This is a genomic window from Streptomyces sp. G-G2, from assembly GCF_030063135.1.
Lineage (GTDB): Bacteria > Actinomycetota > Actinomycetes > Streptomycetales > Streptomycetaceae > Streptomyces.
In genome coordinates, this window is record NZ_JASISO010000045.1 from 1 (window position 1) to 56,175 (window position 56,175).

50 protein-coding genes and 3 pseudogenes (1 of these 53 only partly in view) are annotated in these 56,175 nt (G+C 72.5%); 22 read left to right on the forward strand and 31 right to left on the reverse strand.

Annotated elements, in window-relative coordinates; translation table 11 throughout:
- The first annotated feature begins 685 nt into the window (after window positions 1-685).
- Window positions 686-1,012: a hypothetical protein gene (locus QMF80_RS29200; RefSeq protein ID WP_283458612.1), complete on the forward strand. Its 327-nt coding sequence runs from the start codon at window positions 686-688 to the stop codon at window positions 1,010-1,012.
- On the forward strand, window positions 1,012-1,677 hold the full coding sequence (locus QMF80_RS29205; protein ID WP_283458614.1) for a nucleotidyl transferase AbiEii/AbiGii toxin family protein: 666 nt from the start codon (window positions 1,012-1,014) through the stop codon (window positions 1,675-1,677). The genes QMF80_RS29200 and QMF80_RS29205 overlap by 1 nt, the downstream gene beginning before the upstream one ends.
- Before the next feature lie 265 nt (window positions 1,678-1,942).
- On the opposite strand, the gene merB is transcribed toward QMF80_RS29205, so the two are convergent.
- The 3 genes from merB to QMF80_RS29220 form a co-directional block, all read right to left on the reverse strand.
- The gene (merB, locus tag QMF80_RS29210; RefSeq protein ID WP_283458616.1) at window positions 1,943-2,380 is read right to left on the reverse strand and encodes an organomercurial lyase; all 438 of its coding nucleotides are present in this window, start codon (window positions 2,378-2,380) and stop codon (window positions 1,943-1,945) included.
- 268 nt (window positions 2,381-2,648) lie between these two features.
- Window positions 2,649-3,920 carry an amidohydrolase gene (locus QMF80_RS29215; RefSeq protein ID WP_283458617.1) on the reverse strand — a complete coding sequence of 424 codons (1,272 nt, stop codon included), beginning with the start codon at window positions 3,918-3,920 and terminating at the stop codon, window positions 2,649-2,651.
- A complete protein-coding gene (locus QMF80_RS29220) occupies window positions 3,917-5,227 on the reverse strand; it encodes an MFS transporter (protein ID WP_283458619.1) in 1,311 nt (436 codons plus the stop codon). Before QMF80_RS29220 ends, QMF80_RS29215 begins: the two co-directional genes overlap by 4 nt.
- Before the next feature lie 64 nt (window positions 5,228-5,291).
- On the opposite strand from QMF80_RS29220, the gene QMF80_RS29225 reads away from it, so the two are divergent.
- Window positions 5,292-6,392, forward strand: coding sequence for an Lrp/AsnC family transcriptional regulator (locus tag QMF80_RS29225; RefSeq protein ID WP_502962948.1), 1,101 nt, complete (start codon window positions 5,292-5,294; stop codon window positions 6,390-6,392).
- A gap of 60 nt (window positions 6,393-6,452) precedes the next feature.
- Here the strand turns inward: QMF80_RS29225 and QMF80_RS29230 are convergent.
- The 4 genes and pseudogenes from QMF80_RS29230 to QMF80_RS29245 all read right to left on the reverse strand — a co-directional run bounded on the left by QMF80_RS29230 (window position 6,453) and on the right by QMF80_RS29245 (window position 12,040).
- A pseudogene (locus tag QMF80_RS29230) lies at window positions 6,453-7,779 on the reverse strand (carboxyl transferase domain-containing protein).
- Complete coding sequence (locus QMF80_RS29235; RefSeq protein WP_283458621.1) at window positions 7,772-9,214, reverse strand: acyl-CoA synthetase; 1,443 nt, start codon at window positions 9,212-9,214, stop codon at window positions 7,772-7,774. The pseudogene QMF80_RS29230 and the gene QMF80_RS29235 overlap by 8 nt, the downstream one beginning before the upstream one ends.
- Window positions 9,215-9,260: 46 nt before the next feature.
- Window positions 9,261-10,721 carry an amidase gene (locus tag QMF80_RS29240; protein WP_283458623.1) on the reverse strand — a complete coding sequence of 487 codons (1,461 nt, stop codon included), beginning with the start codon at window positions 10,719-10,721 and terminating at the stop codon, window positions 9,261-9,263.
- On the reverse strand, window positions 10,718-12,040 hold the full coding sequence (locus tag QMF80_RS29245) for a D-arabinono-1,4-lactone oxidase (RefSeq protein WP_283458625.1): 1,323 nt from the start codon (window positions 12,038-12,040) through the stop codon (window positions 10,718-10,720). Before QMF80_RS29245 ends, QMF80_RS29240 begins: the two co-directional genes overlap by 4 nt.
- A 195-nt stretch (window positions 12,041-12,235) precedes the next feature.
- Here QMF80_RS29245 and QMF80_RS29250 point away from each other — a divergent pair, with 195 nt between their 5' ends.
- The 3 genes and pseudogenes from QMF80_RS29250 to QMF80_RS29260 all read left to right on the forward strand — a co-directional run.
- On the forward strand, window positions 12,236-13,486 hold the full coding sequence (locus tag QMF80_RS29250) for an amino acid deaminase/aldolase (protein WP_283458626.1): 1,251 nt from the start codon (window positions 12,236-12,238) through the stop codon (window positions 13,484-13,486).
- 69 nt (window positions 13,487-13,555) lie between these two features.
- The gene (locus QMF80_RS29255) at window positions 13,556-14,188 is read left to right on the forward strand and encodes a TetR/AcrR family transcriptional regulator (protein ID WP_283458628.1); all 633 of its coding nucleotides are present in this window, start codon (window positions 13,556-13,558) and stop codon (window positions 14,186-14,188) included.
- Between the two features lie 838 nt (window positions 14,189-15,026).
- A pseudogene (locus QMF80_RS29260) lies at window positions 15,027-15,212 on the forward strand (CorA family divalent cation transporter); the annotation flags it as partial.
- 1,140 nt (window positions 15,213-16,352) lie between these two features.
- On the opposite strand, the gene QMF80_RS29265 reads toward QMF80_RS29260, so the two are convergent.
- From QMF80_RS29265 to QMF80_RS29275, 3 genes are all read right to left on the reverse strand, one after another.
- Window positions 16,353-17,063, reverse strand: coding sequence for a phosphatase PAP2 family protein (locus tag QMF80_RS29265; protein ID WP_283458631.1), 711 nt, complete (start codon window positions 17,061-17,063; stop codon window positions 16,353-16,355).
- Between the two features lie 100 nt (window positions 17,064-17,163).
- Window positions 17,164-17,808: a phosphatase PAP2 family protein gene (locus QMF80_RS29270; protein WP_283458633.1), complete on the reverse strand. Its 645-nt coding sequence runs from the start codon at window positions 17,806-17,808 to the stop codon at window positions 17,164-17,166.
- A complete protein-coding gene (locus tag QMF80_RS29275) occupies window positions 17,805-18,473 on the reverse strand; it encodes a DedA family protein (RefSeq protein ID WP_283458635.1) in 669 nt (222 codons plus the stop codon). Before QMF80_RS29275 ends, QMF80_RS29270 begins: the two co-directional genes overlap by 4 nt.
- Before the next feature lie 127 nt (window positions 18,474-18,600).
- On the opposite strand from QMF80_RS29275, the gene QMF80_RS29280 reads away from it, so the two are divergent.
- Entirely contained in the window at window positions 18,601-18,972 is a 372-nt protein-coding gene (locus tag QMF80_RS29280) for a BlaI/MecI/CopY family transcriptional regulator (protein ID WP_283458637.1), read from the forward strand.
- Window positions 18,969-19,934, forward strand: a complete 966-nt coding sequence (locus QMF80_RS29285; RefSeq protein WP_283458639.1) for a M56 family metallopeptidase — start codon at window positions 18,969-18,971, stop codon at window positions 19,932-19,934. Before QMF80_RS29280 ends, QMF80_RS29285 begins: the two co-directional genes overlap by 4 nt.
- A gap of 153 nt (window positions 19,935-20,087) precedes the next feature.
- Here the strand turns inward: QMF80_RS29285 and QMF80_RS29290 are convergent, their stop codons facing one another.
- On the reverse strand, window positions 20,088-20,714 hold the full coding sequence (locus tag QMF80_RS29290; RefSeq protein WP_283458641.1) for a YigZ family protein: 627 nt from the start codon (window positions 20,712-20,714) through the stop codon (window positions 20,088-20,090).
- 94 nt (window positions 20,715-20,808) lie between these two features.
- Between QMF80_RS29290 and QMF80_RS29295 the strand changes: the two genes are divergently transcribed.
- Window positions 20,809-21,213 carry a CoA-binding protein gene (locus QMF80_RS29295; RefSeq protein WP_283458643.1) on the forward strand — a complete coding sequence of 135 codons (405 nt, stop codon included), beginning with the start codon at window positions 20,809-20,811 and terminating at the stop codon, window positions 21,211-21,213.
- Between the two features lie 170 nt (window positions 21,214-21,383).
- Here the strand turns inward: QMF80_RS29295 and QMF80_RS29300 are convergent, their stop codons facing one another.
- Both QMF80_RS29300 and QMF80_RS29305 read right to left on the reverse strand, forming a co-directional pair.
- A complete protein-coding gene (locus QMF80_RS29300; protein ID WP_283458645.1) occupies window positions 21,384-25,475 on the reverse strand; it encodes a Pls/PosA family non-ribosomal peptide synthetase in 4,092 nt (1,363 codons plus the stop codon).
- Window positions 25,476-25,794: 319 nt separating this feature from the next.
- A complete protein-coding gene (locus tag QMF80_RS29305) occupies window positions 25,795-26,571 on the reverse strand; it encodes an acyltransferase (protein ID WP_283458647.1) in 777 nt (258 codons plus the stop codon).
- A 131-nt stretch (window positions 26,572-26,702) separates the two neighbouring features.
- Between QMF80_RS29305 and QMF80_RS29310 the strand changes: the two genes are divergently transcribed.
- Window positions 26,703-27,248, forward strand: a complete 546-nt coding sequence (locus QMF80_RS29310) for a gamma carbonic anhydrase family protein (RefSeq protein WP_283458649.1) — start codon at window positions 26,703-26,705, stop codon at window positions 27,246-27,248.
- A gap of 24 nt (window positions 27,249-27,272) precedes the next feature.
- Here the strand turns inward: QMF80_RS29310 and QMF80_RS29315 are convergent, their stop codons facing one another.
- The 5 genes from QMF80_RS29315 to QMF80_RS29335 all read right to left on the reverse strand — a co-directional run bounded on the left by QMF80_RS29315 (window position 27,273) and on the right by QMF80_RS29335 (window position 31,770).
- Window positions 27,273-27,398, reverse strand: a complete 126-nt coding sequence (locus tag QMF80_RS29315) for a hypothetical protein (protein WP_283458651.1) — start codon at window positions 27,396-27,398, stop codon at window positions 27,273-27,275.
- Between the two features lie 213 nt (window positions 27,399-27,611).
- On the reverse strand, window positions 27,612-28,280 hold the full coding sequence (locus QMF80_RS29320; protein WP_283458653.1) for a DedA family protein: 669 nt from the start codon (window positions 28,278-28,280) through the stop codon (window positions 27,612-27,614).
- Window positions 28,281-28,343: 63 nt separating this feature from the next.
- A complete protein-coding gene (locus QMF80_RS29325) occupies window positions 28,344-30,863 on the reverse strand; it encodes a glycoside hydrolase family 3 protein (protein WP_283458655.1) in 2,520 nt (839 codons plus the stop codon).
- Between the two features lie 158 nt (window positions 30,864-31,021).
- Window positions 31,022-31,225 (reverse strand): DUF2191 domain-containing protein, encoded by a 204-nt coding sequence (locus QMF80_RS29330; protein ID WP_283458657.1) that lies wholly within the window; start codon window positions 31,223-31,225, stop codon window positions 31,022-31,024.
- Window positions 31,226-31,317: 92 nt separating this feature from the next.
- Entirely contained in the window at window positions 31,318-31,770 is a 453-nt protein-coding gene (locus tag QMF80_RS29335) for a DUF4442 domain-containing protein (protein WP_283458659.1), read from the reverse strand.
- A 96-nt stretch (window positions 31,771-31,866) separates the two neighbouring features.
- Here QMF80_RS29335 and QMF80_RS29340 point away from each other — a divergent pair, with 96 nt between their 5' ends.
- Window positions 31,867-32,901 carry a DUF8017 domain-containing protein gene (locus QMF80_RS29340; RefSeq protein WP_283458661.1) on the forward strand — a complete coding sequence of 345 codons (1,035 nt, stop codon included), beginning with the start codon at window positions 31,867-31,869 and terminating at the stop codon, window positions 32,899-32,901.
- An 80-nt stretch (window positions 32,902-32,981) separates the two neighbouring features.
- Complete coding sequence (locus tag QMF80_RS29345; RefSeq protein ID WP_283458662.1) at window positions 32,982-34,289, forward strand: MFS transporter; 1,308 nt, start codon at window positions 32,982-32,984, stop codon at window positions 34,287-34,289.
- A 99-nt stretch (window positions 34,290-34,388) separates the two neighbouring features.
- On the opposite strand, the gene QMF80_RS29350 is transcribed toward QMF80_RS29345, so the two are convergent.
- The 4 genes and pseudogenes from QMF80_RS29350 to QMF80_RS29365 form a co-directional block, all read right to left on the reverse strand.
- A complete protein-coding gene (locus tag QMF80_RS29350; RefSeq protein WP_283458729.1) occupies window positions 34,389-35,180 on the reverse strand; it encodes a spermidine synthase in 792 nt (263 codons plus the stop codon).
- A 98-nt stretch (window positions 35,181-35,278) separates the two neighbouring features.
- Complete coding sequence (locus QMF80_RS29355) at window positions 35,279-36,124, reverse strand: patatin-like phospholipase family protein (RefSeq protein ID WP_283458665.1); 846 nt, start codon at window positions 36,122-36,124, stop codon at window positions 35,279-35,281.
- A gap of 99 nt (window positions 36,125-36,223) precedes the next feature.
- A pseudogene (tuf, locus tag QMF80_RS29360) lies at window positions 36,224-37,404 on the reverse strand (elongation factor Tu).
- 306 nt (window positions 37,405-37,710) lie between these two features.
- Window positions 37,711-38,427: a DNA alkylation repair protein gene (locus tag QMF80_RS29365; RefSeq protein ID WP_283458666.1), complete on the reverse strand. Its 717-nt coding sequence runs from the start codon at window positions 38,425-38,427 to the stop codon at window positions 37,711-37,713.
- 49 nt (window positions 38,428-38,476) lie between these two features.
- Here QMF80_RS29365 and QMF80_RS29370 point away from each other — a divergent pair, with 49 nt between their 5' ends.
- The 5 genes from QMF80_RS29370 (at window position 38,477) to lnt (ending at window position 42,583) form a co-directional block, all read left to right on the forward strand.
- Window positions 38,477-39,196, forward strand: a complete 720-nt coding sequence (locus QMF80_RS29370) for a TVP38/TMEM64 family protein (protein ID WP_283458668.1) — start codon at window positions 38,477-38,479, stop codon at window positions 39,194-39,196.
- 48 nt (window positions 39,197-39,244) lie between these two features.
- Entirely contained in the window at window positions 39,245-40,117 is an 873-nt protein-coding gene (locus tag QMF80_RS29375; RefSeq protein WP_283458670.1) for an undecaprenyl-diphosphate phosphatase, read from the forward strand.
- A 135-nt stretch (window positions 40,118-40,252) separates the two neighbouring features.
- On the forward strand, window positions 40,253-40,429 hold the full coding sequence (locus QMF80_RS29380) for a DUF8839 family protein (RefSeq protein ID WP_283458673.1): 177 nt from the start codon (window positions 40,253-40,255) through the stop codon (window positions 40,427-40,429).
- A gap of 70 nt (window positions 40,430-40,499) precedes the next feature.
- Window positions 40,500-40,967: a nuclear transport factor 2 family protein gene (locus QMF80_RS29385; protein WP_283458674.1), complete on the forward strand. Its 468-nt coding sequence runs from the start codon at window positions 40,500-40,502 to the stop codon at window positions 40,965-40,967.
- 35 nt (window positions 40,968-41,002) lie between these two features.
- Complete coding sequence (gene lnt / locus QMF80_RS29390) at window positions 41,003-42,583, forward strand: apolipoprotein N-acyltransferase (RefSeq protein ID WP_283458676.1); 1,581 nt, start codon at window positions 41,003-41,005, stop codon at window positions 42,581-42,583.
- On the opposite strand, the gene QMF80_RS29395 is transcribed toward lnt, so the two are convergent.
- On the reverse strand, window positions 42,528-43,433 hold the full coding sequence (locus QMF80_RS29395; protein WP_283458677.1) for a Gfo/Idh/MocA family protein: 906 nt from the start codon (window positions 43,431-43,433) through the stop codon (window positions 42,528-42,530). The two genes, lnt and QMF80_RS29395, sit on opposite strands and share 56 nt — an antisense overlap.
- An 84-nt stretch (window positions 43,434-43,517) precedes the next feature.
- On the opposite strand from QMF80_RS29395, the gene QMF80_RS29400 reads away from it, so the two are divergent.
- On the forward strand, window positions 43,518-44,039 hold the full coding sequence (locus tag QMF80_RS29400) for a DinB family protein (protein WP_283458679.1): 522 nt from the start codon (window positions 43,518-43,520) through the stop codon (window positions 44,037-44,039).
- Window positions 44,040-44,172: 133 nt separating this feature from the next.
- Entirely contained in the window at window positions 44,173-44,721 is a 549-nt protein-coding gene (locus tag QMF80_RS29405) for a hypothetical protein (protein WP_283458681.1), read from the forward strand.
- A 114-nt stretch (window positions 44,722-44,835) separates the two neighbouring features.
- Here QMF80_RS29405 and QMF80_RS29410 read toward each other — a convergent pair whose 3' ends face one another.
- The 8 genes from QMF80_RS29410 to QMF80_RS29445 all read right to left on the reverse strand — a co-directional run bounded on the left by QMF80_RS29410 (window position 44,836) and on the right by QMF80_RS29445 (window position 53,070).
- Complete coding sequence (locus QMF80_RS29410) at window positions 44,836-45,318, reverse strand: hypothetical protein (protein ID WP_283458731.1); 483 nt, start codon at window positions 45,316-45,318, stop codon at window positions 44,836-44,838.
- Between the two features lie 134 nt (window positions 45,319-45,452).
- On the reverse strand, window positions 45,453-46,130 hold the full coding sequence (gene ung / locus QMF80_RS29415; RefSeq protein ID WP_283458683.1) for a uracil-DNA glycosylase: 678 nt from the start codon (window positions 46,128-46,130) through the stop codon (window positions 45,453-45,455).
- Between the two features lie 100 nt (window positions 46,131-46,230).
- A complete protein-coding gene (locus tag QMF80_RS29420; protein ID WP_502962949.1) occupies window positions 46,231-47,814 on the reverse strand; it encodes an ABC transporter substrate-binding protein in 1,584 nt (527 codons plus the stop codon).
- 152 nt (window positions 47,815-47,966) lie between these two features.
- Window positions 47,967-48,728 (reverse strand): SDR family oxidoreductase, encoded by a 762-nt coding sequence (locus QMF80_RS29425; protein WP_283458686.1) that lies wholly within the window; start codon window positions 48,726-48,728, stop codon window positions 47,967-47,969.
- 20 nt (window positions 48,729-48,748) lie between these two features.
- Window positions 48,749-49,510 carry a 3-oxoacyl-ACP reductase FabG gene (fabG, locus tag QMF80_RS29430; RefSeq protein WP_283458688.1) on the reverse strand — a complete coding sequence of 254 codons (762 nt, stop codon included), beginning with the start codon at window positions 49,508-49,510 and terminating at the stop codon, window positions 48,749-48,751.
- A 159-nt stretch (window positions 49,511-49,669) separates the two neighbouring features.
- Window positions 49,670-50,053 (reverse strand): DUF3037 domain-containing protein, encoded by a 384-nt coding sequence (locus QMF80_RS29435; RefSeq protein WP_283458690.1) that lies wholly within the window; start codon window positions 50,051-50,053, stop codon window positions 49,670-49,672.
- The gene (locus QMF80_RS29440; RefSeq protein ID WP_283458692.1) at window positions 50,050-50,889 is read right to left on the reverse strand and encodes a HipA family kinase; all 840 of its coding nucleotides are present in this window, start codon (window positions 50,887-50,889) and stop codon (window positions 50,050-50,052) included. The genes QMF80_RS29435 and QMF80_RS29440 overlap by 4 nt, the downstream gene beginning before the upstream one ends.
- A 180-nt stretch (window positions 50,890-51,069) precedes the next feature.
- Window positions 51,070-53,070 carry a carbohydrate-binding protein gene (locus QMF80_RS29445; RefSeq protein ID WP_283458694.1) on the reverse strand — a complete coding sequence of 667 codons (2,001 nt, stop codon included), beginning with the start codon at window positions 53,068-53,070 and terminating at the stop codon, window positions 51,070-51,072.
- 242 nt (window positions 53,071-53,312) lie between these two features.
- Between QMF80_RS29445 and QMF80_RS29450 the strand changes: the two genes are divergently transcribed.
- The 3 genes in view from QMF80_RS29450 to QMF80_RS29460 are tightly spaced (at most 14 nt apart) and all read left to right on the forward strand, a layout consistent with a single transcriptional unit that may run on beyond the window.
- Window positions 53,313-54,632 (forward strand): ABC transporter substrate-binding protein, encoded by a 1,320-nt coding sequence (locus tag QMF80_RS29450; protein ID WP_283458695.1) that lies wholly within the window; start codon window positions 53,313-53,315, stop codon window positions 54,630-54,632.
- 14 nt (window positions 54,633-54,646) lie between these two features.
- Window positions 54,647-55,576: a carbohydrate ABC transporter permease gene (locus tag QMF80_RS29455; RefSeq protein ID WP_283458697.1), complete on the forward strand. Its 930-nt coding sequence runs from the start codon at window positions 54,647-54,649 to the stop codon at window positions 55,574-55,576.
- A protein-coding gene (locus tag QMF80_RS29460; protein WP_283458699.1) for a carbohydrate ABC transporter permease crosses the window boundary here: on the forward strand, window positions 55,573-56,175 show its 5' portion. The gene runs 240 nt beyond the window's last position; 603 of the gene's 843 nt are visible here — the first part of the coding sequence; the start codon lies at window positions 55,573-55,575; its stop codon lies beyond the right edge, outside the window. The genes QMF80_RS29455 and QMF80_RS29460 overlap by 4 nt, the downstream gene beginning before the upstream one ends.

The window sequence follows — 56,175 nt, forward strand, 5'->3', positions numbered from 1 at the left end:
CCTCTTCCGCATCCTGGCGTTAACCGCCGCGATCTGGTTCAACGACAAGACGGGGCAACCCGTCAAGCGGTCACTGACCGCCTACGATCACTGACCGCGACGACACCCCTTGGACTCATTCATCTAGGAGTCGCAACCCGCTCGATGTGATGGTCATCGGAAGAAGATCTAGCTAAAGCATGCGAAAGGAAACCACAGGTCAGCGGCTTATGCGGCGTAAATCGGACAGCTTCCGGTGTGTATTACGCGCAGAGTGGGTGGTATGTGCAGCGTGCTGACGTTTCTCGCCGGTCTCTGGCCGGGCAAACTCGGTCCCGGCGGGAGCCGTCCCCTGACGCCCGCGCGTTGCGTCCCTTCAGCACCCATGCCGCCCGGCCCGGTCAGGCGCGGAGCGGACACCCTGGCCTTTACGAGGGGTCCGGAGAACCCTGCCGCCGGCTCCTACGCCCGCACTCCCCGAGGCGGCGCACCCCATCCCTCTGCGTGGAGTCACCCCCCGTCCAGCGGAGGCCGGGATCTTGTTCGCCAGTACTTCCAGGGAGGCGATACCCGGAGGCCCGGCCAGGGCAGATGGCTGGAGCGCGGACGCGAGCGGGCCACACACCCGGCCTCGGAGGGCTTCAAGGAGCGCCGCCATCGCAGGTATGCGTACCGCGGGGCCACTGTTTCGGGCATGCTGGTGAGCATGAGCAGCAGGTACGCACAGCTCCGGCCGTATACCTTGCCGGACTCGCTCGGGGAGCTGAGCGGGCCAGTGGACGGCTTTGTGGTCCTGCCCCGGCACCTGGACTGGGGCCCGCACTATGAGTACGAACTGGCCGACGACGCCGACGTACTGCTGATGTACGAGCGGGTGATCCGCGAGGCGCAAACTCCTGAGGACCTGCACGCCCACCTCGATGCGGATGTGCTGCGGAGCCACTGGCGGGCCCTGTTCCTGCCCGGCCCGGCGAGGGCTGCCTGGGAGTCCCGGTTCCACGAACTCGCCAGTACTTCGGCGGCGGCCGCGTAGTGGAAGGCCTGCACCATCGGCTCATCCGCATCGGTCTGGAAGCGCTCGCCGAGGACTTCGGCTACCGCCTGGCGGGCGGATACGCCGTCCAGGCCCATCGTCTCGTCAGTCGCGTCAGTGACGACGTCGACCTATTCACCCCGATCGGACGCGCCGAGGGAGAGCTGCCGCAGGCAATCGCACGTCTCGTCGAGGCGTACCGGACGGCCGGGTACCTGGTGGAGGTGACCCAGCAGGCACAGGTGTATGCCCGTCTGCACGTCACGGATCCTGACTCCGGCTCGCAGTCCAAGGTGGAACTGGTCGGTGACCTGTTGCACCACCCGCCGGTCGAATCGGACCTCGGCCCGGTTCTCCACCTCGACGACCTCGCCGCGGCCAAGACCGGGGCTCTTTTCGGCCGCGCCGAAGTCCGGGATGCCACCGACGTCAATGCGCTCCTGAAGGTCGGCTACACGCGCGCTCGGCTGCTCGAACTCGCCGCACGGAACGAGGCCGAACCCATCTCGACGACTACGCGTCCGCCCTCGCCCGCGTCCAGCACCACACCGACAGGCAGTTCGCCGCATACGGCCTCGACGCCCCGGCCGCAGCCGCGATCCGCCAGGAGTTCGCCGCCTGGCACCGCGAACTCACCGAGCGAGAGTGAGCCGAGGGCGAGGTAACGCGTTCGCCGCAGACCGAATCATCCGCGCCCCCACATGAGGAACAGACCCAGAGCCCACTGCCTGCGCCGCCACCTCACCCGCCCCCGGTGGGTTTACCAGCCGGTAGACACGGGTCCACCACCCTGCCGGTCAGCCGTCCTGGAGGAGCGGGCCGAAGGTCTGCTGCCCGATCTCCACGGCGCGAGCCTGGCTGACGACCTGCACTTTTAGCTCCGGATGCTCCTGCTGCCACCGCGCGGCCGAGGCGTGCCGGTGAAGAGGTTCAGCGCGTCGCAGCAGAGGGTGGCGGGACGGGCCCCGTGCCTTCGCGGCGGCCGACCAATACAACCGCGGCCACCGGTTCCCACACCGTCGTGCCCCTGGCGAAGGTCACGGTCACCGGCCGGCCATCGACCGGGTCGGAGGAGGAGATCACCACGTCCTGGCCGAGCATGGCGGAGAGGCCGAGGGCGTCTATGGCGCACATCGACCAGACATCCACTCCGCTTGCCAGGCGTACCCGGTGCCGGGTCTCAATCGCCGAGAACGGGTACGCCGCTCGGATCCGGCCGGCTTCGTCCAGGGCCAGGAAGTCCTCCCGGTCCAGTTCGGCAAGCACCTCGGCGGCGGTCCTCCCGGCCTGCGCGGCGACGACTTCGAGCACCGGCCTGTCCCGCGCGAGCCCTGTCTCGGCGAAATGCCGCAGCACCGCCTGCTGCACGGCCCGCAGGCCTCGCCCAACGGGGGCTCGACGGCCTCGCCCGGCCCGGCCGATCGGATCCAGGAGGTCCGCCTGGCAGCACTCCTGGCCGGCCTCGGCCGAGGAGAGGCTCACGCCGGACAGGGCCTGGCGCAGGGCGTGGACGCTCGGCGCCCCCTCGGTGCGACCGTCGGTGTCCCGGTAGATGGCCGAACTCCGCCAGACCCGCTCCGCACTGCACGAGCTCGCCCGACGGGCAGGACGTCCCCCCGAACCATGGTTTGGGCTGCTATCGGATCCAGGGTGTCGCGGCCGCGAGGAGCGCGGTGACCCCGGTGGCGATGGTGGGATCGGGTACGGGGGCGAAGTGTGACGAGTGGTTGGAGGGGATGGTGTCCGGGAGGCCGTTGTCCAGCAGGGACGCGGGATCGACGTTCTTGAAGAGGGCCGGGTCGAGTCCTCCGAAGTGCCAGTAGAGGGAGGGGACCCCGAGGGCGGTGCCGAAGACGCCGAAGTCCTCGCTGCCGGTGAAGGGCAGCGGGATGGGGAAGACGCGTTCCGGGCCGAAGGCTTCGTTGAATGCGGTGTGCACGGTGGCCGCCGTGGCGTCGTCGTTGACCGTGACGGGGAAGGTGTGGAGGGGGATGATTTCGGGTTCCCTGGGCGCGCCGGAGGCGGCGGCCTCGGCGCGGATGATGCGCTCGATCGAGGCGAGGACCTTGTCCCGTACCACCGGGGTCGTACTGCGGATGTTGATCAGCAGTTCGGCGGTGTCGGGGATGATGTTCTCCTTGGTGCCGCTGTGCAGCGCGCCGACGGTCACCACGGCCGGCTGGAACGCTCCCACCTCGCGGGCGACGACGGTCTGCAGCCGCATGACGACGGCGGCGGCCATGACGATCGGGTCGACGGTCGCCTCCGGTGCGGAGCCGTGCCCGCCCCGGCCGAAGAGCCTCACCCGCAGGCTGTCCGAGGCCGCCATCACCGGTCCCGGGCGGATACCGAGGAGACCGGCAGGACCCGATCCCACATGCTGGGCGAGGCAGACGTCGGCGCGCGGGAAGCGGTCGAGGAAGCCGTCCTCGATCATCGCGGGCGCGCCGCCGATCTCCTCGGCGGGCTGGAAGACGGCGACGACCGTGCCGTTCCAGTGTTCGCGGGTGGCGGCGAGCTGCGCGGTGGCGCCGAGCAGGCAGGTGACGTGCATGTCGTGGCCGCAGGCGTGCATGACGGGGACTTCGACGCCGTCGTCGTCGACGGCCGTCTCGACGGAGGCGTACGGGAGGTCCGTCTGTTCCTTGACGGGGAGGCCGTCCATGTCGGCACGCAGGAGGACGGTGGGGCCGTCGCCGTTGGTCAGGACGCCGACGACGCCGGTGCGGCCGACGCCTTCGGTGACGTGCCAGCCCTGCTCGCGCAGGAGGGTGGCGACGACGCTCGCGGTGCGGAACTCCCGGAAGGAGAGTTCGGGGTGGGCGTGCAGGTCCATGTAGAGGGCGCTCAGCTGGGGGAGGCGCTCGTCGAGCCCGGCGAGGAGGGGCGTGACGCGGGCGTTGTTCATGACTTCTCCGTGGTGACGGGGGTGGGGCTGTTCGGGTCGGTGGGGCTTTTCGGGCCGGTGGCGCCGAGGGCGGCGCGGAAGGAATCGACGTCCTGCGGGGTGAGGACGGCGAGGACCGCGGCGATGACCGCGCCGAGGACGAGGAAGGCGAAGGCGACCTGGAAGGAGAAGGCGTCGGCGAGGACGCCCATGAGGGGCGGGGTGACCATGCCGGCGAGCTGACCGCCGACGATGATCACGGCGCTGCCGACGCCGACGTACGCGGGCGGCAGCCCCTTCATCGGGACGGCGAATATCGGCATGTAGGCCAGGGACGCCGCGACGATGGCGAGCGTGCCGAAGACGGCGAACCCGACGAACGAGTCCGAGTACGCCATGAACGGCAGGGCGATGGCCGCGACCGCCATGCCGGGGACGATGACCTTGCGGTGGTGGCCGTCGAGCCGGTCCGACAGGCGGCCGCCGACGACGACCGCGACGGCCGCACCGAGGGCGGGGATGGCCAGGAGCGGGCCGGCCGAGCTGAGCGGGAGTCCGCGCTCCTCGCTGAGGTAGGAGGGCGCCCAGGTGGTCAGGCCCCAGCCGATGACGTTGTAGCCGAACATGATCCCGGCGAAGCGCCAGAGGACGCCCTTACGCAGTACGTCCCCGATTCTGTGGCGCTCTTCTGGGGCGTCCGGTGCGGTGCTCGGGAGCGGGGCGGGCAGCCACAGGCGCAGCGCCACGAGGACGAAGACGCCCAGCGCCGCCGTGGAGAAGAAGGCGGAGCGCCAGCCGTAGGCGGCGATCAGCGGTGCGGCAAGCAGGGGGGTGAGGACACCAGCGAGGGCGTTCGAGCTCATGATCAGGCCGTTGGCGCTCATCCGCCGCTCGGGTGTGGTCCGCTCGACGACGAGCTTCATCGACGCCGGGGGGAAGATCCCCTCGGCGGCGCCGAACGCGAACCGCACGAGGAGCAGGAGCGCGAACGACCAGGCGAAGCCGGTCAGGGCGGTGAACAGGGACCAGGAGAGCAGTGCCCAGGTGGTCACCCGGCGGGCGCCGAAGCGGTCGGCGAGGATCCCGCCGGGGATCTGGCAGAGGGCGTAGGAGAGGAAGAACGCGGAGACGACCAGGCCCTGCTGTCCTCGGTTGAGGTCGAACTCCTCGCCGAGGGAGGGCAGGACGAGGTTGATGACGAGCCGGTCGGCGTAGTCGACCAGCCAGGCGGCGAAGAGCAGGATGATCGTGATCCGGACAGTGCGGTCGGTTCGGTCGGCAGGGTCGGCCGAACCGTTGGGGGCCGCGTGCCGGGGCGGAGCAGACATGGGACTCCTCTCACCGGTGGCCGAAACCATGTGTCGGCCGCGAGTTCCCCCTAAGATCGGGCCTGTGCGCGAGAACGCCGGGAAAACGCAGGAAAGTAACCCTGAGAAGGCAGATCCGCCAGATTCCTCCACCGAGAGGCCGTCTGGTGCGGAAACAGCGCTCTCGGAGCAGGATCTGGCTCTGATCGACGCTCTGCAGTCGGCGCCGCGGGCTCCGTGGTCCCGCATCGGGCACGCGCTGGGTGTGGACGCGACGACGGCCGCCCGGCGCTGGGAGCGTCTGCGGGCGGCCGGTCTCGCCTGGGCCACTGCCTACGACTCGGCGCGGGCGGCCACGGTCGCCTTCGTCGAGGTGCGGTGCCAGCCGGGCCGGATGGAGGAAGTGAGCGCGACCGCGGCCGCGCTGCCATGGGTGTTCAGCGTCTACGAGACGGTAGGCGACTTCGATCTTCTGCTCTCCGTCGCCGCGGTAGATCCCCTGATGCTCAGCCGCTCGGTGCACCGTGTCATCGGGGGCCTGCCCGGGGTGCGCTCCCTCCGTATTCGGCTTGGCATCACGTTGTACGGCGAAGGCGGCGACTGGCGCATCCGGGCCATGGAACCCGCCGGCCGCGCCGGACTGTCCCATGGCGGCGTACCGAGCCGGACGGCCTACGGCGCCCATGGCGGGCGGCGGCTCTCCCCCGAGGACCAGGCCCTCCTTGACGCTCTCGGTGCCGACTGCCGCCTGGGCTACACCGCGCTCGGAGCCGCCGCGGGCATGGGCGACCACGCCGCTCGTCGCAGGGTCCAGCGGATGCTCAAGGATGGCGACATCACCCTGCGCTGCGACCTCGCGCTGCCGCTCGCCGGCCTGCCGACGATGGTCGTCTACCGCGCCTCGGTGCCGCACGCTCGGCTGGAGGCGACGGGAAGCGCGCTCGCCCGTCTGGAGCAGGTACGGCTGTGCGCGTCCGTCAGCGGGCCGGACAACCTGCACCTCCAGGTGCTGCTGCACGGACTGGGCGGCGTCGATCCTTTCGAGGCCGTGCTCGCCGACCGCGTTCCGGCCCTGGAGATCAAGGACCGCACGGTCACCGTGCACACGGTCAAGCGGGTGGGCTGGCTCCTGGACGACCGGGGCCGCGCCACCGGGCGTGTTCCGACCGCCGCGCCTGAGCTCTGACCTGCCACTGCCCCCACCGGCAGCGAGCGGAGGGGGCAGGGGGCAGCGCAGGGCAGGGCGTTACGGGTGGACGATGCCGCGGACCACTCCCAGGTCCACGAGGTCCTGGGGGCGCAGGCGCAGTTGATCGGCGGTCGTGGCGATGTCGGCGGTGCCTCGTTTGAGGATGGCCGCGGCGGCCTCCGGGGCGGTCACGGCGAAGTAGCTGTCGGGTGTGGCCCAGCTGTTGTCCGGTGCGGCGAGGGCGCCGCCGGAGCCGCCCTCGCCGATGAGGAGGCTGGTGAGCGGGACCCGGGCGGAGGCGACGGCGGCGAACAGGTCGGCGATCGCCGCTCCGGCGCCCGTGCGTTCCGCCTCGGCGTCGTTGGCCGCGCCCGGTGTGTCGATGAGGGTCAGAACCGGGATGGCGAGCCGGTCGGCGAGCCGGACCAGCCTGGCGGCGGTCCGGAACCCCGCGGGTGTCGTCGGCGTACCGCACTGAGCCGCGTAGGCGACGGTGCTCCCGTCGGAGCGGTGGCCGAAGCCGCACAGCATGCCCGGGTCCGTACCCCCGCAGCGGTCGCCGGAGATCGGTTCGCGCCAGACGAAGGAGGCGTCCAGGTAGCTGTGGGCCCGGGGCCGGTCGGGGTGGCGGGCGCGTTCCACCGCCTGCCATCCGGTGGCGGGAAGGCCGGTGGTCCGGCCGAGGGGGCGGGGCGGGGCGGCCGGGCCGCGCGGGGGTGGTGAGCAGCGTCAGCCAGCGCGCCGTCGTGGCCCGCAGCTCGCCGGGGGGCACGATGCCGTCGATGTGGCCGGTACGGAGCTGGCCCTCGGCGGTGTACGCGCAGGGGTCGGCGCCCCGGGGGCGTACGCGGGAACCGGCAAACCCGATCTGAGCGCCGGGCAGGGCGAGGACGACATCGGATCCCGTGCCCAGGGTCGCCCAGCCACCCCCGGTCGTCGGGTCGCGCAGGACGGCGATCTGAGGAAGTCCGGCGGCGCGGGTGAGTGTGGACTGCCGGGCGATCCGCTGCAGTTGGACGAGGGCGCGCATGCCCTCCTGCATCCGGCTGCCGCCGGTGGCGACGAGCGCGACGACGGGCAGCCGCAGGATCCGTGCCCGGGTGTGCGCGGCCTCGATGCGGGCGCCGGTGCGTTCGCCGAGCGAGCCCCCGAGGAAGCCGAACTCGAAGGACAGCACCATCACGTCGGCTCCGCCGACCGTGGCGGTGCCGCAGACCACAGACTCGCCCTCACCGGTGCGGGCTACTGCCCTCGCGTACCTGGTGCCGTAACCATTCCAGCCGATCGGCCCGTCTTCGGTCAAAGCCTCCTCGCTGTAGGGGAGTTCGGTGAAGTCGTCGGCGATCAGGCCGATCGCTTCACGCGCCGCCATATGGTCACTCACGCAGCGCCCGCTTCATGATCTTCCCCATGTCGTTGCGGGGCAGTGCGTCGAGCAGGCGCACAGCCCGGGGCCGCTTGTGGGGTGCGAGCCGCTGGGCGACGTGGTCGGCGAGTTCGCGCGCGGCCGGCGGATCGGCCGGGTCGGTGGGCACGATCCAGGCGACCACGCGCTCGCCGAGGTCGGGGTCGGGTTCTCCGGTGACGGCGGCGTCGGCGACGCCGGGGTGTTCGAGGAGGGCGTTCTCGATCTCGCCCGCGCCTATCTTGTAGCCGCCGCTCTTGATGAGGTCGGTCGACTTGCGTCCGACGATCCGTACCGAGCCGTCGGGGTCGATGGTGGCCATGTCGCCGGTGCGGAACCAGCCGTCGTCGAAGGCGTCGGCGGTCGCTTCGGGCCGCCCTAGGTAGCCGGTGAAGAGGTTCGGGCCGCGGACCTGGATCTCGCCGACGGTCTCCCCGTCGGGCGTACGGATCGGCTGTCCGTCCTCGTCGACCAGGCGGAGTTCCGTTCCGCTCAGGGCTGTGCCCACGGTGCCGGGTCGGTGCCCGGCTCCGGGGCGCATGCTGGTGTTCATCAGGGTCTCGGTCATGCCGTACCGCTCGATGACCTGCCGGCCGGTCGCCGCCGTGATCGCCTCGTGGTCGCGCAGGGGAAGGGCGGCGGATCCGGAGACCAGCAGCCGTGCTCCGGCCAGCGCCTTCGCCAGCCGTGGGTTCCCGTCGAGGGCTTCGGCCAGCCGGTGGTACATGGTGGGTACGCCGAACAGCATCGTCGCCCCGTCCGCGAGCTCCGTCGCGATCCCTTCGGCGGTGAACCGGCCCAGGTGGCGGACGCTGGCGCCCCGGCGCAGGGGCCCCAGGATGCCGAGGACGAGCCCGTGGACGTGGAACAGGGGCAGCGCGTGCACGAGGACGTCGCCCTCGGTCCAGTCCCAGGCTTCGGCGAGGGCGTCGAGGGTGGCGCGGATCGCCCTGCGGGGCAGCACCGCGCCCTTGGGCGGGCCGGTGGTGCCGGAGGTGTAGATGATCAGCGCGGGTTCCTCGTCGCCCGGTTCCTCCCGGGTCCAGGCGACCGGGGCGGCCACGTCGATGAGGACGTCGACGCGGGCGAGCGCGGCAAGCGCCTCCGGCAGCTGGACGTCCGGCGCGGACAGGACGAGGGCGGGCGCGCTGTCGCCGATGATGTGCGTGAGTTCGGCGTTGCCGCTCCGGGGGTTGACCGGGACCACGGGGACCCCGGCGAGCAGGGCGGCGAGCGCGCCGACGGCGCTCTCCAGGGTGGGCGTCGCCCACAGGGCCACCCTTGGGGCGTCCGCGATCCGGGCGGCCAGTGCTTCCGCCGCCGCCCTCAGCCCTACGTAGTCCAGAGCCCGGTCGCCGAACCGCAGAGCGGGCTTGTGCCCGGCGGCGTCGAGTGCGGGAAAGAGCCGACTCATCGATGGTTCTCCTTGGTCGTTCGCGCGCGGTGGGCCGGGGGATCGCTCACCAGGTGGGGCGACGGTCGCCGTGCCGGGTGGCCTGCTCGAAGGCGTGGCCCGCGCGGAGGACGGTGAGTTCGTCGCGGTGGGGGCCGACGAGCTGGACGCCGACGGGGAGTCCGTCCGGGGTGAATCCGGCGGGGACCGCCAGGGAGGGGCAGCCGGTGGCGGAGACGTAGTACGCGGACTTCATCCAGTCCAGATAGTCGCCCATGGCCTCGCCCGCGACCTCGGCCGGGTACTCGATGCCCACCGGGAACGGGGGAACCTGACTTACCGGCAGGAGGAGGACGTCGTAGCGGGTGAAGAACTCCCGCATGAGGTGGAAGAGTTCGCCGTGCAGGAGTTCCGCCCGGCCGAGGTCGGCGCCGGTGAGACCCATGCCGTACTCGACGTTGGCGGCGAGAGCGGGCTTGACCTTGTCCCGGTGCTCGCCGAGCGCGTGGCCGAGGGACGTCGCCATCTGCCAGCCCCGCAGGATACGGAAGACCTCGTCGGCGCCGGCGAAGTCCGGACAGTCGCGCTCGACCGTACAGCCGAGGTCGGTGAAGACCCGGGCCGAATCCTCGACGACCGCCGCCACCGACGGCTCGACGGGGACGGCGCCGCCGAGGTCTGGGGACCAGGCCACGCGCAGGGAGCGGGGGTCGGAGGCGAGCGGGCGGGCGAAGACGGCCGGGTCCTCGCTGATCGAGATCGGGCAGCGCGGGTCGGGTCCGGCCATCACCGACAGGAGCAGTGCGGCGTCGGAGACCGTGCGGGCCATCGGCCCCTGCACGACCTGGGTGGCCCACGGGGTGAAGTTCGGCCAGAGCGGCACCCGGCCGGGCGAGGGGCGCAGGCCCACCACGTTGCAGAAGGAGGCGGGGTTGCGGACCGAGCCGCCCATGTCGCTGCCGTCGGCGAGCGGGTGGAGCCCGGCGGCGAGGGCCGCCGCCGCGCCGCCGCTGCTGCCTCCGGCCGACTTCGTGAGGTCGTACGGATTGCGGGTGGCACCGAACAGCGGGTTGACAGTGTGCGAACCAGCCCCGAACTCGGGAACGTTGGTCTTGCCGAGGGTGATGGCCCCGGCGGCGCGCATCCGCTCGATGCTGATGTCGTCGTGCTCGGGCACGTGGTCGGCGAGGAGCGGTGAGCCGTGGGTGGTGCGGATGCCGGCCGTGTTGTGGGTGTCCTTGTGCGCGACCGGGAGACCGTGCAGCGGGCCGACGCTCTCGCCGTGCGCGAGACGCTCGTCGGCCGCGGCCGCGTCCTTGAGGGCCTGGTCGGCGGTGAGAGTGACGATCGCGTTGATCCGGGGGTTGAGCTGCTCGATCCGCTCCAGATGCGCCGTCACCACCTCCCGCGCGGACAGCTCACGGGCGCGCAGGCGCCGGGCCAGCTCAGAGGCGGTCGCGTCGCAGATCTCGGGGTGCAGGGGCTGCGCGGTCTGCTTGGGCTGCGCGGTCTGCTTGGGCTCGGTCACGGACGGACTCCGTCTGAGTAGGTTCCCAGAACACGGTCGAGATACGGGTTGGCGAAGACCCCGGCCGGGTCGACCGAGTCCCGCAGGGCGACGAAGTCGTCGAAGCGTTCGTAGCGCGGACGCAGTCGCTCGGCGTCGAGGGTGTGCATCTTGCCCCAGTGCGGGCGGCCGCCGTATGCGCCGAGGATCTCCTCGCAGGCGCGGAAGTACCGTTCATGGGGCATGCGGTGGTACTGGTGGAAGGCGATGTAGCAGCTCTCTCGACCGTTCGCGGTGGACAGCCAGATGTCGTCGGCGGCGGCGAAGCGGACCTCCAGCGGGAAGGAGACCCTCTCGTCATGCGTGTCGATCCAGCGCTTGATCTCCTTCAGTGCGTCGACGGCCCGGTCGCGGGGAACGGCGTACTCGCCCTCGTGGAAGCGGACGTCCCGGGCCGAGGCGAAGACGCGGTACGAAAGATCCGACCACTCCCGCGCGGACATCGCCCGGGCCGCGAGGCGGGTGATCGGGGGGACCAGGTTCGGGAACCTCGTGCCGAGCCGGTTGAGCCCCTCGAAGCCGAGCCCGCTGACGGTCTCGTCCAGGCGCCGGGAGACCGCACCGATCGGCTTCAGCGGGGCGTCGGCCGGCATTCGTCGAAAGCGACGGGTCAGCGTCGTCGTGCTGTGCGGGAACCAGAAGAACTCGAAGTGGTCGTCGGTGTCGGCGAGTTCGTCGATCCGGCCGAGCGTCTCGGTAACGGGCATGGCCGAGTCCCGGGCGTGCAGCGCGAACAACGGGACGCATTGCAGGGTCACCTGGGTGATGACGCCGAGCGCCCCGAGCCCGATGCGGGCGGCCGCGAACACCTCCGGCCGTACGGTGGCGGAGCACTCGACGACCGACCCGTCGGCGAGGACGAGTTCCAGCCCGCGGACCTGGGTGGCGATGCCGCCGAACCGGGTGCCGGAGCCGTGCGTGCCTGTCGAGATCGCTCCCGAGATGGTCTGGCGGTCGATGTCGCCGAGGATCTCCATGGCCAGGCCGAGCTCGGCGAGCAGTGGGTTCAGCTTCCACAGCGGCATTCCGGCGTCGACGGTGACGAGCCCGGCCGCGATGTCCACGGACCGCAGGCCCGACAACCGGTCCAGGCGCAGTTGCACGTCGGGCGCGACGGCGACCGGGCTGAACGAATGCCCGGCGCCGACCGCCTTGACCCGCAGTCCGTCCCGTACCGCGTCCTTCACGGCGGCGGCGACCTCCGCGGTGTCCGCCGGCCGCACGACGCGCACGGGGTGCGCCGTCTCGTTCCCCGCCCAGTTCCGCCACGCACTCGTCATGAACCGGAGTCCTCTCGATCGGATCGACTGGAAAGGCAGAAGTGCCGACGCCCGACCGGCGGCGGCTCCCCGGAAGGTTGAAGGCGCAAGTGCATCCAAGTCAAGAGTCCAGGACGCTTGACTTGGACAGATGACCAAGAGATGGTGGCCGCGCCCTCAGCAGGTCGAGAGAGTCGAGAGAAAGGCCGGCAGGCCATGGGAATCCCCACGTCTTCGACAGGCACGACGCCCACCGAACCTCGCCTCGCCCGCCCCGGGATCCCGGCCGGATTCGCAGACCTCGAACGAGCCACGGCGGGCCTTCAGCCGCCGTTCGCCGTCGTCGATCTCCAAGCCCTGCGCGCCAAAGCGACGCAGATGACCGGCCGCTCCGGCGGCAAGCCGATCAGACTCGCCAGCAAGTCCCTGCGCTGCCGCGCCCTGATGCGCGATACCCTCCGCCTCCCGGGGTTCGCGGGCATCCTGGCGTTCACGCTGCCGGAGGCACTGTGGCTGGCCGGGGAGAACGACGACGTCCTGGTGGGCTATCCGAGCACCGACGCTCCGGCGCTGGGCCGCCTGGCCGGTGACGAGGAGCTCGCCTCCCGCGTCACGATCATGATCGATTCGGTCGAGCACCTGGACTTCGTGACGGCCGCCGTCGGCCAGGGCGGTCCGCCGATCCGGGTCTGCCTCGACCTCGACGCCTCGCTGCGCCTGCTCGGCGGACGCGTGCATCTGGGTATGCGCCGCTCCCCCCTGCACGGCCCTGACCAGGCCCGGGAGCTTGCGCTCGCGGTCGTCGCCCGGCCGCGCTTCCGGCTGGTCGGCCTCATGTCGTACGAAGGGCAGATCGCCGGAGTCGGCGACAACCAGCCCGGTGCGCGAACCGCCCGCGCGGCCGTCCGGCTGATGCGGCGGATCTCCACCAGCGAGCTCAGACAGCGCCGGGTCGCCGCCATCAGGTCCGTACGCGCGGTGGCGCCGCTGGAATTCGTCAACGGCGGCGGGACCGGAAGTCTGGAGACCACCTCCGCCGAGCCGGCCGTCACCGAACTCGGCGCCGGATCCGGCCTGTACGCCCCGGCGCTGTTCGACCACTACCGCAGTTTCCGGCCGCTCCCGGCCGCCTACTTCGCCCTCCCCGTCGTACGCCGCCCCGGCCCGCGCCACGCGACCGTCCTCGGTGGAGGCTGGATCGCCTCGGGCGCCCCCGGGCAGGACCGGCTGCCCGTCCCCGTCTGGCCGACCGGCCTGCGCCTGCTGGCACGGGAAGGCGCCGGCGAGGTCCAGACCCCGCTCACCGGCGACACCGCCGACGGCCTACGCCTCGGCGACCTCGTCTGGTTCAGGCACGCCAAGGCCGGTGAACTGTGCGAGCGCGTCGACCAGCTGCACCTCGTCGACGGCGATCGGGTCGTCGACGTCGTACCGACCTACCGGGGCGAAGGCCACGCCTTCCTCTGAGCGGCCGGCGAGCCCCGGATCATCACGCCGGTACGTTGACTTCCACCACCCTGTCACCGAGGAGAACTCATGGCCCGCCTCTCAGCCGACGAGCGTCGCGAGCAGCTCGTCGAGGCCGCGATCCGGGTCATGATCAGTGACGGCGTCGCCAAGGCCACCACCCGCGCGATCGCAGGCGAGGCAGGGATTCCCCTGGGGGCCTTCCACTACTGCTTCCGTTCCAAGGAGGAGCTCCTGCACAGCGTGATCGAACGGATCATGCTCAGGACCCTCGCCCCCGTGGCGACAGAGGGCGCCGAGGGAGCCTCGACGCGCGACATCATCCGGGACACCCTGCACGCGTACTGGGATGGCGTACGGCAGCGGCCTGCCGAGCACATGGTCACCTACGAACTCACCCAGTACGCCCTGCGCCAACCCGGCCTGACAGAGGTGGCCCGGCGCCAGTACCAGCACTACCTGAAGATCAACACCGATCACCTCGAAGCCATCGCCGAAGCCGCCGGCATCCGCTGGACGGTCGCCCTGCCCACCCTGGCCCGCTACGGACTCAACCTCATGGACGGCCTCACCCTCAACTGGCTCATCGACCACGACGACACCCAGGCCCTGGCCGCGCTGGACGAGTACGCCGAGCACCTGAGCTCCGTGGCCGTCCCTCTCCACGCGAGCGACGAGGGAGTACGAGCGGGGCAAGCCTGAGCATGCACGCGGCGACCACAGCACACTGATCGCACCCTTCGAAGAGGCCGGTCATCACTCCTCGGAGCGCGTCCAGGCCGACCCGGTGGACGGCATCGCTCTCGACACCGCCGCCGCCCGTCATCCGGGCGGAACCTCTGTCGGCGCTGTCGTGCGCCGCCTATCCGACCTCCTTGAGCCCGGCGTGTACTGGTGCGGCCGCGCCGATACCGGGTTCGACGACGTGGTCATCGCCGAACCCGGAGAGCCGCTCGGCGGCCTGTCCGGTGCTCTGATCCTCGCGGTCGGGACGCGCGGCCCTGAGGCGGCGGCGCAGCGGATACACAGCCGCTGCGGCAGGGCTCGTCGTCCCACCGCTGCGGCAATCGACACCTCGTGCACGATCGACGTTGAGTCCTCCAGCATGGTCATCATCCCTTCAGCCGCACCGTGGTCGGCCCGGCGGCGCCCTCCGAGCGGTCCGACACGGCTGTGCCCGGTGCCCGAGGGGGTGAGGGTTCGTCTACCACCTGACAGGCATCCTCATGTGCCGTCCATCCGGCTTTCTTCAGGGCATCGCCCTCCCTACGTGCACCGAAACCGGACATCAGGGGCCCCACGCAAGGCATATGGGCGGTATGAGCATTCAGCGGATGCGGCAGGGCACCGCTCCGGCCAGCGGAAATCCTCCACCAGAAGCCAGCCTCTGCTGGGGGGAATGGAGCCCCGTTGGGGGGCGGCTGGGGGGAATCGGCTGTATTCACGGGCAGCATGGCGAAAGGGTCGGAAAGACGGATCGCCGCAGGTCGGACCGCCCGTCCGGTCGATTTCCGCAGGTCAATGGTGTGAGGGTGACGACTTCAAGAAGATCTCCTCCTGGGCCGCGATCCTCTTCGCCCCCACCCTGGTCGGCACGATCTACGGCATGAACTTCGAGACCATGCCCGAACTCGGCTGGGTCCTCGGCTACCCGTTCGCCGTCGCACTGATGGCCATCGTGTGCCTCAGCCTGTATGTGATCTTCAAGCGCCGCGACTGGCTCTGAACCCGTGGGGAGACAAACTGCGCGCCCGCTCCTCCCGAAGCTGTTCATACCGCGACCGTGGCCGGGATCACGTTCATCACGCTCTGGCTCTACCTCAACGACCAGTAGCTCGGCGGCCCTGCGCTCACCCCTGCCCCTCCTCGAGAGCGCCGTCGCCGCTGCGGGCAAGATCCGCAAGCGTTGCGCTCGCGCCATCGAAGCTGCCGAGGAGGCCCTGGAGGTGGTGCTCGCGGACACAGCCGCAGTGAGTCCGGCCCGCCAACATCGCGAGGACGCCCACGTAAGGGCGACGAAGGCTGATCTGGGGCTGCCCGGGACCGGTTGGAGCAAGTCACCGGCCTGCGTTCTCGCTGGTCCGCTACTCGACCCGCACCTTACGGCCGGGTCCCAGCTGTCGCGTTGGGGCTTCTCGCCTACGAGTAGAACCTGGTAGCGCGCAACATAGCCGCGGAACCCCGGTCACCCTAACCGGGGATCGTCCGCATCATTAGGAATCCACCGCCACCTCTGTCCGAACCGTCGGAAGGATCGCCACGGGCGGAATCGTGCCACCCAGGTATTCCGCTCCCGAAGGGATCGGACCGCATCGGTCTGCGGTGGCTGACTTGCATTTACCGTCCATGCACTGTCACCGCTCAGACCGATCTCGCCAGTTCGCCGGTCGGATCTTGGTTGCTCAGCTTGCCGCTACTGTAACCACCGAAGGCATCGAGGCCGGGCTTGTCTAGGAGACTGCTGAAGATCTTGCTCGGGGCGCCCGAGTCACCCCGATTCACCGGTAAATGTCGATCGGGGCAACCTGGTGCAAGCCGGGCGCGTTTCCAAGATCTTCAGGACACTCCTAGTAGTCAGCACCGACCCAGCACGGTTGAGGTTCCCAGGGGTGATGACGGGTGATGAGAGGTCAGCACCAGGTCAGCACGGGGATGCAGGAAGGCCCCACCAAGAGGCGAGGCCCAAGCGCTTGACCTGCACGTTTGCGCTCGAAGGAGCATTCATGCTAAAGGATGCGCCAAAAAGGTGTGCAGGAATTTCACGACAAGCCCCCGACCTGCACGATTACCGCTCCTCCTCGACCTCCGGAACCAGCGCGTACCGGCAGAGAGTGCGGCGGTCGCCGCCCACCACTCTAATGCCGCTTCACGGGGCGCCGGGACGCCGTCGCGGACGCGGGCCGGGGGGCCGCAGCCGCGGGAGGAGCACGGCCGCGGCTCCGAGCCAGGTCAGGGCGTACAGCCAGCCGCCGAGGACATCGCTGGGCCAGTGGACGCCGAGGTAGATCCGGCTGAGACCGACGGCGACGGCCCAGCAGAACAGGAGTACCGAGCCGGAACGGGCCCCGTGGGCGGGGGCCGCGCGGGTGAGGGCCCAGGCGAGCATCCCGGCCACGAGCAGGGAGGTGGTGGCGTGGCCGGAGGGGAAGGAGAGCCCCGAGGCCGTGGTGGCCCAGTCGCCGGAGGGCGGGCGGGGGCGCCCGACCAGCTGGAGCAGCCCGTACCGGACGGCCTGGGCCAGGACGAGGAAGCCGAGGGCGGCGAGGGCGGTCAGCAGCCGCGCGCGGGCGTCGCGGCCCGCGATGAGCCCCGCCGTGATGGCGCAGAGGTAGGGCAAGGCCCCGGTTCCGGTGGCGGTGATCCCGCGCGCGAGGGCGACGGCCACGGCGGGCCGGTGGTGCAGTGACCACAGGTGCAGCCGCTGGTCCAGCGCGTAGGGCAGGCCGTGACGGGCCCCGACGAGAACAGCGAGCAGGACGAAGAGCGCGGCGCACAGCACCGTGATCCACAGCCGGGCGCGCCACCGGACCGCGACCGTCGCGCGCGCCCCGGGTCCGGGCGCCGCAGGTCCCGGCATCCCCGAATCCCTCGGTTCCGACCCGCGTGCTCCTCGCCCGCGAGCCTCGTGCCCGCGCTCCGGCGTCGGCTCCGGCCGCCCGGGATCCGTCACCGCCGCGTCACCCGGCCGCTACCAGCGGCCGCAGCGCGGTGCCCCGCAGCCGTTCCACGAGCGGGGCGGCGCGCCGGGCCAGCCGGGTCAGCGGCCAGCCGACAGCGGCGCCCACGAGCAGCCCGAGCAGGACGTCGTGGGGGTAGTGCGCCCCCACCCACACCCGGGAGAACGCCATGAGCAGCGCGGCCGGCACCGCGATCGCCCCGAGCCTGCGGTCGACGGCCCAGAGCGCGGCGGCCGCGGCGGCCGCGATGGCGGCGTGGTTGCTGGGGAAGGACCAGTCACCGAGCGGCGGGCAGGCTTCCAGGGTGAGCGTGCGCAGGGTCTGGCAGGGCCGCTGTTCCCGCACGACCGACTTGAGGCCGGTGTCGAGGAGGAAGGCCAGCAGCACGACCAGCGGCGCGGCCATGGCCATCGCGGTACGCGCGGCGGCGCCGGGCCGGGCCCGCCACCAGGCGGCCAGCATCAGCACCCCGAACAACCCGAGGCCGTACGTCGACCAGCCGGAGACCGCGCTGTCCAGCCAGCCGGGCGCCCGCTGCGCGAGCCCCGTGACCGAGGTGTAGAGGTCGCCGTCGACGGCGGCCCCGTCCAGGGCCAGGGCGGGACGGCCGGGAACCGCGAGCGCGGCAAGGGGGAACAGGCTCAACGCGAGCCTCCGTTCGAGGTGTGACGGGAGCGGGAGCGGATCACTTCCACGGCCAGCGGGGTCAGGGAGACGAGCACCACGAGTGCCACGAGGGGCAGCAGGTAGCGGTCGACGTTGGGCACGGAGGAACCGAGGGCGTAGCCCGCGAGCACCAGGCCGACGGTCCACACGATTCCACCCGCCATCTGCCAGATGGCGAAGAGCCGCGCGGGCACGTTGAGCGCGCCGGCCATCGGGTTGAGCACCGTGCGCACGATGGGGATGAAGCGGGCCAGCACGATGGCCTTGGCGTGGCCGTAGCGGTTCAGCAGCTCTTCGGCGCGCGCGGCGCCCTCGTGGAGTTTGCGGCTGCGGCTGCGGGCGAGCAGCGCCTTCCCGCCCCGGCGCCCGATCCAGTAACCGGTCTGGGCGCCGAGCAGCGCGCCGAGGACGGCGGCGGTCAGCACCTGCGGGAGGGAGAGGTGCACGGGGCCGTGGGCTCCGGGGACGCACAGCAGACCGGCGGTGAAGAGGAGGGAGTCGCCGGGCAGGAAGAACCCGACCAGCAGGCCGGTCTCGGCGAAGAGGACCACCGCGATGCCGAGCGCACCGAAGGCGGACAGCAGTGATCCCGCGTCGAGGAGGTTCACGGCCTGTGGCGACAGCGCGAGGGCGGATAGAGCCATGGTGGACTGCTCCCATAATCTGAACGGACGGATCCGAACGGACAGGCCGGGATCGGAACCCCGGACGACTACACTGCCGTAGACGGTCTACACCACTGTAGACGAAAGAAGGGTGAGGAGCGTTCCCATGGGCGAGGCGAACCCGGAACGGCGACCGGCAGGCGAGCTGGAGGCCACGGTCCTGGCCGCCCTGTGGGCGGCCGGAGCCCCCCTGACCCCGGCTCAGGTGCAGGGTGCGCTCGGCACCTCGCACGCGCGCACCACCGTGACCACGATCCTGACCCGGCTCCATGAGAAGGGCTCGGTGTCCCGCACCCGCTCCGGGCGCGGATTCGCGTACCTGCCCACCGAGGACGCCTCCGGACTCACGGCCCGGCGCATGCACTCGGAGCTGGAGAAGACCGAGGACCGGGGCGCGGTGCTGAGCCGCTTCGTCTCCCGGCTCAGCGATGACGACGAGGCGCTGCTGCGCTCCCTGCTCGACGGGAGCGGCGCGTGATCCCGTCGATGTGGGTGCCGTTGCTCGTCCCCCTGCTCGTGCCGTTCCTGGCCGGGCCGGTGGGCCGTCGGCTGGTCGGCTGGCTGCCCCCTCGCCATGCCGTGTGGCTGCTCGCCGTCACCGCGACGGGCCTGGCCCTCGGCAGTACGGCGGCCCTCGCGCTGCTCGTCGTCCCCGGGGCGACCCACCTGGACGTCGTCGCCGCGCTGGGCGAACTGCTGACCCCGCTGCGGACCGGTTCGCCCGACGCCGTGGTGGCCGTGGCCATCGCGGCCACGGCCCTGCTGGCGTGGTCCGGCGCCCTGCTGGTGCGGGCCCTGAACCGGCGCTGGGCCCAACTGCGCCGGGCCGGTCGGCTCGCGGCGCGCGCCGAGGGCGAGCTGGTCGTCCTGCGGGACGCCTGCCCGGACGCGTACGCGCTGCCCGGCCGCCCGGGCCGGATCGTGGTGACCACCGGCATGCTGGAAGCGCTGCCCGCCGCCGAACGCGAGGCGCTGTTCGCCCACGAACGGGCCCACCTCAGGGACCGCCACCACCTCTTCGCCGCCGCGGTCGACCTCGCCGCCCTGTGCCACCCGGCTCTGCGGGCCCTGCGCGAGCCGCTCGCCTACGCCCTGGAGCGCAGCGCCGACGAGAGCGCGGCCCGCGCCGTCGGGGATCGCGGGCTCACGGCCCGCGCGATCGGCAGGGCCGCCCTGGCCGCCCGCGCGGCCGGGTCCCAGGGCGCGCCCCGGCCCGCGTTCGCGCTCGCCGCGACGACCGGGCCGGTGCCGCGCCGGGTGGCCGCTCTGCTCGACCGCCCCGTCGACGCCGCGCCCGCGCCGCGCACCCGCACCGCGCGGCGGCTCGCGGCGGTGGCCCTGCTCGCCTGCCTGGCCCTGTCCGCGGCCGCCGCCCTGGACGCCGCGCGGGATCTGCACGCGGGCATCGAGATCGCCCAGGGCGAGACCGCCGGGAAGTGAACCCCGGCCGGTCGGGCGGTGGCGGGCCGGACGGTGACACCGCGGACGGCGGCGGTCCGGACGCCAACGGTCCGGAAGGTCGCGGGCCGGAAGGTCGCTGGCCGGAAGGTCGCAGGCCGGAAGGTCGCAGGCCGGAAGGTCGCGGGCCGCCGCTCAGGGAGCGTAGGTCTCGCCGCCGAGGGTGAGGGTCGCGCTGCCCGCCGTACTGTCGGCGAGCCACGCCTCGAACGCGGGCAGGTCGGCTTCCGGCAGGGCGATCTCGATCTCCACGGCGGCGCCGTAGCGCAGGTCGACCACGGTACGGCCGGTGGCGCGCAGGTCGTTCTGGGTCTTGCCCGCCCGCTGGTGGTCGACGGTGACGGTGGCCAGCCGGTAGCGGTGGCGGGTGACGGTGCCGAGTACGTCGAGGGCTTCGCCCACCACTCCGCCGTAGGCGCGGATCAGGCCGCCCGCGCCGAGTTTCACCCCGCCGTAGTAGCGGGTGACCACGGCGACGGCGTAGCGGATGTCGCGCCTCATCAGCATGTGGAGCATGGGCACTCCGGCGGTGCCGCCGGGTTCCCCGTCGTCGCTGGCCTTCTGGACGGACGCGGTGGCCCCGATCACGTAGGCAAAGCAGTTGTGCGAGGCGGTGGGGTGTTCCTTGCGGATCCGGGCGACGAAGTCCTGCGCCTCGCGCTCGGTCGCGGCGGGGGCGAGCGCGCAGAGGAAGCGCGAGCGGTTGATCTCGGACTCGTGCACGCCCTCGCGGGCCACCGTGACGTACTGGTCTGCCTTCACCCGCTCAACCCTAAGGGGAATCGGACAGGTGTCCTTCCTGTTGAGCGGGGTGCGGCGGCACCCGGCCGACCCGTGAGAGCAGAAGGCGGCGCGCGTGTACGGCGACCCGGCAACCATCCGCAAGATCCTCACCGAGCACGGCGACACCTGGGCGGTGGTGGGCCTGTCCAACAACAGCGACCGCGCGGCCTACGGCGTCGCCCGGGTGCTCCAGCGGTTCGGGAAGCGGGTCGTCCCGGTCCACCCGAAGGCCGAGACCGTGCACGGCGAGCCGGGTTACCCCTCGCTGGAGGCCATCCCCTTCCCCGTGGACGTGGTGGACGTCTTCGTGAACAGCGCGCTCGCCGGCCAGGTCGCCGACGAGGCCGTGGCGGCGGGCGCCGGGGCGGTCTGGTTCCAGCTCGGCGTGACCGACCCGGAGGCCTTCGAGCGCACCGTGGCCGCCGGACTCGACATGGTCATGGACCGCTGCCCGGCCATCGAGATCCCGGCTCTCTGAGCGAAGCGAGCCGACCGGCGGACCGGCGGCCACCGCGCGCAACGGTCCGGTGACGGTGGCCGCCGTACGGTTCTCGCAGTACCCCTGATCAGCGCGTTCGCCCCCTCCGTCCCGCGGGAGGAACGGCTGCGCGCTGCCACGGGGTGACCGGCCGGGGGCCGGGAGACGGGCTAGAGCATCTCGGGGGCGGCGGCCCCCGCGATGGGGTTGCCCGCCCAGTGGGTCGCGGGTGGGACCGTCTCACCGCGCATGACGAGGGAGGAGGCTCCGACCGAGGCGTGGGCGCCGACCGCGCTGCCCGGCAGCACGATGCTGTGCGGGCCGAGCGAGGCGCCCTCGGCGAGATGGACCGTGTCCATCCGCATGATCCGGTCGTGGAACAGATGGGTCTGGAGCACGCAGCCCCGGTTCACGGTCGCACCGTCGCCGAGTGTGATCAGGTCGGTCTCGGGCAGCCAGTGCGTGTCGCACCACACGCCGCGGCCGATCCGGGCCCCCAGGCTCCGCAGCCACCAGTTGAGTACGGGAGTCCCGGTGAACGGCCCGGCCAGCCACGGGACGGCCAGGGATTCCACGAAGGTGTCGTACAGCTCGTTGCGCCAGACGAACGAACTCCACAGCGGACGCTCCGCCACCCGGAAGCTGCCCACCAGGGTCCACTTCGCCACGGTCGCCATCAGCGCGGCTGCCACCCCGGCGGCCAGCAGGACGGGGGCGCCGATCAGTGCCGCGAGCCACAGGCCGCTCGACACGAGGGCGTCCTGCTGAGCGAGCAGTACCCCCTCGGCCAGTGCCAGCCCGCACATCAGCGGGATCAGACGGCACAGTTCGACGAGCGCGCGGGCCAGCACCAGATGGCGGGCGGGCTCGAAGGTGCGGCCGGGGTCCGGGGTGTCCGCCACCCGCGGCAGGGCCATCGAGGGGCGGCCCAGCCAGGAGCTGCCGGGCTCGCTCCGGGCGGGTGCGTCGGAGAGCACCCCGATCAGGGCGCGGTCGGGCACGGTCCGGCCGGGGCCGACGATGCCCGAGTTCCCGACGAAGGCCCGCCGCCCGATGCGCACCTCGCCCAGGTGCATCCGGCCGCCGCGCAGTTCGTACGGGGCGGCGAGCACGTCGTCGGCGAGGAAGGCCCCGTCGTCGACCGTGAGGAGCGAGGGCAGCGGCAGGACCGTGGAGATCTCCGCCCGGCGGCCGACGCTGGCACCGAGCAGCCGCAGCCACACGGGCGTGGCCAGGCTGGCGTACAGCGGGAAGAGCGAGGCGCGGCTGCCGCCGAGGAGCCGGTGCACCAGCCAGACGCGCCAGGCGACACCGCCGTCGCGGGGATGGCTGCCGGGGGTGATGCCCCGGCCGAGGAGCCGTACGACGGCGGCCACGGTGAGGATCCAGCAGACGGTGGTGACGCAGGTCGAGACGGGGACGGTCAGCATGAGCCACAGCGCGGCCGCGCCGAGGGTGACGCAGTCCTTGATCAGGTAGTACGTCCCGACGAGGGCGGGCGCGGCGGCGAGCACCGGCAGGACCGGCAGCGCCCCCAGGGAGACCGCGTAAGCGGCCTTCCACCGTCGCGCGAACCGCGCCGGACGCACGCCGCCCGGAACCGCCGAGGCCCGGGCGGACGGCGCCGGAACCAGCGGAACCGACCGGGCCGCCGGGGTCGCGCGGCGGGCCGGTGAGCCGTGCCAGGTCTCGTGCGCGGGAAGGGCGCCGTCGAGGCAGGCGCCCCCGGCGAGTTCGGCGCCGGGGCCCACCACCGCGCCCGGCATCAGCATGGACCGGTGGCCCACCCGGGCCCCGGCGCCTACCCGTACGGCCCCCACCCGCAGCGTCGCTCCGTCGATCCACCACCCGGACAGATCGGCCTCGGGTTCGATCGCGCAGCCCTCACCCAGGTCGGCGAGACCGGTCACCGGGGGCATGGTGTGCAGGGCGACCCCGGGCCCGACGGCGCATCCGAGCGAGCGCGCGTACCGGACGGCCCAGGGCGTGCCGAGCAGCGCCGGCACGCCGAAGGAGGCCACGGTCCGTTCCGCGGCCCACAGCCGAAGGTGGACCCTGCCCCCGCGCGGGTACGCGCCGGGGACGATCCCCCGGGTGAACAGGCGGGCCGCCGCGGCGCCGAGGGCGAACCGGGACGGCGCGCTGAACAGCACCACCCAGCCCACCAGCACCAGCCACCACGAGGTGTAGGGGGTCCAGGCCTGGGGGGCGAGCACCGCGAGGACGTTGTCGACGGCGGCCAGGCCCACCAGTCCCCGCAGCCCCGCCACCCCGAACAGGGCGCACTGCACGAGGATCTGCGCCGCCCCGGTCCGGCGGCGCAGGGGCGCCGCCTCCGACGTCGGCCGGGCGGCGGCCACGGCGGCGGCGGATCCCTCACGTCCGGCGAGGCCGTCGAGGTGCGCGGCCATGTCCCGCAGGACGGGGTTCCGGTAGAGGTCCGAGACCGAGACCCCGGGATACCGCTCGCGCAGTACGGAGGCCATCCGGGCGGCGGTCAGGCTGGTCCCCCCGAGGGCCACGAAGTCGGATCCGGGGCCGGGCCGGGCACCGAGGAGGTGCTCCCACACTTCCACCAGCCTGGCGGCGGCTCCGCCGAGCGGTTCGCCGTCCGGCCAGGATCGCGCCCCGCCCCTCCCGTCCGCTCCCGGCCCGGTGTCCGGCAGCGGCCAGGGGAGGGCCGCGCGGTCGACCTTGCCGGAGGTACGGGTGGGCAGTTCGCCGATCTCGGCCAGTACGGGCACCAGCGCGGCGGGCAGGTTCCGGGCCAGCGTCTCCCTGGCCCGGGCGCGGTCGTATCCGGGCGCGGGGACGACGTATCCGGCGAGCACCTGTCCGCCCCCGGGGGTGGCGTGCACGGCGGCGGCGGCTCCCAGCACTCTGGGCAGGGCGCTCAACGCGGCGTCGATCTCGCCCAGTTCGACCCGGCGGCCGCCGAGCTTGACCTGGTCGTCGGCCCGCCCCGCGAAGAGGAGGCCCTCGGGGTCGGCGCGGACCAGGTCGCCGGTCCGGTAGGCGCGGGCCGCGCCCAGCGCGGGGCAGGGCCGGAAGCGTTCGGCGTCCTTGACCGAGTCGAGGTAGCGGGCGACGCCCGCCCCGGCGATGACCAGTTCGCCTTCGGCGCCGGTCGCCACCGGCTCCCCCGCCTCGTCGACGACGGCCAGGTCCCAGCCGTCCAGGGGCAGTCCGATGCGCAGCGGTTCGCCGGGGCGCAAGAGCGCCGCGCAGGCCACGACGGTGGTTTCGGTGGGGCCGTAGGTGTTCCACATCTCGCGCCCGCCGACCGCGAACCGCTCGACCAGCTCGGCCGGGCACGCCTCGCCGCCGACGATGAGCAGCCGGACCCGGTCCAGGCATTCGACGGGCCAGAGCGCGGCGAGCGTGGGCACGGTCGAGACGGCCGTGATGCCCCGGTCGACGAGCCAGGGGCCCAGCTCGTGTCCGGCGCGTACGAGCGAGCGCGGGGCCGGGACCAGGCAGGCGCCGTGCCGCCAGGCCAGCCACATCTCCTCGCAGGAGGCGTCGAAGGCGACGGAGAGCCCGGCGAGCACCCGGTCGCCGGGGCCGAGCGGGCGCTCCGGCAGGAACAGCCCGGCTTCGGCGTCGACGAAGGCGGCGGCGGCGCGATGGGTGACGGCCACGCCCTTCGGGGCTCCGGTGGAGCCGGAGGTGAAGATGATCCACGCGTCGTCCCCAGGACCCGCCGCGCTCCCCGCACCCGCGTCCCCGGAACCCGCCGCGCTCCCCGCACCCGCGCCCCTCAAACTCCCCGCGTCCGTCGGCCCCGCCGCCCGGCCCGGGCCCTCGTCGGCCCCCGCGGGCGGTACCGCGCCGGGCGCCATCGCGCCGTCCGCACCGAGCACCAGGCAGACGCCCGCCTCGCGGAACACGGCGGCGGCGCGCTCGTCGGGATCGTCCGCGTCCACCGGGACGTAGGCCGCGCCGCAGCGCAGCACGGCCAGGACCGCCAGGTACAGCTCGGCGCTGCCGGAGGGGATCCGGATCCCGACGCGGTCGCCCGCGCCGGCCCCGGCCCGGCGCAGCCGCTCGGCGCGGGCGGCGACCTCGGCGGTCAGCCGCCGGTAGTCGAGCCGTTCGGTGCCGGTGTCCAGGGCATCGGCCCGGGGGTGCGTGGCGGCGGTGGCGTCGAGGATGTCAAGGAGCGTGCGGGCGGGGGCAGGGGGCGCACCGAAGTGACACGCGCCCCTCGCCACGGGGGCGAGCGCCGGTCGGGGCAGGGGGCCGGGCGGAGTGGATGGCATCGGTGGTGCGCCTCTATTCGGCTGTGTGACGTGCGTATTCTGCACGGCCGGATCCCCGCATCGGGCGTCCGCCGCACGCATCCACAGATACCGGGCGACGCACCTCCGCTCACCGCCCGGAGGGCAAGGTTCCGCAAATCGAACGGTCCGCCTCGAACCCCAACACCACGTCAAACCCTTGCGGCGGGCGGGGTCGCGCCCCCTCTCGCCCGACCCGGGCGCGTTCGCGCATCGACGCCCCGTGGGGAGGATTTGAACAACCGCTGGGCTGACGTTCGGTATCGGACGGACCCCTCGGTCCGTCCGGAGCGCGGCGCGGCTACCCGGTGCCGCGGGACTCGGCGATACGTTCGGCCTCGGCCAGCGCCCGGAGTTGCCCCGGGGTGACGCCGTCCGGTATGGGTACCGGCGCCGGGGTGCGCAGCGGCGGCTGCCAGCCCGTCTCCGGCTCCCAGCGCCGCACGATCCGCGCGGGCGCCCCGGCGACGACGGCGTGATCGGGCACCTCGCCGCGTACGACGGCCCCGGCGGCCACCACCACGTTGCGGCCGAGCCGGGCGCCGGGCAGGATCACCGCGCCGGTGCCGAGCCAGCAGCCCGGGCCGATCTCGACGGGCGCGCTGCGCGGCCACTGCTTGCCGACGGGCTCGTGCGGGTCGTCGTAACTGTGGTTCGTGGAGGTGATGTAGACCCCGGGCCCGCAGAACGTGTCGGAGCCGATGGTGATCCGGGTGTCGGCGATGACGTGGCTGCCGCGCCCGAGGACGACGCCGTTGCCGAGGACCAGCACCGGATCCGGGCCGAGGTCGAGGTCGGGCATCATCCCGGCGGTCAGCGTGACCTGTTCGGCGATGATGCAGTGGTCGCCGAGGCGGATCCAGGGCTCGCCGAAGACGGTGCCCTGGGGGAAGGCCAGGCGGGTGCCGTGGCCGATGGCGCCGAAACGAAGCCGTCCGGGGGTCTGCGCGGTGACCGCGCCCGCCTCGCGCACCCAGCGCCAGCCCGCGTGGACGGCGCGGCTCGCGACCCGGCGGCGCAGGGCGGTCAGGGCCGCCAGGACCTCCCCGGAGGAGAACGTGTTTCTGTTCTTCGGCACCCGGCCACGGTAGTGGGCCGGGCCGGGGGCATCCGGACGGGCCTGCTGTGATCTTCACCCCATCGGTGGGGCGGCGGGCCGCGTGGCCTACGGTGCGAGGAGCGCGGCATCCGGAAGCAGAGGAAGAGAACATGACGTTTCAGGCGGGCCAGGCGTACGTCGCCGGTGTGGGCGGTAAGGAGCCGGCGATCCACCCGGAGGCGTTCACCGCGCCGACCTCCGTCGTGGTCGGCGACGTCAGTGTCGGCGCGGGGTCGAGCATCTGGTACTCGGCGGTGCTGCGCGCCGACTGCGGCCCGGTCACCCTCGGCGCGGACAGCAACGTGCAGGACAACTGCACCGTCCACGTCGACCCCGGGTTCCCGGTGACCATCGGCGACCGGGTCTCCATCGGCCACAACGCCGTGGTGCACGGCTGCACCGTCGAGGACGACTGCCTGATCGGCATGGGCGCGACGGTCCTCAACGGCGCGGTGATCGGCGCGGGCTCCCTGGTGGCCGCCCAGGCACTGGTTCCGCAGGGCATGGTCGTCCCGCCGGGCTCGCTGGTCGCGGGCGTCCCGGCGAAGGTCCGGCGCCCGCTGTCCGACGAGGAGCGCGCGGGCATCAGCCTGAACGCCACGATGTACGTCGAGCTGGCGAAGCAGCACCGCGCGGCCGCCGAGGACGCCGGATAGCACCGCCCGCCCTCGCCCCGACGATCAGCGGGCGCGGTCGGTCGCGCCCGAGGGCAGCGCCGCGCCGATGGCCAGTGGAGCGGTCGCGGTGAGGAGCAGCGCCGCCCTCGGGAGGGTCCACCCTCCCGAGGCGGTGCGCAGGAGGCCCACCGCGCAGGAGGTCCACCGCGAAGGGGCCGACCGCGGCGACCAGGCAGCCCAGCGACCAAGCGAGGCACGGCAGGGCGGTGACCCGCGCCGGGGTGCCACCGCTGTCGCCGATCCCGGCCGGCACCAGCGGGAACGAGCAGAACCTCGGACGGCCACGACAGCCACGACGGGCACGCCCCTCCGCGCCGGATCCCGCTCGACCCGGCACCGGACTCAGTCGGCCACGACCCCGGCCGTCACCTCGGGGCCGTCGCCCCGGGCCTCGGACTCGGCGGCGGCCGCCGACTTCTTCGCCCGGCTGCGCAGCACCAGCATCGAGGTGACCCCGATCAGCGCCGCGGCCGCCAGCCCCAGCCAGGAGAACCGCTTCAGCCACGCTTCCGCGACGACCCCGATGTAGTAGACGGCCATCGTGGTGCCACCGGCCCAGATGATCCCGCCGAGCACATTGGCGATCAGGAACTTCCAGTACGGCATCCGCAGCACACCCGCCAGCGGCCCCGCGAACATCCGCAGCAGCGCCACGAACCGGCCGAAGAAGACGGCCCACATGCCCCACTTCTCGAACGACCGCTCCGCCATGGCGACATGGTGTTCCCCGAAGTGCCGGGGGAACTTCCGGCCGAGACGGGCCAGCAGCGGTTTGCCGCCCTTGCGGCCGATCGCGTAGCCGATGGAGTCCCCGACGACCGCGCCCGCGCTCGCGCAGGCGCCCAGCACCAGCGGATTGATGTCGCCGTTCTGCGAGGCGAGCAGCGCCGCGCTGACCAGGACGAACTCCCCGGGGAGCGGAATGCCCACGCTCTCCACTCCGATGACCAGCCCGACCAGCAGATAGACGCTGACCGCCGGGATGGTCTCCAGCCATTCCTGGACGTGCACCGGTATTGCCTCCCACAGCCCTGGTCCCCCGGTGCGTCCGCTCGGACGCACCGACCGGGCAGCCTACCGGCCGGGCGACCGGACCATCGCGGCCGCCCTCAGCGGAAGTTCCCGCGAGGAGCGCCCCACCCACACCTCCCGGCGCCCGGTGCCCACCGCCCAGGCGTGCGGTCCCGGGTGCCAGGCGGAGAGAGAGCGCGGGTCCAGGTCCACGGTGATCCGCCGGGCCGCTCCGGGCGCGAGGGCGATCCGCCGGTACCCGGCAAGGGCCCGCACCGGCTGGTCGAGTCCGAGGTCCGGCGAGGGGCCGAGGTACACCTGCGCCACCTCCGTGCCCTTGCGGCGGCCGGTGTTGCGCACGGTGAATTCCACGCGCAGGCCGCTCCCCCGGGGGCGCACCGTCAGCTTCTCGTACTGCCAGGTGGTGTACGAGAGCCCGTGCCCGAACGGGAAGAGCGGGGCCACCCGCTGCGCGTCGTACCAGCGGTGGCCCACGTGGACGCCCTCGGAGTACTCCTGGCGCCCGCCCACGCCCGGGTAACGCAGCGGGTCGGCGCCGACCGGGGTGGCGTGCTCGTCGGCCGGGAAGGTCTGGGTGAGCCGCCCCCCGGGGTCCGCGTCGCCGAAGAGCACGTCGGCGGTGGCGCCCGCGCCCTCCTGGCCCGGGTAGTACATCTGGAGCACCGCGCCGGTGCGGGCCAGCCACGGCATGGCGGTGGACGAGGAGGTGTTGAGGACCACGGTGGTGCGCGGGTTGACGTCGGTGACCGCCTCGATCAGCGCGTTCTGGCCGCCCGGCAGCGCGAGGGTGGTGCGGTCGCTGCCCTCGGTGGCGTCCTCGTAGGCGAACAGCACCACGCTGTGGGCGGCCTTGGCGGTCCGGACCGCCTCGGCCAGGCCGGCGGCCCGGGTGGCGCGGGTGGTGTGGCGCAGCCGGAAGCGCAGGCCCTGGTCACCGCCGTGGGCGGCGACGGTCAGCCGGTGGGTTCCGGCGGCGAGGGCGAGGGTGCGGCGCCGGACGGTGAGCCCGTCGGGGGCCGTGCCGAGGAGGCCGCCCACGAAGTACTCGGCGACGCCCTGGCGGACGGGGAAGAGTTCCACGCCGTCGAGGCGCACCTCGGGACGCGTACCGGTGTAGTGGACGAGCAGGCTCCACTCGTCGGGCGCGGCCAGGGTGAACTCGCCCTCGTAGCGGTGGTCGCGGCCCGCGTCCACGCGCTGGTCGTCCAGGTCGGCGGCCGGTGCGAGCAGGCCCGCCGGGAGCGGTCGGCCGTACAGGTCCTCGCCGGGGGCGTGGCGGACCTCGGCTCCCGCACCGGCCCGGGCCCGGATCGCGGCCAGCGGGCTCGCCGCCCGGTCCCGGTCGGGGACGACGTGGGCGCTGCCGCCGCCGCTGACGAAGGGCACCTGACCGGTGGGCCCGATGACGGCGACGGACCGGGCGGCGGGCCCGGCCAGCGGCAGGGTGCCCTTCTCGTTGCGCAGCAGGGTCGCCCCGGCGACGGCCACCCGCCGGGCGATCGCGGCACCGGCGGCGGGATCGCGGACCGGCCGGGCGGCGGGCGGCGCGTCGAGCAGGCCGAAGCGGTCCATGGTGCTCAGCACCCGGCGGACGGCGAGGTCCACGGCGTGCCGGGGCACCGATCCGGCGCGCACCGCCTCCCGCAGCGGTTCCCCGAAGTGGGTGCCGTCGGGCATCTCCATGTCGAGGCCCGCGGTGATGGCGGCGACGGTGCTGTGGGTGGCCTGCCAGTCGGACATCACCCAGCCGTCGAAGCCCCAGCGCCCGCGCAGGAGTTCACCCAGCAGCGGCTCGCTCTCGCAGGCGTGGGCGCCGTTGACCTTGTTGTACGCGCCCATCACGGCGCCCGTCCCGGCGGTGACCGCGGCCTCGAAACCGCGCAGCTCCGTCTCGTGGAGGGTCCGTTCGTCGGCGATCACGTCGACCGTGTCGCGGCCCTTCTCCTGGTTGTTGAGCGCGAAGTGCTTGACGGTGGCGATCAGCCCCTCGTCCTGGATGCCGCGGATCATCTCGGCGACCAGGTCGGCGGTGAGCCGGGGGTCCTCGGAGAAGGTCTCGAAGTTGCGGCCCGCGAAGGGGGTGCGGATCAGGTTGACCATGGGCGACAGGAGGACGTCCTGGCCGAGCGCGCGACCCTCCCGGCCGATGATCCGGCCGTAGGCGCGGGCGAGGGAGGGGTCGAAGGCGGAGGCGAGCAGGACGGGCGCGGGCAGCGCGGTCGCGGGCAGCCGCACCCGTACCCCGGCGGGCCCGTCGGCGAGCCGCAGCGCCGGGATGCCGAGGCGCGGTACGCCGGGCACGTATCCCGCCTGGCCGAGCGGGGCGGGATCGGCGGCGCCGTGCAGCAGGGCGGTCTTCTCGTCGAGGGTCAGCCGCTCCAGCAGCGCGTCCACCCGAGCCCCGCCGCCGGGCCGGGCGACGGCCCCGGCCCTGGTCGCGCGGGTGGCGCTGCGGGCCCCCGCGCCCGGTGGTACGGCGGACACGCAGCCCCCGGCCCCCAGGGCGGCGCCCGCCGCGCCCAGCAGCCTGATGGCGGTACGACGGGACACGGCCTCGCTCATGGGGGCTCCCGGGAAGCGGCGACGGGCGGGGGCGGCCCGCGCCGGGCCGCCCCCGCCCACTGTGCGCCACCCGCCCGCGCGTCCCGCCGGGACGCGCCACCCGGGGGCGCGCCCTTCCACTGATGGGACGCACCGGCCCCCGGCGGCCCCGGGCGCGCTCAGCCCTGGGGCGGCTGCACAACCGTGGCGTCCCGGTCCCGCCGGTTGTCGTCACCGCGCTCGACCCGGGCCTCCGTACGGTGCCCGCGCGCGATGTAGTCGCGGACGACCACCTCGACCGCGTCCTGCGGGGATCCGACCCCCGCGAGGACCATCACCTCCACCACCAGCTCGGCGTCCAGGCTGATACTGACCTTGGCCACAGGTGCCCCCTCGCAGTCGTCGCGTCGGAACCCGACTCTACGTCGTACCGCCAGCCCCAACCCCCGGGCCGATCAAACGCGTTCGGTGCGGGCTACGCGTGGGGCCGCAACGTCCAGACGACGGTCATTTCGCCCGTCACGGCCTCGTCCTCGCGCTGGATGGCGACGGTCACCGGGAACTCGGGGCGGCCGCCCGCGTCGAGTTCGGCGATCACCTCGGCCGCCGGGCGGCCGAGGGTGGCGGTCGCCGTGACGACGCCCTTGGCCAGCTTCTTGTAGCCGATCTCGGCCCGTACGGCGAGCGGGACCGCGCGGGAGAGCTGCTCCCCGAAGGCCGCGAGCACGATCGCGCCGCTCGCCGACTCGGCGAGGGTGAACATGGCGCCCGCGTGCGGGCCGCCGACGTGGTTGTGGAACTCGGGCTGGTCGGGCAGGCGGACGACCGCGCGCTCGGGGGTGGTCTCCAGGAACTGGAGGTTCAGGGTGCGGGCCATCGGCACCGTCGCGGCGAGCAGTTCGCCCACGTTCATCTGGTCTGCGCTCATGAACGGCGATGTTACCCGTGAGTAGATGGGCTTGGCCAGAGCCGCAACGGGACCGGGCGTACCTCCCGCGCACCGCTCCCACTATCGTTACCCGCCATGTGGCCAGGACAGCAGCAGCCGCCCGGGGGCGAGCAGAACCCGCAGGACGCGCAGAACAACCCGTACCAGCAGCAGCCGGGACAGCCGAATCCGTACCAGCAGCCGGGGTACGGACAGCAGCAGCCCGGCTATGGGTACCCGCAGCCGGGCTACCAGCAGCCCCCTCCGACGCAGCCGTGGGGGCAGCAACCGCAACAGCCCCCACAGCCTCCGCAGGGTGGCGGCCGGGGCTCCAGCCCCTTCGCGACGAAGACCGTCGCCATCGTGGCGGCCTCGGCCGTCGTGGTGGCCGCGGCCGTCACGGGCGCCTTCGTCCTCACGAAGGACGACAAGAAGAAGGATGTCGCCGACGACAAGCCCGCCGCCAGTTCATCGGCTCCCGTCACACCGCCCGCCCCGGCCCCGCCGACCGGCAACCCGCGCTCGGGCGGCCAGGTCGCGGCCGTCATCCCCGGCTGGAAGGTGGTCGTCAACCCGAAGTACGGGACCGCCTTCGACGTACCGGCGGACTGGAAGGTCGACGGCTCGGGCATGTCGTACGGCATCACCGACGATTCCAAGAACGACGGCTCTCCCCTCATCAGCATGTCCGCTCCCGCCGAGTACAAGGAGGAGTGGTGCAAGGTCGACTCCGACAAGAACGGCACCGAGGAGAAGACCGCGCTCGCCACCACCGGCACCAAGGGCGGCCAGGGCGCCAAGGACACCGCTGAGGCCGCCTACAACGAGGCGGGCAACTGGGCCTTCGCCGCCTACGCGCAGAAGGCGCCCAAGGGCACCACCAAGGTGGTCGCGGCCAAGGAGTACACGACCCTCTCCGGCCTCAAGGGGCACATGGCCACCGCCAGCGTCACCGGCCTGCCCAAGAAGAACAAGTGCGACAGCGACGGCAAGTCCGTCGCCTTCAGCTTCAAGACCGCCAACGGCGACTTCTCCACCTGGGTGCTCTACGGCCCGGCCAACGTCCCGGACGAGGTCAAGCCCGAGGTCTACGAGAAGATCCTCAGCTCGATCCGGCTGGCCGCCGGCTGATCCCCGGATGATCTACGGCGCCCTTCCCCCGGTCGGCTAATCCGTTTGGATTCCCGGCCCGGGGCGGGGATAGTCCGGGGGTGAGCCCTCGTACCGCCCCGCGCCCTCCGTCCGCCCGCCGACGCCGACCCGAGTGGGCGGGCCGCAACTACTCGCTGCTGACCGCCGCGACGGTGGTGACGAACCTCGGCAGCCACGGCGCGCTCATCGCGGCGGCCTTCGCGGTACTGGAAGCGGGCGGCTCCGGCGGGGACGTCGGCCTCGTCGCCGCCGCCCGTACGCTCCCCCTCGTCCTCTTCCTGCTCATCGGCGGCGCGATAGCCGACCGGCTGCCGCGCCACCGCGTGATGGTCGCGGCCAACGCCCTCAACTGCCTCTCGCAGGCCGCCTTCGCGGTGCTCGTGCTCACCGGTGACCCGCAGCTGTGGCAGATGATGCTGCTCACCGCGCTGTGCGGAACCGGCACCGCGTTCTTCAGTCCGGCCGCCGAGGGCATGCTGCTCTCCAGCGTCTCCGGGGAGCACGCCAACCGCGCCTTCGCCCTCTTCCGGATGGCCATGCACGGCGCGGGCATCGGCGGGGCCGCGCTGGGCGGGGCCATGATCGCCGCGATCGGACCGGGCTGGGTACTCGCGGTCGACGCGGTCGCGTTCGCGGTGGCGGGCGCGCTGCGATCCTTCCTCGACGTGAGCCACATCGCACCGCGGGAACCCGGCGGCGGGCTGCTGGCCGATCTGCGCGAGGGCTGGGCGGAGGTCCGTACCCGCCCCTGGCTGTGGAGCATCGTGCTCCAGTTCTCCGTGGTGGTCGCCGTCGTCGGCGCCGCCGAAGCGGTCTACGGTCCGCTGGTGGCCCGGGACCATCTGGGCGGCCCGGCTCCCTGGGGCCTGGCCCTGGCCGCCTTCGGGGTCGGCACCATCGGCGGGGCCGTCCTGATGATCGTGTGGAAGCCGCGCAGGCTGCTGCTGGTGGGCACCCTGTGCGTGTTCCCGCTGGCGATGCCGTCGGCGGGGCTGGCGATCCCGCTGCCGACATGGGGCCTGTGCGGGGTGATGCTGCTCAGCGGACTGGCCATCGAGGTGTTCGGCGTGAACTGGATGACCACGATGCACCAGGAGATCCCGGAGGAGAAGTTCTCCCGGGTCTCGGCCTACGACTGGTTCGGCTCGGTCTCGATGCTGCCGCTGGCCACCGCCCTCGCGGGCCCGGCCGAAACGGCCTTCGGCCGCACCAACGCCCTGTGGGGCTGCGCGGCCCTGGTCATCCTCGTCACCGCCGCCGTCCTGGCGGTCCCGGACGTCCGCCGCATGACCCGCAAACCGACGAAACCCCGCGCCGAGGGCACGCCCGTCCCGGCCGGGGAGACCCCCAGCCGCGCCGACGTGTGAGGCACCGCCGGAGGCGAGCCCGGCCCGGCCGGCGTCCGCGCCGCGGCGTCCCGGGCGGATCCCCCGACCGCGAGGCCCCGGACCGCGAGCCCCGGCCCCTCAGCCCACGCTGAACGCCCCCTCCGGCGGCTCCGGCGAAGCCACCGCGTCGGCGTCCCCCACCACCCCGGCCGCCCCGACCAGCTTCGCCAGCCCCGCCCCGTACTCCACCCGCGCCGGAAACACGTCCCCCGCACAGGCCCGCGCCAGCGCCCCCACCGGCAGCTCCCGCTCGGACCCCAGCAGCACCGCGTTCCCGAACCGCCGCCCCCGCAGCACCCCCGGCTCCGCGATCAGCGCCAGCTCCGGGAACACCGTCGCGAAGTTCGCCAGCTGGCCCCGCAGGAACCCGAAGGGCGCCCCGTCGGCCAGATTGGCCACATAGATCCCGCCGGGCCGCAGCACCCGGGCCGCCTGGCGGGCGTACTCCACCGAGGTCAGCTGGGCCGGGACCCGCGAGCCCCCGAACACATCGGCCACCAGCACGTCCGCGCTCGCCGGGGGCGCCGCCTCCAGCCAGGCCCGGGCGTCCGCGGCGAACAGTTCGACCCCGGCGTCCCCGGGCAGCGGAAGGTGCTCGGCCACCAGCTCCAACAGGCCCCGGTCGAACTCGACGACCCGCTGCCGCGAGCCCGGCCGGGTCGCGGCGGCGTAGCGCGGCAGGGTCAGCGCGCCCCCGCCGAGGTGCAGCAGGTCCAGCGGCGCCCCCCGTTCGGCCGCGCAGTCCAGGACGTGTCCGAGACGGCGTACGTACTCGAACTCCAGGTGCCGCGGATCGTCGAGGTCCACATAGGACTGCGGGGCCCCGTCTACCGTCAGCAGCCAGGCCCGCCGCCGGTCCACGTCCGGCATCAGCTTGGCTGTGCCCTGGCCCACGTCCCGGATCACCGGGATCTGCTCGTCGTCCACCGCCCCATTGTCCGGCAGGAGGGGACCCCGCCCGACAGCGGTCAGCCGGTCCAGACGGCCGCCGCCTCGGCGGCGTGCGCGGCGGCCTGCGCGTACCCGGCCCGGGCCGCCGGGGCCCGCCGGGCCGGGTCCAGCACATTGCGCCCGAAGACCTTGCGGGCCGCCGCGGACGGGGTGATCAGCAGGACCTTCGTCCCGTCCGCGCGCAGCCGCTCGGTCTGCGTGGCGGGCGAGGGCGCGACCCCGGACCCCACGGCCACCGGGGCGATGACCACCACGCGCCGGTAGCCCGAGGCCACATCGGCGTTGGCGGCGGAGCGGACGCCTCCGTCGACGTAGCGCCGGGTTCCGACCGTCACCGGGGGCCACACCCCCGGCACCGCGCAGCTCGCCGAGACCGCGTCGACCAGGGAGACCCCGCTGTCCCGGTCGAAGTCGGCCGCGGCGCCGGTGCGCGCGTCCACCGCGGTGACCACGAACCGCCGCTCGGGCCAGTGGTGGGAGACGAGCCGCCCCTCCAGTACCGCGCGCCGGGCCGCCTCGTCCCCGGTGTCGGCGGCCAGCGCGAGTTCACCGACCCGCCGCCGGTAGGTGGTGGCGTCCTTGGCGCGCATCATCGCGACGGCGTAGCGGGCGACCAGGCCCGCGCCCAGTGTGGCCGCCGGCTCCCCGGCCGGTCCGGCGAGCTGGCGTTCGTACAGCTCGCGCGGGGTGAGCAGCCCGGAGGTGAGCTGGGCGCCGACGACCGAGCCCGCGGAGGTGCCGACGACGAGATCGGCCGTGGTGAGGTCGATGCCCGCTTCGGCCAGGCCGTGGATGATCCCGGCTTCCCAGCCGACCCCGGTGAGGCCTCCGCAACCGAGCACCAGCGCCGTCTCGCCGCTCATCGCAGCCCCCGCTCTTCCCGACCGCTCGTTCCCCGGATCCCGGATGTGGTGACGGCAGTCTGCCGCAGGGCAGCCGCCGTCACCACGGTGGGAACCGGGTCAGCCGAGAACGGACGTCACCGTTCCGGCGCCGACCGTCCGTCCGCCCTCGCGGATCGCGAAGCCGAGGCCCGACTCCAGCGGAACGTCCCGGCCCAGTTCGACGCTCATGGTGACCGTCTCTCCCGGCCGCGCGAGCGCCTCGGTCCCGAGGTCCACGTCCCCCACGACATCGGCGGTGCGGATGTAGAACTGTGGCCGGTATCCGCTGCCCAGCGGGGTGCTCCGGCCGCCCTCGCGCGCGGACAGCACGTACACCCGCGCCGTGAAGCGGCGGCTCGGCGTGACGCTGCCGGGCGCGGCGACCACGTCCCCGCGGCGGACGCCCTCGCGGGGCACCCCGCGCAGCAGGACCGCGACGTTGTCCCCGGCCTCGGCCGAGTCCATCGGCCTGCCGAAGGTCTCCAGGCCGGTGACCACCGTCTCGACGGGCTCACCGGCCGCGCCGAGCAGCGCGACCCGGTCGCCCATGCGGACGGTGCCCCGCTCGATGGCGCCGGTGACGACCGTGCCCCGCCCGGTGATGGTCAGTACGTTCTCCACCGGCAGCAGGAACGGGGCGTCCGTGTACCGCACCGGCATCGGCACGTACGTGTCCACCGCGTCCAGCAGCGCCTCGACCGACCCGGTCCAGCGCGGGTCGCCCTCCAGGGCCCCGAGTCCGGAGACCCGGACCACGGGCGCGGCGTCGCCCCCGTACCCGTTGGCGTTCAGCAGCTCACGGACCTCCAGCTCCACCAGGTCGGTCAGCTCGGGGTCCGCGGCGTCGGCCTTGTTGAGGGCGACGACGATGTGGTCGACACCCACCTGGCGGGCGAGCAGCACGTGCTCGGCCGTCTGCGGCATGACTCCGTCGAGCGCGGAGACGACGAGGATCGCCCCGTCGAGCTGCGCCGCTCCGGTCACCATGTTCTTCACGTAGTCCGCGTGTCCGGGCATGTCCACGTGGGCGTAGTGGCGGGTGTCCGTCTCGTACTCCACGTGCGCGAGGTTGATGGTGATGCCGCGCCGCGCCTCCTCGGGGCCCGGTCGATCCGGTCGAAGGGCACGAAGGAGGCACCCCCGCGCTCGGCGAGGACCTTGGTGATGGCGGCGGTGAGGGTGGTCTTGCCGTGGTCGACGTGACCCATGGTGCCGATGTTGAGGTGCGGCTTGGTCCGCACGAAGGCCGTCTTGGCCATGACTGGTGTCCTGATTCCCGTTGACGTGGCGTCGTGACGGGACCCCCGGTGACTGCCGACCCTCCCCCTGCGGGGTCCGCCGGACGATCCGGGAAGGGTCAGCTTCGGGCGCCGCCGAAGGGCGCTGCCACGACGACGGCCGCGGCTGCGCCTACGGCGACAGCGACTGCGAAAGCCGCCTCGGTATCCAGGGCGGCAGCCTTCGGCGCGTCCGCGACTGCGGACGGCGCTGCGAGGAAGGCGTACCGGAACATGGACCCGATCCTGCCCGACCGGCCGCCCCGCGTCGAACGGATTACCGCCCGCTCAGAGGTTCTTGAGCGCCTCGCGCACCGAGAGGGGGGACAGTTGCTCCCGCCGCTCCGCGACGAAGGCGCGGACCGCCGCCGGGTCCGTCTTGGCGTACTCGCGCAGGCACCACCCGATCGCCTTGCGGATGAAGAGGTCCGGGTGCCCCGCCTGCCGGAGGCAGTACGCGAACAGCCGGTCCGCGTCGGTGGCGCCCTTGTACCGGAGCTGGTGCAGCAGCGCGGTCCGGGCGATCCACAGGTTCTCGTCCCCGATCCACTCGTCCATCACGGCGGCCGGCCCGGGACCGGCGGCCACCAGGGGACCGACGGTGTGCGCGGCGAGCGCGTCGATGGTGTCCCACCACGGCTCGGTGACGATCAGGTGGCGGACCACGGGCAGGAAGCCCGGGCCGCAGTGCGTCACGTGGCGGCGCAGGTAGTCGACGGCGAAGTACCGGTACTCGCGCTCGGGCAGGAGCCAGCAGTGCAGCGCGAGGGCCGCGCAGTCGCTCTCGGCCGGAGGCGCGGTGTCCTTCGTCACGGCCTTCGCCAGCGCGCGGCGCCGGGGTCTGGCGATGCCGAGGAAGGGGCCGATGTCCTTCATGTACGCGGCCATGGCGGGCGCCGCGGCCGGGTCGGCGGCCGCCGGGAACACCTCGGTGAGCCGGGACAGCAGGGTGTCGGCGAGCGCGCTGCGCGGGATGCCGGGGGGACGCTGGTCGTTCGGCCGCATGAGGCCCAGATTACGGCGCCCCGACATGCCCGTCGGTTAGTCTCGGCGGATGTCCCCCCTCCTGCTCGCGCCCTGGTTCCGGCTGGCCCTGCTCGTCGTGCTGCTGGTGGCAGCCGGTGTGGGCGTGCTGCTGTACGAGCCCCAGCGGCTGCTCTCGCGGGACTGGACCGGCTCGCTCCCGCTGGGCACGGCGCTGTTGCTGTTCGCGGTGGCCTACGGGCTGTGCACGGCGGCGTTCGTCCCGCGCCCGCTGCTGAACCTGGGCGCGGGGGCCGTCTTCGGGACCCAGTTCGGCCTGGTGGCCGCCATCGGCGGCACGGTGCTGGGCGCAGCGGTGGCCTTCGGGCTGGGCCGGGCCATGGGGCAGCGGGCGCTGCGCCCGCTGCTGCGCGGGCGCTGGCTGCTGGCGGCGGACGGGCAGCTCAGCAGGCACGGGTTCCGGTCGATGCTCGCGGTACGGATCTTCCCCGGGGTGCCGTTCGCGGCGGCGAACTACTGCGCCGCGGTCTCGCGCTGCGGCTGGGTGCCGTTCCTGCTCGCGACGGCCGTGGGTACGGTGCCGAACACGGCGGCGTACGTCCTCGCGGGCGGCAGCGCTTCCTCGCCGACCTCGCCCGTCTTCCTCGCCTCGCTCGGCTTCATCGCGGTGTCCGGGGTGCTCGCGGCGGCGGTCGCCTGGCGCAAGCGGCACCGGCTGACGGGACCCGCGTCGGGCGGGCTGACGCCCCAGCAGACCCCAGTGGTCGGCGCTGTCACCCCTGGGCCCTAGCATCGGACGCGAACTTCCCGACGATCACAAGGACGAGCGCACCCCGACATGAGCTGGTTCGAATCCCTAATCCTCGGTCTCGTCCAAGGGCTGACGGAGTTCCTCCCGATCTCCTCCAGCGCCCACTTGCGGCTGACCGCGGCATTCGCCGGCTGGCAGGACCCCGGAGCGGCGTTCACCGCCATCACGCAGATCGGCACCGAGACCGCCGTGCTGATCTACTTCCGCAAGGACATCGCACGGATCGTGTCCGCGTGGTTCCGCTCGCTGACGAACAAGGCGATGCGCTCGGACCACGACGCCCAGATGGGCTGGCTGGTCATCGTGGGATCGATCCCGATCGGTGTCCTCGGCATCTCGCTGAAGGACCAGATCGAGGGGCCCTTCCGTGATCTGCGGCTGATCGCGACCACCCTGATCGTGATGGGCGTCGTCCTCGGCTTCGCCGACTGGCAGGCCTCGCGAGCCGAGTCGGGCGGCAGGCACCGCGTGCGCCAGGAGCGCAAGTCGCTCAAGGAGCTGGGGGTCAGGGACGGTCTGATCTTCGGCGCCGCCCAGGCGATGGCCCTGATCCCGGGCGTCTCGCGCTCGGGCGCGACGATCTCCGGCGGTCTGCTCATGGGGTACACCCGTGAGGCGGCGGCCCGGTACTCCTTCCTCCTCGCGATCCCGGCCGTCCTGGCATCGGGCGGCATGGAGTTGAAGGACCTCGGCAAGGGGCACGTCTCCTGGGGGCCGACGATCTTCGCCACGGTCATCGCCTTCCTGGTCGGTTATGCCGTCATCGCGTGGTTCATGAAGTTCATCACCACGAAGAGTTTCATGCCGTTCGTGATCTACCGGATCCTGCTGGGCATCGTGCTGTTCGTGCTGATCGGCATGGGCGTGCTGAGCCCGCACGCGGGCGAGTCCGCCGCGTAGCGGGGGCGCCGCACGCGCGCGGGGGCCGTCCTGGAACGTTCCCGGACGGCCCCCGCGTCGTTGTCCCTGGGAGAACCGACAGCCGACGTCGAGAGAACCCTGAGAACAGAGACACAGCACAGGGGGTGCGGTCCCATGGGTCGAGTGGTACTGGAGCGTTTTCCGGCCGGAAGTCCGCGGGGCAGCTGGCCCGCCGAGGAGTACGCCGCCCAGCGGCTGCGCGAGGGAGTGGCGGCCGAGGTCGTCATGGACCTCGACAGTGACGCCTTCCTCGTCGTGGTCAGACAGCGGGAGTCGCAATCCGGTCACTGAGGGACCGGCGGGAGGATCCTGTGGCCGCACGCCCCTTGGACTCGTGGGCCCGCTGATCCACACTGACCCGATGACGCAGCGTGTGGAACTCGCGACGGTGATGGACCGGCTGGCGATCGATTCCGTGGTGACCGGGTACGCGGTGGCGGTGGACGACGGCGACTGGGCGGCGTACCGGGCCCTGTTCACCGCGGCGGGACGGGCGGACTACAGCTCGGCGGGCGGGATCGAGGGCCCGGCCGCCGAGGTGTCGCGCTGGCTGGAGGAGACCATGCGGCTCTTCCCGGTCCGCCAGCACCTGATCGTCAACCGGCGGATCGAGCTGGGGACCCTGGACGGTTCCGCCGGTGACCTCGCCGAAGTCAAAGCGGACTTTCTGAATCCCATGCGGCTGGCCGGGGAAGAATTCGACGGGAGCATCACCGCGCCCAACTTCGTGGCCGCCGGGCGCTACACCTTCGCCCTCGCCCGCACCCGCGACGGATGGCGCCTGACCGGAGTCACGGTGCACGAGAAGTGGCGCCACCTGTCCGCCTGAGACGGGGCGGCGCACACGGGAAGCGGAGGCGCGCCATGCTGAGCGACCGGCCCCGGTGGTGGTGGACGGCGGCCGCGGTTCCGGCCGGGGCGCTGCCCGCCCTGGCGTTCCCCGCGCCCTCGCTGTGGTGGTTCACCTACGTCGCCCTCGTGCCCGGGATGCTGCTGCTGCGCACGGCCCCGAGCGGCCGGCGGGCCGCGCTGGAGGGCTGGCTGGGGGGCGCCGGGTTCATCCTGGCCGTCCATCACTGGCTGCTGTCCAGTCTGGGGGTGTTCCTGCTGCCGCTGGCCGCACTGCTGGGCGTGCTGTGGATCCCCTACGGGCTGCTGGTGCGGCGGTTGCTCGGCGGAGTCCCGGGGGCGGGCCGGGCGGGCGCCGCGCTGGTCCTCGTACCGGCGGGCTGGCTGCTGTCGGAGCTGACCCGGTCGTGGCAGGGGCTCGGCGGCCCGTGGGGGCTGCTGGGGGCCAGCCAGTGGCAGGTGCCGCCCGCGCTGCGGCTGGCCTCGGTGGGCGGGGTGTGGCTGCTGAGCCTGCTGATCGTCGCGCTGAACTGCGCCGTGGCGCTGCTGATCTCGGCGCCGCCCGCCCGGTTCCCCGCGGCGGCCGGGGTGACCGGCTGTGCGCTGCTGACCGGGGTGGTGTGGCTGTGGGTACCGGGACCCACCGTGTCCGGGGAGCTGCGGGTGGCCGTCGTGCAGGTGGGGCCGGCCGGAATCACCCAGAGCGTGGAGGAACGGTTCGCCACCGGTGAGCGGCTGACCCGGCAGCTGGCCGGGCAGCGGCTGGACCTGGTGGTGTGGGGCGAGAGCAGCGTCGGCTCCGACCTGAGCGCCCGCCCTGACCTCGCCCGGCGGCTCGCGGAGCTGTCGGCCCGGGTGGGGGCTCCGCTGCTGGTCAATGTGGACGCGCGGCGCACCGCCGCCGAGACCCGCGGCGCACCGGGGATATACAAGAGCGCGGTCCTGGTCGGCCCGCTGGGTCCCACCGGAGACCGGTACGACAAGATGCGGCTGGTCCCCTTCGGCGAGTACGTACCGGCGCGTTCGGTCCTCGGCTGGGCCACCTCGGCGGGCAAGGCGGCCGGGGAGGACCGGCGTCCCGGCACCGCCCCGGTGCTGATGGACCTGCCCGCCGCGGCACACGGCGCGGGCGTCCGGATCGGGCCGCTGGTGTGCTTCGAGACCGCGTTCCCGGACATGAGCCGGCACCTGACCCGCGAGGGCGCGGCCCTGCTGGTCGACCAGTCCTCGACCGCCACCTTCCAGGACAGCTGGGCCCCGGCCCAGCACGCCTCGCTGGGCGCCCTGCGCGCCGCCGAGAACGGCCGTCCCGTGGTGCACGCCACCCTCACCGGCATCAGCGAGGTCCACGGCCCGTCGGGCGAGCGGATCGGTGCGCCGCTGCCGGGTTCGGCGTCCGCGGCGGCGGTGTACGACGTACCGCTCGCCGGGGGCAGCACCTTCTACACGCGCTTCGGTGACTGGCCGGTGGCGGCCGCCCTCACCGCGCTCGCCGGGTACTGCGCGGCGCGGGGCGCGGGCGCGCTGCGCGGCGGCCGGTTCAGGAAGCCTGCTCCAGGGCCGACAGCACGACCCGCTCGCACAGCTCGTGGGTGAGCAGCGCGTCCCGGGCGCTGAGCGCCTTGCCCGACGCGACGGCCTCGAGGAAGCCGTCCACGACCTGCTCGATCCCGCGCTGGCGGGCCACCGGCACCCAGTCCCCGCGCCGTCGCACCGTGGGCTGGCCCTTGTGGTCGATGATCTCGGCGAGGTTGACCACCTGGCGCTTGGTGTCCTGCCCGGAGACCTCCAGGATCTCCTCGGTGGATCCGGAGAGGCGGTTCATGATGCCGAGCGCGGTGAACCCGGCCCCGGAGAGCTGGAGCACCACCTGGTGCATGAGGCCCTCTCGGACCACGGCCCGTACGTCGACGTGGTCGGCCTCGCCGGGCAGCAGGAAGCGCAGGGTGTCCACGACGTGGATGAAGTCGTCCAGGACCAGGGTGCGCGGATCCTCGGGCAGCCCGACCCGGTTCTTCTGGAGGATGATCAGCTCGCGCGGGTGGTCGGCGCACTGCGCGTAGCCGGGCGCGTGACGGCGGTTGAAGCCGACGGCCAGCGAGACCCCGTGCTCCTCGGCCAGTTCGACCAGGCGCCGGGACTCGGCGAACTCGTAGGCGAGCGGCTTGTCCACGTACGTCGCCACCCCGGCCTCCAGCAGCCGCGTGACGATCTCCGGGTGCACGGCGGTCGGCGCGTGCACGAAGGCGGCGTCGAGCCCCTCGGCGAGCAGGGAGTCGAGATCGGTGTGGCGGCGCGCGGCCGGAATGTGGTGCAGCTCCCCGATCCGGTCGAGGGTGGCCGCGGTCCGGGTCTGGAGGTGCAGTTCGACCCCCGGGCGGGCGGTGAGGACCGGCAGGTACGCCTTCTGCGCGATGTCGCCGAGTCCGATGCATCCGACCTTCACGGGGATCCTCCTCGTTTGTTCCATGTGGTACTGCTCGCAGCTTAATGCCTGGTGGGAGGCAGCCTGTTCAGCCAGTATCGGATCATGAGTTCTCCTGCGACCGACCGTCCCGAACCCTCCACCACCGCCAACGAGCGCGACATGCTGGACGGGTGGCTCGACTTCCACCGCGCGACCCTGGCGTGGAAGTGCGAGGGCCTCACCGACGAACAGCTGCGGCGCACGCCGCTGGCGCCCTCCGAACTGAGCCTGATGGGGCTCGTACGCCACATGTCGGAGGTCGAGCGGTACTGGTTCCGGGAGATCACCCTGGGCGAGGACCTGGAGGACCTGTACTGCACGGAGGACGACCCGGACGCGGAGTTCCACGTCAGCGGACAGGACACCTGGGCCGAGGCGGAGCAGGTGTGGCGCGAGGAGATCGAGCGCGCGCGGCAGGCCTCGGCGGGCCGCTCGCTCGACGAGGTGTCGATCGGGCGCAGCGACCGCGGCGGCGAACAGTTCAACCTGCGCTGGGTCTATACGCACATGATCGAGGAGTACGCGCGCCACAACGGGCACGCGGACCTGCTGCGGGAGCAGATCGACGGGGCGACGGGCGAGTAGCGGCGGACACGGGGCGGTGGACCGGGGGCCCCTGTGGTGCGCGGTGGCAACCGGCGCGCGGGTGTCACCCGTGCGGGGTGTATATCGCCCGCGGGTTTTCGCAACCGGGTCCCCGCACAGCAGAGTTGCGCGGGTGCATCCAACCCGAACCACGACGAAGCTGCTGCTCGGAGTCGCCTGTGCGGTCTCGGCCGTCTCCGGCTGTGTGAGTGTGAGCCCCCACGCGGCGCAGCCCGCCGGGGCCGCGTCGGCCGAGCCCCCGCCCCCGCGCAGCGATCCGCGCGCCGGCCCGGGAGCCGCCCCGGTGGTCGTCATGGCGCCCGCCCTGGAGGCGCTGAAGGCCGTACCGGCGGAGCGCGGGCGTCCGCAGGCCGCCGCGGGCGCGCCGGGCCACCGCGGCGCGCCGCCCCCTTCGGCCCGGGCGGACGCCGGGCCGGACCGGGCGGCGCCGCCGGTCCCCGACATTCCGGAGCCGCTCCGGCAGCCGTCCGGGCCCGCCGTACGCCATCACGGGCGCGGGCACGGCGGCGAGGCCGAGGGGCCGAGGGCGGAGCTGGAGCGGCAGCTGGTGCCCGCCCTGCCGGTGCGGCCCGCCGATGTCTGCGCGCTGGGCCGCAGGCACGGCCGCTGGGATCCGGACAGCCCGGAGGCGCGGATCTGCGCGGGCGTGCGGGGCGGCTGAAGCTCGCCGCGGGCATACGGGCCGGCTGGCCGGTCGCGGGCGTGCGGGGCGGCTGAGGCCGGCCGCGGGACCCGCCGCCGGGTACGCCCCGGTCCCCCGGGCCCCGCGCCGGTCCTACGGCTGGCCGGGGAAGGGGCCCGGGCGTCCCTCGTCCGGGCCCGACCCGAGCCGCAGTTCGAGCCGCGAGATGGCCGCCCGTACGCCGTCCCCGTACCCGTCGTCGGAGAGCGCGCCGGTGGCCGCCCGGGCCCGGGCCAGGTGGATCCGGGCCGCCTCGGGGCGGCGGAGCTTGACGTAGTCGGCGGCCAGGTTCAGGTGCAGGGACGGGTAGAAGACGCGCACGGCCGAGTGCGGCTTGGGCAGGGGCAGGGTGATCGGCTCCTGCCGCAGCCCGTCGGCGGCGTGCAGCGCCCGCAGGTCCCAGGCCAGCTCGTCGGCCGGATCGTCCTGGGCGTCGGCCATGTAGTGCGCGAGGGTGCAGCGGTGGAGGGCGTCCCCCTCCTCGCCGATCTCCCGCCAGATGTCCCCGAGACGGTTGCGGGCCTCTTCCCGGTCCCCGGCGTGCAGCAGGATGATCGCCTGGCCGATCCTGGTCATGACGGCGTCCTCGGACGCCTCCTGCTGCTGCTCGGTCAACGCGGCCTCCGGCTTGCTGGGTCAGACCCGCTGCGGTCTGATCATCCAGACGCTAGCCGCAGCCGCCCGCAATGCCGCCGAGGCGCGGTCACCGGTCAGCCCAGGTCCGGGATCCGCCAGTCGATCGGCTCATGGCCCTGGGCGGCCACGGCCTCGTTGATCTGCGTGAAGGGGCGGGAGCCGAAGAACTTCTTCGCCGACAGGGGCGAGGGGTGGGCGCCCTTGACGACGGTGTGGCGCTCCTCGTCGATCAGCGGGAGCTTCTTCTGCGCGTAGGCGCCCCACAGGACGAATACGGCCGGGTCGGAACGCTCGGCGACGGCGCGGATCACCGCGTCCGTGAACTTCTCCCAGCCCTTGGCCTTGTGCGAGTTGGGCTCGGCCTCGCGGACGGTCAGCACCGCGTTGAGCAGCAGGACGCCCTGCTCGGCCCACGGCATCAGATAGCCGTTGTCCGGGACGGGCAGGCCCAGCTCCTCCTTCATCTCCTTGTAAATGTTGCGCAGGGAGGGCGGGGTCCGGACCCCGGGCCGCACCGAGAAGCACAGCCCGTGGCCCTGGCCCGCGCCGTGGTAGGGGTCCTGACCGAGGACCAGTACTTTCACCTGGTCGAACGGGGTGGCCTCCAGTGCCGCGAAGACCTGCTCGCGGGGCGGGTAGACCGGCCCGTCGGCCCGCTCCTTCTCCACGAACTCGAGCAGTTCGGTGAAGTAGGGCTTGTCCAGTTCCTCACCGAGGACGGGCAGCCAGGATTCGGGCAGCAGCTGGGTCACGTCGACAACCTCCGGTACGCGTTCGTGCAACTGCTCCAGAACTTACCGGCACCCACTGACAACGCCCCCGGCCGCCCACCCTTCAGCACCTGCCGTCCGGCTACCAGCTGGTCTTGCGGTACAGCTCCCACATCTGCATGGCGGTCTGCGGGTCCAGCGCCCGCTCCCCGCCCGCGATGTCCTCGCCCGCGGCGACGTACAGCTTGCCCTGCCACAGGGGCAGCAGGCGGACGTCCTCGGCGAAGATCTGCTGTGCCCGGTCGAAGTCCTGGGTGACCGCCGAGCGGTCGCTCTCGCGCCGGGACTTGGGCAGCAGCGTGGTGAGGATCTCCTGGTTCTCGTACGGCGTGCCGACCGCGTTCTCCTTGCCGACGAACGGCGCGATGAAGTTGTCCGGGTCCGGGAAGTCGGGGAACCAGCCGCGGCCGAAGACCGGGTACTCGCCGTTCTTGTAGCCCTCCTGGAAGGCCTTCCAGGGCTTGTTGCGCAGAGTGATCTTGAAGAGGCCGGTCGCGTCCAGCTGGCGCTTGATCTCCTCGAACTCCAGGGCCGTGGAGGAGCCGTAGCGGTCGGTGGTGTACCAGAAGGTCAGTTCCACGGGCGCGGTGATGTCCGCGTCCCGGAGGATCTTCTTCGCCTTGTCGGCGTTCGCCTGCCCGTAGCGGTCGTAGAAGGGCGTCTTGTGGCCGACGACCCCCTTGGGAACCATCGAGTACAGCGGTTCCGCGGTGCCCTGGTAGACCTTGGTGACGAGCGCGCCGCGGTCGATGACCTGGGCGATGGCCTGGCGGACGGCAGGTTTGGCGACCGCGGGGTCCTTCGGGTTGAACACCAGGTAGCGGATCTCGGCGCCGACGTTGTCGACGACCTGGATGCCCGCGGCGTGCGACGCGGGGCTCTGCAGGTCCTTGATCTCGGCCGCGGAGAGACCGCGGTAGGTCGCGTCGATCTCCTTGCCCTTCAGGGCCCCGACCATCTTCTTGGAGTCCGTGAAGTAGCGGATGGTCACGCCGGTGTTGCGGCGCTGCGCGAAGCCCTGGTAGTTGTCGTAGTTCCCGAGGACCGCCTCGACGCCCTCCTTGTAGGAGTCCAGCACGTACGGTCCGGAGCCGGTGACCTTGCCGTCGTCACGGACCTTGTTGGCCGGGTACTCCTTGGGCGCGACGAGCGAGGCGGCGGGCGAGCCGAGCACGAAGGGGAAGGTCGCGTCCGGGGTCTTCAGCTGGAAGACGACGGTCAGCGGGTCCGGCGTCTCGATGCGCTCCAGGCTGCCGAAGAGGTCCTTGGGGCCGACCTTGGAACCGATGGTCCGGATCCGGTCGAGGGAGTACTTGACGGCCTTGGCGTCGAGCGCCTCGCCGTCGGAGAACTTCAGGCCCTTGCGCAGCGTGCACCGGTAGGCCTCGTTGGCGGCGTCGGTGAACTCGCAGCTCTGCGCGGCGTCCGGCTGCGGCTTGGTACTGCCCGTGGGAAATGCCAGGAGGGTCTGATAGACGTTCCGGTAAAGCTCCCAGGAGCCGTCCCAGGCCGCTGCGGGATCGAGGGTGCTCGGCGCACTCGTCGTACCGACGGTGATTCTTTTCGACTGGTCGCCGCTCGAATCCGAAATCAGCCCGCAGCCGGCGAGCAGGGATATGGACGCAAGGGCCGCAGTGATCTGCAGGCATCTGGTCCGGTTGAACACGTGCACGCTCCTCGATCGGCCAGGGGTGCGGCAGACCCTACCCCAGAGCCTCACGGAACCAATGAGCAGGTTCCGTGAGGCACTTGACCGGTTCCGTGCATATTCGATACGCATTTACCACCTGGCCGGAGGCTAATCCGTCCGGTTATCGGTCAGCCGACTCCGGCATTCAGAAAAATCCCACCGTCGACCATGAGGGTTTGTCCGGTAATCCATTCCGCTTGTGCGGAAGTGAGGAATGCGGCGGCCCCGCCGATGTCCGCGGGGACGCCGAGGCGCCCCAGCGGGTAGGCGGCGGCGGCCTCCTGCTCGCGGCCCTCGTAGAGCGCCTGCGCGAACTTGGTCTTGACCACCGCGGGCGCGATGGCGTTGACCCGGACCCCGGGAGCCATCTCGTGCGCGAGCTGGAGGGTCAGGTTGATCATCGCGGCCTTGCTCATCCCGTACGCCCCGATGAAGGGCGAGGCGGAGACGCCCGCGATGGACGCGATGTTCACGATGGCGCCGCCGTGGTCCTTCTGCCAGGCGTGCCAGGTCCGCTGGGCGAAGCCGAGGGCCGAGATCACGTTCGTCTCGAAGACCTTGCGCGCCACCCCGAGGTCCAGGTCGGCGATCGGTCCGAAGACCGGATTGGTGCCCGCGTTGTTCACCAGGAAGTCGACGCGGCCGAAGGCCTCCATCGTCCGCTCGACGGCCACCGCCTGGTGGGCCTCGTCGTGCGCCTTGCCCGCGACCCCGATCACGCGGTCGGCCCCGAGCCGCTCGGCGGCCTCCTTGAGGGCGTCCTCGTTGCGGCCGGTGATGCAGACCCGGTCGCCACGGGCGACCAGGGCCTCCGCGACGCCGTAGCCGATGCCCCGGCTGGCTCCGGTGATCAGCGCGACCTTACCGCTGTCGATGCCGTTGTACGTCATGACGTACGTCCTGCCTCTCGTCAGTTGAGGGGGCCGCCGGCCACGTACATGACCTGGCCCGAGACGAAGCCCGCGGCCTCGCCGGTGAAGAAGGCGATGGCGTTGGCGATGTCCTCGGGACGGCCGACGCGCTGGACCGGGATCTGGGTGGCCGCGGCCGCCTGGAACTCCTCGAAGCCCATGCCGATGCGGGTGGCCGTCTGCGCGGTCATCTCAGTGACGATGAACCCGGGGGCCACGGCGTTGGCGGTGACGCCGAACTTGCCCAGCTCGAAGGCCAGCGTCTTGGTGAAGCCCTGCAGACCCGCCTTGGCCGCGGCGTAGTTGGCCTGGCCGCGGTTGCCGAGCGCGGAGCTGCTGGAGAGGTTCACGATGCGGCCGAACTTCGCCTCGACCATGTACTTCTGACAGGCCCGTGCCATCAGGAAGGCGCCGCGCAGGTGCACGTTCATGACCGTGTCCCAGTCGGTGTCGCTCATCTTGAAGAGCAGGTTGTCACGGAGCACGCCCGCGTTGTTGACGAGAACGGTCGGCGCGCCGAGCTCGCTAGCGACCCGCTCGACGGCGGCCTCCACCTGGGCGCTGTCGGAGACGTCGCAGCCGACCGCGAGGGCCTTGCCGCCCGCCGCCGTGATCGCCTCCACGGTGTCCTTGCACGAGGCCTCGTCGAGGTCGAGTACGGCGACGGCCCGGCCCTCGGCGGCCAGGCGCACGGCGGTGGCCGCGCCGATGCCCCGGGCCGCCCCGGTGACGATGGCGACGCGCTGCTCGGTGGTGGACATGCTGGTTCTCCTCGCGCTTGGAATGCCCTGACGGCGGCGCCCCGATAGGTGAGCAACCGCTTAGTAGCTTCGGCTGAAGAGACGCTAGGAGCCCTGGCACCCGGTGTCAACGGCACCGGGCACCAGGGCTCACGGGCAGTGGCCGGACGCGTACGCCGGTCAGAGCACCAGCAGGTCGAGCAGCCGGGCCAGCTCCGCCTCGGGGTCGGCCGTCAGTCCCGTGTGCACCGGACCCGGCTGTACGACGGTGCTGCGCGGGGCGATCAGCCAGCGGAAGCGCCGCCCGGGGTCGTCGCCCGCCGCCTGTCCGGCGGCCTCGCCGCCCGCGCACACGCCCGCGACCCCGCCCAGTGCCGCCCGTACCCCCGCCACGTCGGCCTTCGGGTCCAGCGCGAGGAGCTTGGCCTCGTCCAGGTGGACGCGCGCGGCGACGTAGGAGTGCGCCCGGCAGTAGAGGATGACGCCCGCGTTGAAACACTCACCGCGTTCCACCCGGGGCACCACGCGCACCAGCGCGTATTCGAACACGTCCCGTTTGATCACCGGTTGTCGCTCTTCCGATTGGGGGGCAGGGGGGTCAGACGATCGGCGAGCCAGCCGGGCGGGCCGCTGCGCGGCTTCACCTCGGCCTCCATGGTGATCCGCTCGTGGATGGTCGCGGCGCGCGGTGCCAGGGCCTCCACGTAGGCGCGGCGCAGCGCGTCGGTGGAGTCGAAGCCGGGCTCGTCGACCAGCCACTCGTCCGGCACGTCGGCGGCGACCTCGGTGAGCAGTTCCTCGGTGACCCGCGGTGCCAGCTCGGCGGCGGCGGCCGCGATGTCGGGGCCGACCGGCGCGAGGACGTGGTCGGAGGCGTTGTAGGGCTTGGCGGCGGCGGCCGTGGCGGTGGGCCAGTTGTGGTGCCAGATCATGGTGGCGCCGTGGTCGATGAGCCAGAGGTCACCGTGCCAGACCAGCGCGTTCGGATTGCGCCAGGACCGGTCCACGTTGTTGATCAGGGCGTCGAACCAGACGACGCGGCCCGCCTCGACCGGATCCACCTGGTAGGCGAGCGGATCGAACCCGATCGACCCGGGCAGGTAGTCCATCCCGAGGTTGAGCCCGCCGCTGGCCTTGAGCAGCTCCTGGACCTCCTGGTCGGGCTCGCCGAGCCCGATGACGGGGTCGAGCTGCATCTGGACCAGCTGCGGGACCCGCAGCCCCAACCGCTGGGCCAGCCGCCCGCAGATGACTTCGGCGACCAGGGTCTTGCGGCCCTGGCCGGCTCCGGTGAATTTCATGACGTAGGTACCGAGGTCGTCGGCCTCGACGATCCCCGGGAGCGAGCCGCCCTCACGCAGCGGCGTGACGTAACGGGTCGCGATCACTTCTGTGAGCATTTCCCCAGGCTATCCGGCGGCTGATCTTCGCATCCAAGGTATTCCCGAACGACTGCCCACCCCCGGGAACGCGGGCGATCAGACCTGGGGAGAATCTGGGGAGTTCCACAACGATCTCCCTCGTACGAAGACATGGCCGCGGCCCCGCCCCCCCCTTCCCGGAAGGGCACCCCGGCGGGGTCAGCTCACCTCGACGGCGACCGTCCGGCCGGGGGCGACGGACGGGGTGGCGTAGGTGTACGTCACCCCGTCCACCACCTTGGTGCGGACCGGCGTCGGCACCCCGTTCACCTTGATCGAGGACCAGGTGCCCGGGAAGCGGGCCTCCCAGGTCCAGCAGTCGGTGCCGGAGGTGTTGGAGAGCACGGACGTGCGGTTCCCGTCGTGCCGCAGCGAGAAGCCGGTCCGTCCGACCCGCATGTCGTCGATCTTCAGCCAGTCCATGCCGGACGGCAGCCGGGACTGGGTCGTGAGCCGGCGGGCAGGCGCGTCCGGGGTGACGCCGAGGAGGCCTTCGACGGTCTGGCCGAGGAGGGTGAAGGAGACCTCCGGGTAGTCGCCGTTGGTGCCCTGCGCGGCATTGACGTGCTGGATGTCCTTCTGGTCGTAGACGTACTTCATCCACTTCCAGGCGGTGTCCTGGCGGTTGTTGGTGAAGAAGGTGTCCGGCAGGTAGGTGAGGGCCTCGATGTTGTCGGGGCGGCCCTCACCCGAGGCCTGCTGGTCGATGTAGTCGAGGTAGGCCTCCCGGCGCGGACCCGGATCGACGATCTGCTTCATCGGCATGAACCAGCTGTTCTCCTTGCCCCAGCCGGTCAGCGGGCGTCCGTCGGTGGTCCAGCCGCGGACCATGTCGGCTCCCGAACCGGCGCCGCTCCAGACCGTGTTGAAGTAGGTCTTCAGGTCACGGGCCCGCGTGTCGTACGTGGCGGCGAGCGCGGCGTCCCCCTTGGCGCGGGCCAGGGAGGCCATCGCCGTGTACGCCCGGTACTGGGCGCCGATCCCGTCGCCGGCCTCTGCCAGCGGCTCACCGCCCTGCTCGTTGTAGCTGGCGGTGCCCTGGAAGATGCCCTGCCCCGTGCCCTCGGCGACCTTGACGGCGCCGTTGTCCTTCAGCCCGTCGTGCAGGTCGACGAACTCCTGGGTGGCGTGCCGGTAGAAGTTCCACAGCACCGGGTCGGTCACGTAACCGCGGTCGCCGCTCCAGCGGTACGCCTCCTCGGCCTTCTGTACGAGCTCGAAGGTGGCGGGGACCTCCCGGACGAACAAGGACGGGCTGCGGTAGTCGATCGCGAGGGGGCTGCGGTCGTCGAAGTTGAGCGCCCAGACGGGGTAGAACTTCTGCGCGGCGGTGGCGGAGCCGGCGAAGGCGCGCAGCATGGCCTTGTTCTCGGCGTTCAGGCCCAGCACGCCCGCGCCCGCCAGCTGGTGGGCCATGTCACGGGAGTAGTAGCCGCTGCGGTTGGCGTATCCCGCCCAGTACGAGGGCCCGTAGGTGCCGGCGCCGCTGCCGGACCTGTTGTTCTCGTCCACGTTCAGCGGGCCCTCGGTGCCCGGGAGGTGGACCCAGCTGTTGGCCTTTCTCTTCGACCAGTCGAACATCTCGACGATCTTCGGGTCGGACGAGCTGACCCGGGGGTCGGCGGGAGAGGCGGGCGAGAGCATCAGGTCGTCGGCGTTGACCCAGCCGTCGCCCGACTCGAAGGCGATCTCCAGCCGGTCGCCGGCGGCGAGAGCGATACGGCTGAGGGTCCGGCGCCGGTACGCGGACCCGGCGGGCAGGACCTGCGCGGCCCGCTCGGCGCCGTTGACGCGGGCGGTGAACCGGCCGTTCGCGCCGCCGGTCGCGATCCACGCGGATATGTCGTAGCTCCCGGATCCCGTGGCGGTGAGGGTCTGCGAGACCTTCTTCCCGGCCCCGGCGTCCAGGTACACCAACCGGCTCCCGCCGTGCGGGTAGTTCGTGGCCACCCCGGTTCCGGCAGTGAACTGCCAGCCGGTGGCGCCCTGTTCGAAGCCGGGGTCGACCACGGCGAGCGCGGCGGGGACGACTCCGCCGACCGCGGCGCCCGCCGGATGCCCCGCGGCTCGCGCCGGGGACGCACCCTCGGCCAGGGCCAGCGGGGTGAGCGGGGTGAGCAGGGCCAGTGCGGCCAGCAGGGTGGTGCGGGAACGCGTCATCGGTCTCTCCCAGGGGACTGGATCCTCGTCTGTCACGAGGTGGGCGCGCGGCACGCTAGCAAGGTCGGTCGAGAGCCTGCAATGGAAAAGTCGGAGATTCCATATCGGATCCGACTGAAAGTTTTCATTGACATCTTGAAAGTCGATCAATCACGTGGTTAAGTTCCGGCCAGTCAGCTTCCGAGGACTAGTGAGCAACAGAGGGGAACGGCATGGAACTTGGCCGTCGCAGAGTGCTGAGAATGGGTGGCGCCCTCACCGCGGGCGTCGGACTCGCCGGCGTGACAGGCTGTTCCGGCAGCGCGGGCACCGCCGCCGATGGCGGGGCCGTCGGAGAGAAGGACAAGGGCCGGATCACCATCTGGTCCTGGCAGGGACCGGCGGCCGAACTCAAGGCCCTGACACCAGAGTTCAGCAGGAAGTTCCCCGGAATCGAGGTTACGGTCGAGGACATCGGCAACCCGGCCATCTGGGACAAGATCACCACCGGTCTCGCCGGTGGCGGCCAGGGCCTCGCGGACGTCCTGCACATCGGCGTGGACTACCTCCCCGGCTACGTCGAGAAGTTCCCCGGCGGCCTCGCCGACCTGGCCCCGCTGGGCGCCACCGCCCACAAGGACGCCTTCGCCCCCGGCCTGTGGCAGACCGTCTCGCCCGACAACAAGCGCGTCAACGCCCTGCCCTGGGAGGCCAATTCCGCCGGCTTCTACTACCGCGCCGACCTCTTCGAGAAGGCCGGCATCGACGCCGATGCCCTCCAGACCTGGGACGACACGGTCGAAGCCGGAAAGCAGCTCAAGGCGAAGACCGGAGCATTCCTGCTCGGCATCGACAAGCCCGCCTCCCAGGCCGACGCGGCCAACTTCTTCCAGATGCTGCTCCAGCTCCAGGGCACCTTCTACTTCGACCTCGCCGGGCGGATCACCCTCGACTCCCCCGAGGCCGTCAAGGCCATGACCCTGATCAAGACCCTGAACGACGCGGATCTGGTCAGCGACCTGGCCGGCGGCTGGAACGCCCTGATGAGCTCACTGAAGCAGGGCACCTCGGCCGTACTGCCCTGGCCCACCTGGTTCGGCGGGATCATCGAGGAGCAGGTCCCCGACGAAGGCGGGAAGTGGAAGGTCCGGCTGCCCCCGGCCGTCCGGCGCGGCGGCTCCAACGCCGCCACCGTCAACTCCACCCACCTCGCCGTCGCCGGCAGCAGCAAGCACCAGGCCGCCGCCTGGTCCTTCATCGAGTTCGCGCTCACCCGGCCGGCCTCCCAAGTGCAGATCTACCGAGGCAAGGGCATCGCCCCCGCCCTGATGACCGCGTACGAGGACGCCGTCTTCCACGAGCCGTCCACCTTCTTCAGCGGCCAGAAGAAGGGCGAGGTCTTCCTCGCCGCCCTCAAGGCCCCCCAGCCCGCCTTCAACTACACCGCCGACTACGCCCGGGCCCTGAAGCTGGTCACCGACGCCCAGTCCAAGGTCCTCCTCAAGGGCGCCGATCCGGCCCGCGTCCTCAAGGACGCGGCCGACCAGCTCGCGCAGCAGACGGGCCGCAAGGTCGTCCGGTGAGTGGGGTGACTCCGATGACCGCTGCCACGCCCCGTACCGACCGCCCGGCCGCAGCCGCCCCCTCCCGACCGGCCGCGGCCCGGCAGCGCCCGCGACGCCGCCCCGCCCCGTACCTCTTCGTCCTGCCCGCCCTGCTCCTCTTCGCCGTCTTCAAGCTCTACCCGATCGGCTCGTCCTTCGTCCTCAGCCTGCACCGGACCGTCGGCGGCACCGAGACCTTCGTGGGCGCCGACAACTACACCCGGCTGCTGCACGATCCACTCTTCTGGACCGCCCTCGACAACACCGCGGTGATCCTGGCGGTGCAGGTGCCGGTCATGCTGGCCCTCGCCACCGGTCTGGCAGTCGCCCTCAACTCCCGTCTGTTGCACGGCCGTTCGGTCTTCCGGCTGGGCTTCTTCCTGCCCATGGTCACCGGCCTGGTCGCCTACGGGATCGCCTTCTCCGTCCTCCTCAACAAGGACTACGGACTGGTCAACTGGCTGCTCGCGCGGGTCGGTGCCGGCCCGGTGCCCTGGCTGACCGACCCCCTGTGGGCGAAGATCTCCCTCGGCCTCGCCCTGACCTGGCACTACACCGGCTACAACGCGGTGATCCTGCTCGCCCGGCTGCAGAGCGTGCCCACGGAGCTGTACGACGCCGCTGCCGTGGACGGCGCCGGCGCGTGGAAGAGCTTCGTCCACGTCACCCTGCCCGGCCTGCGCCCGGCCCTGCTGCTCACCGCGGTCCTCTCGACCATCGGGACCCTCCAGCTCTTCGACGAGCCGTACATCCTCACGGGCGGCGGCCCGGACAACGCCACCCTCACCATCGGCGTGTACCTCTACCAGAACGCCTTCACCTACTTCGACTTCGGCTACGCCTCCGCCATCGCGTACGCCCTCGCCGTCCTCATCGGAATCCTCGGGCTGATCCAGTTCCGCGTCCTGGGAGAGAAGGAATGAACCTCGCCGCGTCGCCCGGCGCCCGCCGTGCCCGGGGCCTCCTGCTGACCTCCGGGCTCGCCATCACGCTCGCCGTCGTGGCGATCCCCTTCTACTGGCTGGTCGTGGGCGCCACCCACAGCTCCCAGGAGATCTTCTCCGCCCCACCGCCGCTGCTGCCCGGCGGCCACCTGACGCAGAACCTGCGGACCCTCCAGGACTCCGCGCAGTTCGGCCGGGTCCTGCTCAACTCCCTGCTGATCGCCACCGTATACACCGTGTGCGCCGCAGTGGTCTGCACCCTGGCCGGCTACGGATTCGCCGTCTACCGATTCCGCGGCCGCGAGGCCCTGTTCGGCCTGCTCATGCTCGGCCTGGTGGTGCCCGCCCAGGTCACCCTGGTCCCGCTGTTCCGGCTGATGGCCGACCTCACCTGGCTGGGGACCTACCAGGCGGTGATCCTGCCCAACCTCGCGCTGCCCTTCGGCATCTTCCTGATGCGCCAGTCCATGTCCTCCCTGCCCGCCGTCCTGCTCGACTCCGGCCGGATGGACGGCTGCGGCGAACTGCGGCTCTTCCTCAGGGTGGCCCTGCCGCCCATGCGGCCCGCTCTCGCCGCC

Coding starts and splice junctions, on each gene's coding strand:
- QMF80_RS29385 (WP_283458674.1), top strand. CDS start 40,500: ATGACGCAGCGTGTGGAACTCGCGACGGTGATGGACCGGCTGGCGATC.
- QMF80_RS29375 (WP_283458670.1), top strand. CDS start 39,245: ATGAGCTGGTTCGAATCCCTAATCCTCGGTCTCGTCCAAGGGCTGACG.
- QMF80_RS29265 (WP_283458631.1), bottom strand. CDS start 17,063: ATGCCGGGACCTGCGGCGCCCGGACCCGGGGCGCGCGCGACGGTCGCG.
- QMF80_RS29325 (WP_283458655.1), bottom strand. CDS start 30,863: ATGAGCGAGGCCGTGTCCCGTCGTACCGCCATCAGGCTGCTGGGCGCG.
- QMF80_RS29355 (WP_283458665.1), bottom strand. CDS start 36,124: ATGAGCGGCGAGACGGCGCTGGTGCTCGGTTGCGGAGGCCTCACCGGG.
- fabG (WP_283458688.1), bottom strand. CDS start 49,510: ATGTCCACCACCGAGCAGCGCGTCGCCATCGTCACCGGGGCGGCCCGG.
- QMF80_RS29455 (WP_283458697.1), top strand. CDS start 54,647: ATGACCGCTGCCACGCCCCGTACCGACCGCCCGGCCGCAGCCGCCCCC.
- QMF80_RS29410 (WP_283458731.1), bottom strand. CDS start 45,318: ATGACCAGGATCGGCCAGGCGATCATCCTGCTGCACGCCGGGGACCGG.
- QMF80_RS29250 (WP_283458626.1), top strand. CDS start 12,236: ATGGGAATCCCCACGTCTTCGACAGGCACGACGCCCACCGAACCTCGC.
- QMF80_RS29350 (WP_283458729.1), bottom strand. CDS start 35,180: ATGCCGGACGTGGACCGGCGGCGGGCCTGGCTGCTGACGGTAGACGGG.
- QMF80_RS29310 (WP_283458649.1), top strand. CDS start 26,703: ATGACGTTTCAGGCGGGCCAGGCGTACGTCGCCGGTGTGGGCGGTAAG.
- QMF80_RS29370 (WP_283458668.1), top strand. CDS start 38,477: ATGTCCCCCCTCCTGCTCGCGCCCTGGTTCCGGCTGGCCCTGCTCGTC.
- QMF80_RS29275 (WP_283458635.1), bottom strand. CDS start 18,473: ATGGCTCTATCCGCCCTCGCGCTGTCGCCACAGGCCGTGAACCTCCTC.
- QMF80_RS29340 (WP_283458661.1), top strand. CDS start 31,867: ATGTGGCCAGGACAGCAGCAGCCGCCCGGGGGCGAGCAGAACCCGCAG.
- QMF80_RS29425 (WP_283458686.1), bottom strand. CDS start 48,728: ATGACGTACAACGGCATCGACAGCGGTAAGGTCGCGCTGATCACCGGA.
- QMF80_RS29235 (WP_283458621.1), bottom strand. CDS start 9,214: ATGAGTCGGCTCTTTCCCGCACTCGACGCCGCCGGGCACAAGCCCGCT.
- QMF80_RS29380 (WP_283458673.1), top strand. CDS start 40,253: ATGGGTCGAGTGGTACTGGAGCGTTTTCCGGCCGGAAGTCCGCGGGGC.
- QMF80_RS29215 (WP_283458617.1), bottom strand. CDS start 3,920: ATGAACAACGCCCGCGTCACGCCCCTCCTCGCCGGGCTCGACGAGCGC.
- QMF80_RS29220 (WP_283458619.1), bottom strand. CDS start 5,227: ATGTCTGCTCCGCCCCGGCACGCGGCCCCCAACGGTTCGGCCGACCCT.
- QMF80_RS29300 (WP_283458645.1), bottom strand. CDS start 25,475: ATGCCATCCACTCCGCCCGGCCCCCTGCCCCGACCGGCGCTCGCCCCC.
- lnt (WP_283458676.1), top strand. CDS start 41,003: ATGCTGAGCGACCGGCCCCGGTGGTGGTGGACGGCGGCCGCGGTTCCG.
- QMF80_RS29245 (WP_283458625.1), bottom strand. CDS start 12,040: ATGACGAGTGCGTGGCGGAACTGGGCGGGGAACGAGACGGCGCACCCC.
- QMF80_RS29200 (WP_283458612.1), top strand. CDS start 686: ATGAGCAGCAGGTACGCACAGCTCCGGCCGTATACCTTGCCGGACTCG.
- QMF80_RS29400 (WP_283458679.1), top strand. CDS start 43,518: ATGAGTTCTCCTGCGACCGACCGTCCCGAACCCTCCACCACCGCCAAC.
- QMF80_RS29440 (WP_283458692.1), bottom strand. CDS start 50,889: ATGCTCACAGAAGTGATCGCGACCCGTTACGTCACGCCGCTGCGTGAG.
- QMF80_RS29450 (WP_283458695.1), top strand. CDS start 53,313: ATGGGTGGCGCCCTCACCGCGGGCGTCGGACTCGCCGGCGTGACAGGC.
- QMF80_RS29365 (WP_283458666.1), bottom strand. CDS start 38,427: ATGCGGCCGAACGACCAGCGTCCCCCCGGCATCCCGCGCAGCGCGCTC.
- QMF80_RS29255 (WP_283458628.1), top strand. CDS start 13,556: ATGGCCCGCCTCTCAGCCGACGAGCGTCGCGAGCAGCTCGTCGAGGCC.
- QMF80_RS29445 (WP_283458694.1), bottom strand. CDS start 53,070: ATGACGCGTTCCCGCACCACCCTGCTGGCCGCACTGGCCCTGCTCACC.
- QMF80_RS29280 (WP_283458637.1), top strand. CDS start 18,601: ATGGGCGAGGCGAACCCGGAACGGCGACCGGCAGGCGAGCTGGAGGCC.
- QMF80_RS29335 (WP_283458659.1), bottom strand. CDS start 31,770: ATGAGCGCAGACCAGATGAACGTGGGCGAACTGCTCGCCGCGACGGTG.